The following is a 56645-nucleotide window of genomic DNA, read 5'->3' as shown; positions in this document are numbered from 1 at the left end:
GGCTGGCTGATGCCGGGGATTGCGATATCGTCGGCAACGATGACCATCTCGACATCGAAACCTTCGGCACGGGCCTTTTCGGCGGCGAGACCAAAATTAAGGCGATCGCCCGTATAGTTCTTGACGACCAGCAGGACGCCCTTGGGGCCGGTTACGGCGCGGATCGCCGTCAGCACCGCATCGACGCTCGGCGAGGCAAAGATTTCGCCGGATATGGCTGCGGTAAGCATGCCCTTGCCGACAAAGCCTGCATGCGAGGGCTCATGCCCCGCCCCGCCGCCTGAGATAATTGCGACCTTCGACTTATCCCAATCGGCACGCAGGATCACCTTGATTTCCGGGAACGCGTCGAGACGGGCAAGACGACCGGCGCTGCTTGTCTGGATCAGGCCGTCCAGGGCTTCGGTGACAATGGTTTCCCGGCGATTGAAGAAATGTTTCATGGAGACAGACCCGTCTTTTATGCCAGTGAATTCGTTTCTTTCGGTTGCTTATCCAAGGCGCTGGCCGCTGGCGTCGAAATAGAGTGGATCGCGCAGCGTCAGGCTTATTCGATCACCCGGCCGGATCGCGAGATATGGATCGGCAAGCGTGACTAGCTTGTGGTCGCGCACCTTGATGTGAAGGTGGTTCTGGTCCCCCAGATGTTCGATCCAATCGATCTTCGCATCGGCGTTCTGATCCACGATGATATCAAGGTGCTCTGTTCGCGCGCCGATCGTCTTCGTTCCCGGCGGCGGACTGGCACCCGGAAGAAGATCGGCCGGCAACAGGTTGATATGTGGCTGGCCAAGGCGCGCGGCGACATGAAGGCTGGCCGGATTGCCATAGATTTCGCGCGGCGTTCCGACTTGCAACAGTCGTCCTTCCGAGACAATGCCGATCCGATCCGCCATGGTCATCGCCTCGACCTGGTCGTGGGTTACATAGAGCAGAGTCGAGCCGAGCTCTTTCTGGATGCGCTTCAGTTCCAGGCGCAGTTCTGCGCGTAGTTTCGCATCGAGCGACGAGAGCGGTTCGTCCATCAGATAAATGGCAGGTCGGCGCACCAGCGCCCTGCCGATCGCAACGCGCTGCATTTCGCCGCCCGACAGACGCGTTGAACGGTTCTCCAGCTTGTGGTCGATCCTGACCATGCGCGCAATTTCGCGGACACGGCGGTCGATTTCTTCGCTCGCAAGTCGGTGCGCCGGGGCTCGCAGCGGAAAGGCAAGGTTGTCGTAGACCGTCATATGCGGATACAGCGAGTATTGTTGAAAGACGAAGGCGACATCCCGTTCAGCGGGAGCTTCGCCTGCGACATTGCGGCCGCCGATTTCGATACGCCCAGCGTCGGGGTGCTCCAGTCCCGCAATAAGACGCAACGTGGTCGTCTTGCCAGCACCCGTCGGCCCGAGCAGAACGACGAATTCACCGTCTCGGATCGACAGGTTGAGATCGGCCAAAGCCTGAGTGTCACCGAAACGCTTATTGAGCCCCTTGAGAACGACGTCAGCCATGCTGAGCCTCCGAGTAGAGTGCCGAGGCAACAGCGCGGCCCGACTTGCAGTCGAATAGCGCGAGCTTTCCCGGATTGAGTTCAAGGCCAACAGTCTCGCCGATACGGAAATCGCGGTTTGCCGGAACGCGTGCCTTGATCACGCCGCTCGATGTCTCGATTGCCACGACCTGATTGGTTCCGAGGTATTCGCTGCCATAGACGGCTCCTCGCAAGGGTGACGCGTCGCTGAAGCGGATATGTTCGGGCCTCACGCCGAGCGCAAGCTCCGCCTCGGCCATATCCTGGTGCACCTCGGGAATGCTGACGTCGACGCCGTTAAGCGATATCGACCGCGCTCCCGCCTTGAGACCCGACGTGAAACGCATGAAATTCATCGGCGGCGAGCCGATGAAATCTGCGACATACATGGTGGCCGGCTTGCTGTAGATGTCCTGCGGCGTGCCGAATTGCTCGATGACGCCATGGTTCATGACCGCGATCTTGTCGGCCATCGCCATCGCCTCATGCTGATCATGCGTCACGTAAACCGTCGTCGCGTGGATGCGGTTATGCAGTTCGCGCAGCTCATGGACCATCACCTCGCGGAATTCGGCATCCAGCGTGCCAAGCGGTTCATCCATCAGGAAACACTTAGGACGGCGCACGATCGCGCGGCCGAGAGCCACGCGCTGGCGGTCGCCGCCCGCAAGCCCGGAGACGGACCGGTTCAAGATATGATCGATCTGCAGCAGCCGCGCGGTCTCCTCGACGCGCTGGCGGATCTGCGCCTTCGGCATGCCTTGCGACAGGAGTGGGAAGCCGATGTTCTTGCGCACATTCATATGGGGATAGAGCGCAAAAAGCTGGAAGACGAAGGCGATGTCGCGGGCGCTGGCGCGGTTGAAGGTGACATCCTCCCCATCAAGATAGATCTTGCCGCTGGTCGGCAATTCCAGGCCGGCGATCATACGAAGCGTCGTCGTCTTGCCGCAGCCAGAGGGGCCGAGCAGTGCCAGGAACTCGCCGTCGTGAATGACGAAGCTCGAATCCTGCACCGCCACAAAGCCGCCGAACTGCTTACGGAGGTTTTCTATTCTGATGTCCGCCATGGCTCACTCCGGAAACTTCGAGACGATGATGAACATGGCGGTGCCTGCGAGCAGGGTTACCAACGAATAGGTATAGAGCACGAGAAGGAACGGCTGGAAGAGCATGAGGAAACCGATGGCGATCAAGGCGGTCGCGATGTTCTCCATGGGCCCCCGGCGCAAAAAGAACGGGCGCTTCGGGCGGGATGGGCGTGGGGTCTCGATGAGATGGGTCATTTGCGAACCGCTCCGAAGGTGATGCCGCGCAAGAGCTGCTTGCGCAGCAGAATGGTGAAGACGAGGATCGGGATCAGGAAGATCGTTGTTCCCGCAGCAACGGCAGGCCAGTCCTGGCCGCCTTCACCGATGATGGTCGGGATGAATGGCGGTGCCGTCTGGGCTTCCCCCGAGGTCAGCAATGCGACAAAGGCATATTCGTTCCAGGCAAAGATCAGGCAGAAGATCGCAGTGGCGGCGATGCCCGTGGTTGCCTGCGGCAGGACGACTTTCCAGAAGGCCTGCAGCCGGGTGTAGCCGTCGATCATCGCAGCCTCTTCATATTCGCGCGGGATCTCGTCGATGAAGCCTTTAAGCAGCCAGACGGCGAGCGAGACGTTAACTGCCGTGTAGAGCAGGATCATGCCCAGCGCCGTGTCGGAGAGGCCAAGCTCGCGGTACATCAGATAGATCGGTATGGCGACCGCGATGGGCGGCATCATGCGCGTCGACAGGATGAAGAACAGAAGGTCGTCGGCGAGCGGTATCCTGAAACGGGAAAAACCGTATGCGGCCAAGGTTCCCAACGATACGGCCAGAAATGTCGAGCCGAAAGCAATCACCAGAGAATTGGCAAAGCGTGGCAGGAAATTCGAGGGACCCGCAATGACCATGTTTCGCTTGCGGGTCACCTCATCACAGGTGCCGGTCGGTGCAGGCAGGGAGGCGATGTATTCCGGCGTCTGACGCGTTCTCGTCGTCAGCAGATTGCAGTAGCCTTCCAAGGTCGGCGTGAAGACGATCTTCGGAGGATAGCTGATGGAATCCGGCGGAGATTTGATACTGGTCAGGAAAATCCACACGAGCGGGATCATCGTGATCAGGGCGTAGAGGATCACGATAGCGCCGGCGATCCTCTTGCTGGTCGGGCTCGGCGCGACAACCGAATGGGCTGAGGTAACAGAGCTCATCGCTGCTTCACCTTGTTGAGTGCCTTGACGTAGATGTTTGCGAGACCGAACACGGCAACGAAGAGGACGATGGCAAACGCCGACGCCCGCCCGGTTGCCCAGCTCTCGAAGGCGGCCCGCTTCAAGGTGATGGAGGCAACCTCGGTGGTCGAGCCCGGGCCACCACCTGTCAGCAGTGTCACCATGTCGAACATCTTGAAATTCTCGATGCCGCGAAACAGCACCGCAAGCATGATGAAGGGCAGCGCCATCGGCACGGTGATCGACCAGAATTGCCGCCAGGCGGAGGCGCGGTCCACCTCGGCCGCCTCATAGATATAGTCGGGGATGGAACGCAGGCCTGCCAGGCAGATCAGCATGACGTAGGGCGTCCACATCCAGGTGTCGACGATAATGATCGCCCACGGTGCAAGCGAAACGCTGCCGAGCATCTGGATGTCGGCTGTCGGGATGCCGGTGACCAGGGAAACGGCATAGGCGAAGAGACCGATCTGCGGCTCGTAGAGGAAGCGCCAAAAGTTGCCGACGACGGCTGGAGACAGCATCATCGGGATCAGGATCAGCGTCGTCCAGAAGGCGTGGCCGCGAAACTTGCGGTCGATCAGATAGGCGAGCGTAAAACCGATGACGGTCTGCAGCAGGATCGTCCAGAAGACAAAGTGCGCCGTCGTCTGCATCGCCTGCCAGATATCCGGGTCGTTGAGCACCCGCTCGTAATTGCCCAATCCAACGTTCAGGACCGGCGCATTCGGACGGTTGGCGCGATAATTCGTGAAAGACAGATAGATCGCCCAGATCAGCGGAAAGATGTTGATGGCGAGAAGCAGGATTATGGTGGGCGCGATAAATACCCAGGCGATCGCTCGATCGGATAGTCCGCGGACGCGGCGGGCAAGCAATGTCGGCGTCGCCCTTGCAGTTGCGTCTGCAGCCTTCTCGACCATAGAGGAAGAAGAAATGTTCAAGGTGTCACCTGGTCTTTGCGTATATGAGACACGTGGCGGCCCGGCAGTCTTGGCGAGCCGGGCCGCCATTCTGACAAGAAGGTTGTGCGTCCAGCCGGACACTAGATCTTGCCATCGTCCTTGAAGACTTCGGTCCAGTCCTTCACCAAGCCATCAAGCGCCTCTTGCGCGGTACCGTTGCCGGCCACGACATAGTTATGAACGCGCTTCTGCATGTCCTGGAGGAGGGTCGCGTAGCTCGGCTCGGCCCAGAAATCCTTCACGATCGCCATCGAGTCCAGAAACGCCTGGGCATAGGGCTGACTGGAAGCAAAGTCAGGAGCGTTCACCACCGATTTCAGGCAGGAATAGCCGCCGAGCTGCCACCATTTCGCCTGCACCTCGGGCTGGGCGAACCACTTGATATACTGGAGAGCAGCGTCCTTCTTGTCGGAATAGGAAACGACCGAGATGCCCTGCCCGCCGAGCTGAGCGAAGTGCTTCTTTTCAGCCGGATTGGGGAAGAAACCGATCTTGTCGCCGCCCACCTTCTCGTCCTTGTAGAGGCCAGGCCAAGTGAAGGCGAAATTCATCTGCATTGCGACCTGGCCGGATTTGAAGGCATCAGCCGACTCGACCATGTAGACATTGGAGCTGCCGGGCGGAGTACAGCAATCATAGAGCGACTTGTAGAATTCCAGACCCTTCACCGCATCGGGTGAATTGACGAAGCCTTCCATTTCATAGGGCTTTTCAGGGTTGTCGTACTGGAAACCCCAGTCATACAGCACGTTGGTCACGCCCATCGTGATGCCTTCGGAACCGCGTTCGGTGTAGATCGAAGCGCCGTAGACTGTCTTTCCGTCGATCTTACGCTTCTGGAAAAACTCGGCGATCTGCTTCAACTCGTCATAGGTCTTGGGCGCGGTGAGGTCCCGGCCATATTTTCCCTTGAATTCCTTCTGCAGTTCCGGCCGCTCGAACCAGTCCTTGCGATAGGTCCAGCCGACCACGTCGCCCATGGCAGGCAGCGCCCAGTAGTTCGGCGTATTCTTCGGCCATTCCGAGTAGCCAACCACCGTCGCCGGCACGAAGTCATCCATCTTGATGCCTTCCTTGTCGAAGAAATCGTTGAGCTTGACGTAATGGCCGTTTTCGGCCGAGCCGCCGATCCACTGGCTGTCGCCGATGATCAGGTCGCAGAGCTTTCCGTGAGAGTTCAGTTCGTTGAGAAAGCGGTCGGCATAGCTGGTCCACGGCACGAACTCGAACTTCATTTCGGTGCCGGTTTTGGCGGTGAAATCTTTCGAGAGTTCGACTAGCGCGTTGGCCGGGTCCCAGGCCGCCCAGCAGAGTGTCAGTTGATCAGCTTTTGCGAGATTGGGCAGCGCCGACGACATGATGAATGCCGATGCCAGCCCGAGAAGGGCTTTCGATTTCTTTTGCATACGTTCCTCCCAGAACCAAAGCCGGCTCCCCGCCGACATGCAAGTCCACCAATTTCAGAGAATGCCTACATGAACTCCTCAATCCTCATGTTTAGCAATATGTTTAGTGATAGACGTTTTTATAAACATTGCAAGTAACAATCGTCACAGTCCAGTCATCCACCCCGTGATGATGCAGATTGCCGGCATGTCGAACAGTTCAAGACCCTGGCGTGCCACGCCGGCGGGCTGAAGCGTGATGCCTCGAGGTCAGAACGACGCTATGGGCAGGGGAGGACGCGCCGGGTATGATCGATCAATTGAAGGGAGACCGGCTGGTGTCTGCGCAGATGGATCGCGGCGGGGATGCGCAACAAACGCCAGCCGGGCTTTCGGACGTGCTTGGCTTGGGCCTGTCCGTCGTTTTCTGTGGCCTGAACCCTGCACTATCTGCAGTCCGGGACGGCCATAATTTCTCGTCTCCCAGCAACCGCTTCTGGAGGGTGCTACACCTTTCTGGCTTTACGTCGCGCCTCTTGCGCGCCGACGAAGAGCAGGAACTGCTCCAGTATGGATACGGCATCACGGCCGCCGTCTCGCGAGCCACGAAGAGCGCCAGCGAATTGCGGCTGGACGATTATAAAAAGGCAGCACCTTTGCTCGAAGCGAAGATAACCAAGTTCGCGCCGGCTAACCTCGCCTTTCTCGGCAAGGCTGCCTTCGCAACGATTACCGCACGGGCGGACTGCGATTGGGGAAGGCAGGGCGAGGTATTCGCCGGCGCTAACACCTGGGTTCTGCCGAACCCCAGCGGGCTTAACAGAGCTTTTGCCCTCGATCGACTGACCGCGCATTACCGTGACTTGAGAGCCGAAATCTAGCCACGCGTCGTTTGAGTTCCAGCTGCGAGCCTACAGGCGAACATCCAGATCGAAAGTGGCGCGGGCCTCATCGACAATGTCACCCGAAGCAATTTCTGCATGGCGATCCGAAGGAGAATGGGAGAGCCCTGCCCCGGTGCCGGGCGTTCCCCTCGGCGCGAGAGGCAAGCGCCTAGCTTACCCCATTGAGAACGACCATCTTGTCATCGGCCATCTCCTGCATCGTCCAAGGGATACCGCCGACGCCATAACCGGACTGGCGGCGACCTGCAAACGGCATCCAGTCCGTCCTAAATGCAGTGTGGTCGTTGATGAGAACGGTGGCTGCATCCAGACGCTTCGCCGCCCGGAGTGCAACGGCGATATCGGAGGAAAATACGCTCGACTGAAACGCATAAGGCAGCGAGTTGGCGCTCTGAATTGCATCGTCGAGGTTTCGGTAACCGTAGACGCAGGTCAGCGGGCCGAAGACTTCGAGTTGCGACACCTTTGCGTCGGCCGGCGGATTGAGCAGGACCGAAGGCAGCAGCGTCGTTTCCGACAGACGCCCGCCTCCAAGCTGTTTTGTTCCTGCATCGACTGCTTCCCGGATCCAGTTCGATACCCGCTCCGTTTCGCGTGGCAGGATCAGCGGCCCCACCTCGGTTTGCTTGAGGGTCGGATCGCCGACCCGAAGGGCCGCAACCGCAGCGGCAAGGTTCTCGGTGAACGGCTCCAGGATCTCTTCGTGCACGAATATCCGCTGGACCGATACACAGACCTGGCCTGCATGATAGTAGCCACCTTTGACGATGGGACTGACGACTGCGGCCGCATCTGCACTTCGATCGACGATAACAGGTGCGGCACCGCCATGTTCAAGCGCGCATCTCGTGCCCGGCGGCAGCTTGCTCTTGAGATACCAGCCGACTTTTGCAGATCCGATGAAGCTTAAAAACGCGACGCGGGGATCGGTCGCAAACGCTTCAGCAAGCGCGTTGTCATCGGTAACGAAGGTCTGGCACCAGCGTTCGTCCAGGCCGGCCTCCCAAAGCAACTTCACGATTTCGAGGCACGAGATGGGCGTTGTTGCTGCAGGCTTTACAATGACGGGGCACCCGACGGCGATCGCAGGCGCAATTTGATGGACAATGAGATTGAGAGGATGGTTGAATGCCGAGATCGCCGCGACACCACCGATCGGCTCTTTCGTTGTAAACGCCAGGCGATTCAGGCTCGCGGCCGTCAACCCCATCGGGATTTCCTTGCCGCCGAAGTTGCGGATTTCATCGGCGGCGTTGATCAGCCCGTCGATTGCTCGTGTGACTTCGACGATGGCGTCCGCCAGAGGCTTGCCGCCTTCCCGCGCAATCATCATCGCGAAACGGTCCCTGTTGTCGTGCAGCAGTTCCGACGTCTTTCTCAGGATCGCCATGCGCTGATACGCAGGCAACCACCCCTCGCGATCGGCAAAGGCTTTCGCGGCAATATCCAGCTTGCGATCAAGTGCGGCGGCGTCATCGGTCGGCAGTTCGGCGATGATCGCCCGATCAAACGCCTGATAAACCCTTAAGCTAAGCGACATCTCATGCCTCCAGAATTGCCGGGAGCCGTTCGCGCAGCTCTTTCACCAGCACACGTTCATTCTCCGAATAGTCGACGGGAACATTGACCAGATGCACGCCCCCACCTTTGAACGCATCCTCGAGAACCTGCTTGAGCTGGCCGATATCATCGACCCTCGTTCCTTTGGCGCCGTAGGATTGCGCATATTTGACGAAGTCCGGATTGCCGAATGTCATACCGAAGTCCGGAAATTCGTCGACGGCCTGCTTCCAACGGATCATCCCATAGGCATCGTCTTCAATCACGAGAACAACAAGGTTCAATTTGAGCCGGACGGCGGTCTCCAGCTCTTGCGAATTCATCATGAAGCCGCCGTCGCCGCAGATCGCCATGACCCGCCGTTGCGGGTAAAGCATCGCCGCGACCATCGCGGACGGAAGGCCAGCCCCCATCGTCGCGAGCGCGTTGTCGAGAAGCAGAGTGTTCGCCATTTTGGTGCGATAGTTGCGAGCGAACCATATCTTGTACATGCCGTTGTCGAGAGCGAGAATGCCATCATGGGGCATGACCTCTCTGATGTCGTGGACCAGCCTCTGGGGCGTAAACCGTTCCTCGGTCGCCCGGTCCGCGATACGATTGAGAATTCGCTCTCGCAGGTGAAGAAGCGCCTGCGCGTTCGGTAGCTTGCCTTCCAGGCGATCGGCGAGCGCCTTGAGTGACGGCCCGATGTCGCCGATGACCTCGGTCTGCGGAAAATAGACCTGCTCGACCGTCGCCGGCTGGTATCCGACGTGGACGACTTTCGGACCGCCCTTACCCATGATGAACGGAGGCTTTTCGATCGTGTCGTGGCCGATCGTGACGATCAGGTCTGCCTGCTCGATGGCCTCGTGGACGTAGTCTCGCTCCGAGAGGGCCGCGGTGCCCATATAGAGCTCTGTTCCCCCTGGAACCGTCCCCTTCCCCATCTGGGTCGTGAAATAAGGGATGCGCGTTCGAATAACGAACTGGGCGATATCCGACGTGGATCGAGGACGCGAGGCTGCCGCTCCGAACATGAGCAATGGACGCTTGGCCGATGCAATCAGCGCAGCTGCACGATCGAGCGCAGCGTCGCTTGCGGTCGGCAGTTCAAGCTGATGCGGCGCCACCAGCGCGATGTCTTCACACTCTTCTGCAGCAATGTCTTCGGGCAGTTCGAGATGAACTGGACCAGGCCGTTCCTCCTGCGCGATCCTGAACGCCTCCCTCACGAGGGTCGGGATCATCTGCGGCGAAACGATCTGACGCGTGAGCTTAGTCAGCGGCTTCATCGATGCGACGACGTCAACGATCTGGAAGCGGGCTTGGCGTGATGAAAGAATACCCTTCTGGCCGGTGATCATCACCATGGGCATTGCGCCGAGGAGAGCATAGGCCGCGCCAGTCGACAGGTTCAGTGCTCCTGGCCCAAGCGTCGTCAGGCATACGCCAGGCTTTCCCGTCAGCCGTCCGTAGGTCGCAGCCATGAACGCAGCTGCCTGCTCATGTCGCGTGAGCACGAGCTCGATGGACGATTTGCGGATGGATTCGACGACATCGAGGTTTTCTTCGCCCGGAATGCCGAAGATACGCTCCACGCCTTCGTTCTCAAGCGCCGCAATGAGGAGATCCGAGCCTTTGGTCATGGAAGGTGCCTGTGTGCTTTGACGCCGCACTCAAGGGCGACGCGATGAGGAACTTCAGACGCTGAACATAGGTCGATTTGCGGTCCGAACCAATCGCACCTTAGTGCAGATTTTGCATGCGAGATATGCTTGCAGAACCTCCCTCGGATTTGGAGCTGCCAATAGATCAAAATCATTGACGGCGCACACATTGCCTGCGTGCTGCCTCTCCCATTGCCTCGCGCAGTTTGTGTTCAGGAAAAAGATTGGCGAAAAATGCCGGCGAGGCGCTGGCGAGAGGTTTGGGATTTTCGCGGCAGGGTTCAACTCCCGAGCAGGATCGCGCCTGCCGTAACAATAATGCAGGCGAGAATGCGCCGAGCGGTCAAGATTTCGCCAAGGAACAACCAGCCGATCAAAACGGCGAACACAACGCTTGTTTCCCGTAGCGCCGTGATTGGGCCGGCCGGTCCGAGTGAGAAGGCGGCAATCACCACACCGTAGGCAATCATTGCGACCAACCCACCTCCGAGGGCCTTCCATGTGTCCCGCGCTCGAAAATCGACCCCGAGCCGCCGACGCATACCGATGAACGCAACAGGCAGGAACGTGCCATAGAGGACGAGCACCCAGGCAGTATAGGCGCCGCTCTGGCCGGCCAGTCGTACGCCGACGGAGTCGATCGTTGCGTAGGCGGCGATGATCGCTCCTGTCGCAAGAGCGAACAGGATGGACGAAGTGGAGGATCTGCCTTTGCCAAGGGATAGGCTCATGATCCCGAGGGCAATGAGAATGACACCTGCAATCTGGAAGGGGTCCAGGTGGTCGCCAGCGACGACGAACCCGCCGAGCGTCACGAGAAGCGGCACCGTTCCGCGAACGATCGGATAGACCTGCCCCAGTTCCCCATAATGATAGGCGGCGACGAGGAAGACGCTATAGCCGACCTGAAGGACGGCAGAGAGGAAAATATAGGACCATGCGGCCGACGGCGGCAGCGGATAGATGAACAGGAATGGAAGCGCGACAACCGTGCTCGCAAAGCTCATGACGGTAACAGTCCAGAGCCGATCGCCGCCGCTGCGCAGAAAGGCGTTCCATGTGGCGTGAAGGACTGCGGCGAAAAGCGCCAGGCCGATGACGGCGGCGCTCATTGCCGCGTCCTCGTCGCCAGCAGATCGGCTGCGACCTTCCGGGCATTGTCGATCGCCTCTTTCCCCTGGCCCATCTGAGCGAGCATCGTTGCCCCCTCGATCAGCATGGACAGGATCATGGCGATATGCGGCGCCCGACCCTCTTGCATCGACTGCGCCAGGATGTCCCGAATGCGGTCCTGAAGATCGCGCTTCTGGCGCATGACGGCCTCGAATACAGCATGATCCCGCTCGCCGAACTCCGCGAGCGCATGCTGAAACAGGCATCCGTGAAAATCCGGACTGTCGAACCAGCGTTCATGCCAATCGAAAACGGCCATGATCTTCTCATCTGGCGTCATTGCGGTTTCCGAAAGCCGGTCGAGCTGGCGTTTGAACCGATCCGTTCGCCAGTTCAGGACCTCGACAATCAGGCCGTCCTTGCTGGGAAAATGCCGATACATCGTCATCTTGGCGACCTCGGCCTCGGCAATGATCCGGTCTATGCCGGTGGCGTGGAAGCCGTCGCGCTTGAACAGGGTATAGGCAGTTTCAATGATGTGCTGACGTTTCTCGATGGCAATGGCACGAGGTGGCATAGCGAAATTCCAACTGAGACAGACCTGTCTCACTCATATGGCAACAGACAGCTTTGGTCAATGGGCGTTGTTTCGAACGAAGCCTGAACTCTTTCCCAGCATATTCCAACGTCGCTGTTGCTGCTTACGCCTGGCTGAACGCGTCAGATCAGACCGTACGGTCCGCGGGGCCTTTTTCCGCCACCACCAAGACTTGGACCGCTTTTTTGGAGTGATGCGAGAGCTTGCGGCAGATGGCGGCACCCTCCTTCTCAATGAATTTCATCCCGTACAACGCAAGCTGTTCTGGCCAGAAGGCCCACACCACTACTTTCAAACGGACTTGATCGAAGCGGATGTGCCGAACCCTGCTCGCGATGGCGGGCGAGGCTCGTGCCGACAAGGGATCGAAACTCTGGTCGACGGTACCCAAGCCTTCGTGGAGCGTGAGCGCAGTATCGCTGCACTAAGCGCCAGACAGCTTTCATGCTAGATTGGCGTTCCGGAAATCCACCACGTCGAGCGAAACAGCCATGGCCACAGCAAACAAATCGTCCCAAGCGGGAGCGCCACAGAAACGTCGCCACAAATTCCATCCCAAGCGAGACCCGAAGCCACAGGTACTCGCCCAGGCCAATCGCACAGTTTTACGGATGGTTTCCGTGGTGGTAGTTGCTTTTCTCGTCGTCATCGCCGTTCAGGCGCTGTGGTAGAGCGAATGACGCTGGCCCGGAGCGGCCATGGTCAACGGAAAATTCCTGGTCACGGAGCCTCCCGATATCTCCGTAAGGTAGGCGCTTGCGACAACATGGCGTCGAGTTGGTTCGCACGGGTGGCTCTCTTAAGGAGCTGTGACTTGAAACGGACAGTCGCCCAACCTCCGGCCCGTCTCCCCTCAACCTGCTCAGACAAGAGTGCCCTCATCCGATCCCATTCGCTAATTCGGTGTTGCAGTTTCGCACTCGACTCCCGTGGTACTCAATGGTTCAATTTCCGCTGCTGAGAGGGAGTAGGCAGTGATGTATTACGAGTGGAGCGAGGCGAAGGCACGCAGGCGGTACCTGATCAAGTTCGCGTCCGTATGGTTGGCTGCTATTGCGCTGGGATTTCTCCCGGTTTGGTGGTTGGTGCAGGAGACCACGTTCTAAGCCGCTAACGATATAAACGGTGGCGCTATATCCTGAATGGCACGTTCAGCGGCCAGACCCGCCCGTCCCGCGCTGCTATCGGACGGGCCAGCAACAGGCTTCCATTGCGAGCCACTATGGTCACTCACCATACGTGCAAGCTGCTAGCTACGCTCCCGGTCAGGGCTGCAGGGACTCGGCCCGACGCCTGATCCTGATCTCGATGCGGCGACGTTCCTTGACGTCTCCCGCCTGCCCGCTGGTGAGCGTATCACCCGGAATAACCAGCTGGGCAGCTGACATCGGCAACACGGTCACGTCCTTCAGCTTCGGATTTTCCTTCAGAATATTCGCAACCGCGATCGCCCGCGCGAGTCCAAGCCCGGCATTATCGGCAGGCTGGAGGGCATCGACAGGTAACTGGCCGTCGATGACGCCGATCGAAGCGTCGTCGAGATTGGATGTGCTTCTGGCGACGCGCTGCTCGTCCGTGTGCCCGATCACCTCGACCACGTCGACCTGGTAACGCTCGAGGTTGTCGGCAATCTGGTCCGCGATCGAGGTCTCAAGCTTGTCCTCGAATTCCCGCGTCAACGCGGCGCTGCCTGACGTGAAGTAATATCCGCCGGCTTCGGAGAGGCTAATGATAGGCGGCCATTCATGGGGTTTGATGTCCCCGTGCAGCAGTTGCTCGAGCTGGTCCGGAGCTTTGTCGAGTGGGATGTTGTTCGCTGCCAGTACCTTTGCGACCGCCGCAAGCTTGGCCAGATCAGCGGGGCTGGCGTCGTTCATTTTCAACCCGTCGATGATCTGCCGCGCAGAGACCAGCTCGCGCCATTCGCTCTCGAATTTCGCGCGATCGGTCGCCGACATGTTCGAACCGAGTTTGGACTGCGCCTCGACAAGCTGGGCGGATAGTTCCTTATTCTGCTGTTCCAGTTGCGCGAGGCGCTGCTCGGTGTCCATCCGTTGTTTCCGCTCGGCCGTGATCATGGCGGCGGCAACCAGCAGCAGGCAGAACACCAGCAGAAGCATGGATTCCGCCATCGTCAGCCCGAGGATGAGGCCGCGGTTATATCCCTTGTGCTCCAGCTTCGGGCTTCCGCTTGCCTGGGTCACCATCTGAACAACCGCCGTTTCGGCTCGCCTAGTGTCGGGCTGGTCTCCGTCCTCTCGCCATCCAAGACAACCGGTTCGGCATCCACCATCGTACTCTCGCTCGCCCCTACCGCCTCGACAACGTCTGCCGTTTTCGAAGGGACGGACGGTGGCGGATTTTCCCTGTCACGCTCAAGCGCTTCCGCGATGCGATCCAGCTTATTGTCGATGCTGGTCAGGGGCCTCAATGCATCATCCACCTTAGCGGACTGCGAGCGTGTTTCCGCGATCCCCTCCTCCATCCGCCTGAGATGGGCAGCGGTCATATCCTTGATCGCATCGATTGTGGGGGTCAGCTCGAACCGGATGACATCCTCGGGTGGCCTGATCTCTCCGAGACGCGTACCGACGCCCTCCACGGCGGCACCGAACTTGTCGATGATCGTCGAGAGCTTATCCGTCGTCTCACTCAGTTTACGGGTCGCTTCCGCTGCTTGATCGGTCACCGACCTATTGTGGTCCTCGATGATCGATGAAAGCTTGGTCGCGGCCTCCTGGATCGGGATGATAGCCTCCTTGGAGATCGCCTCGATGACCTTGCGGATTTCCTCGCCGTTCTTTTCCGCCTGGCGACCGATCTCCTCGAAGCCCTCCGTCAGCATCTGGTTGCTGACCCTGCGGTAGTTCGAGAACTCGCGAGCGGACGTGTCGAGCTCGGTTCGGACCCGCCGCGTCATCTCCGCAAGCTCGTGGCGGGCGCTACGTTCGATATCGATCGGGTCCCGGCGCATCTGGTTGAAGAGGATGCGTAGCGTCACGCCCGCGATTGTCGATGTCACCGCGATACCGAAGTTCCGGACGATCGTCTCGATCGAAGTCTCCCCGGCGAACAGGTAGAGGGATACACCAAGGCTCGAAAGCGTAAACAGAAACCCCATGTAATAGAGGTTGTCGCCCGCCTGCTCATTGTGCAGCCGGAAGCCAGCCAGCGCTATCGACGCCAGGAAGTAGATCGCCATTAGCACCAAGGGCACTGCCGTCACGAAAAATGTCGACCAGGCTGCGAGTTTCGCCGACCAAATGAAGATCATTCCCCCGATCGTCACCGCTGCGAACAGCACGATAGGAGCCCAGTCCCGAAACGCAGTTCTTCCCGTGTCGTTTGATGTCATCACTCCAGTCCCTCCAGACGGGTGAAACCAGAAAACTCGCCGTTATTCTTCTCTACCCAGGATTTCCAGAACGCAGCCAGCTCCTCCATCTTGAACTTCTGGCCCGGCCGCTGGAACGCCAGGACTTTGACCTGCACCCCATCCAAAGACGTCCGGAATTTCTCCCGTGCAGGACTGCTTTCGAATTTGGCGATCGAAACGCCGTCGCGATAGCTGGAAAACGCCGGGGTATGTTCGACCATATCCGAGGCAACATACAAGGTTTTGGGGATGCCTGCAGGCAAGGGTTGGAAGGCTTCAAGGTTTATGCGTTGAATGCCCGCCATGATCGGCGAGAATTCGCCCGATGCGCCATTTCCAAGCTTGCCGGCGATTCCATCCAGGGGCTTTTGGAAACCCTTCTCCCAACGTTGCTGCACGAGCTTTGGGTTGCTGGTCCACTCGTTGGCCAGATCGCCGCTGCCCGGATTGCAGCCGTGGAAGGTTCTCTGAAGGTCTCCCTCCTTCTCCGTCAGCGCATAGACGTCGATCGCACCGTTGACCGGAACGCTGGAAACCAAGCGCTGGAACTGGTTCTTGAGGTCAAGTGATGTCGTGCCCGAAATCGGGTCGGTGACATCGAGCAGGATGGCCGTTTCACTGGTCGGACCTGTCGTCGGGCAGAGAGATGCCTTATCGAGCGAAACACTGGACATCGCCTGGTACTTGAGCCAGCCAAAGGCTCCGATCATGGCAAGCGCGACTGCCGAAAGCGCAATTGTCGCCACCACAGCGCCCGTCGAAAAGCCGCCTTTTCTGGAACGACTGCTACGCCGCCTGTTCCGCGCCAACGCCTGCCTCCGGGAATAGATTGTCCAGTCTGTGGTACTGCTCGACGGCCATCTCGAACGCGGAACCGATCTTCCTGATCTGATCGTTGAGTTCCGCCTGGGCGACCTGGATGCGTTCCGAAAGAACGCGATCGTCCCATTCTTGGCTCGTATTCAGGACGGGCGTTATCCGCTCCAGCTTGTAGGCGGTCGCGAAATATTGAGGCTCCGGCTCTGTTCTCGCAGCCCGGTTCGCCTCGCGGTAAGCCGTGAGAACAGCATTTGCGGTGCGCTCGAGATGGCTCTGATACTCCGCGAAAAGCCCCGTGGTCCGCGTACGATGGGCGATGATGGCAGCAGATTCCTGGCGGCGCGAGCTCAAATCCCTGACGATCTCTTCGATCTTGTCGCTGTGGTCATCGCGGATTTCACGAAGGTTATCGATCAGGTCCAGCTTTCCAGAAATGTAATTTTGCCGCGCCTCGTCGAGTCGACGCTGGACGCCGGCGAAACCGGGATACGGGTCGGTCAGCATGCAGCCGTCGATAAATGCCAGGATCGAGAAGAAAATCCCGATGGCGAAAAGCATCCAGGAATTCAACTCGACCAGTCCGAGCGGGTTCTCGCGAATTCGGCGGATGACTTCCGTCCCTGCCCCTTCGAGGATGGTGGCCGATACCTCTCGGTAGTGGGCCAAGGCGAGATTCACCACCAGGGCAACGACGATGTAGGCTGCAAGACCAAGCAATCCCCCAAGCTTCATGAGCCATGACCGATGAACGAGGTTTCGGACGCAGAAGATGGCGAACAACAGCGCAGCGCCGATATTCAGGACAGCGAACACAACAGCTTCTGTGATGCCGCCGATGATGCCCTGTTCGCTGCCCTTGGCCAGGAAGTTGCCGTTCATGACAATTTCGATAAGGACCAGGACCACGAGCAACGCGACCTTGACGCTCGTCGCGCCGGCGCTCGGTACCTTCGCCGCGCGATCCAGCCGATGCAGCCTCTTGAAAGAGGTCATCTCGTCTTCGGCGATCTTCAGATCGCGGCGCAAGCCATGGAGTTCGTCGACGCCGCTGGCGATCTCGGCCTTGAAATCGGAAAGACTGGATGCGTTTGCCTGCCGGATGAGCCCGAACTGTCCCTCGAAATCGAGATTGCGAAGCCGTCCGTCGAACGTCTGGGACTGATCCTCCAGAACTTGATAGGCCGACGCCTTCTCCTGCTCGATGCGGCCAACGATACGCTGCTCGACCTCGTCCAGCGACTGTGCCGACGGTGCCGGACGATTAGCCCTTCCGTTTTCGGTACCCTTCTCCCGGACTTCCAGCGTCTGGACCAGTTTGTCCGCATCGAGTGACGGGAAGATCTCCGTGGATGCGCGGAAGTCGTGACTGGATTCGCGAACACTGGTCCAGAGCTTGTTTAGTGCTTCAAACGGCAATGCGTCCTCATCGGAAACATGGTTGCGGAAATCCTAACTTGCAATGCGTAGCTCAGAGGTTGTGATCGGTCCAGCACCGGCGTCAACGGTCGGGGTTTAATCGCTCACCACGGTTAATCTGTGTCGGCAAGAACATCATTCCCAGGCGGCGGGTAAAACGGTTCCGGATCGCCGACCGGACTACCTGAAGCTGCGGACGCGGACATCAATCCACCAAAAAAAGTCCGACTCTCCGATCGACTTGAGCGTGCAATAGCGAGAATGTCATGGTCGCGGGCATTCCATCGGAAGTTGATATGGCGCGAAAACGCCGGCACAAGACGACATCGAAATCGACTCCGGCGGTTATCGTCGCGGTGTTGATCTTCGGCGTCATTGCATCCCTCTTCGGACGCAGGGAATCGCCGCCCGAACCAGTAGCAGTGAGTCGTTCGAATATCGAACGGGTATCAACGGCTCCAACCGCAGAGCAACAGGTAACATCCACGGCGCCCAAGCAGGCCGAACCAAGCCCCGATCTAGCCTCCCTCCCTGAGCCGTCTCCCAAGGCTCAAGTCGACGCACACCCTGAGCCCAAGCCTGTTACCCGATATGTCATCGGCCGCAAAGTTGCGTTGAGAGACGGACCCGGCAAAACGTTCGGTATCCTCGATCGATATGACAGCGGTCGCGAGATCACCGTGATCGAAACCAACCGCGACTGGTCTCACGTTCGGGACAACCTCACCCAACGCGACGGATGGATAGCGACGAACCTTCTTGGTGATCAGCAGCCGTCGCCACCTCAAGCCAAGGAGAAGCAGACGGAGGAGCCGGAGAAAAAACGGGAAGCGCCACCTGCGCCCCCGATGGTTTCCGACAGCCTGGTGATCCAGAGACTGATTGCGGAATCCATCGCGATATATCCGGGAACCTGCGCCTGCCCGTACAACACGGATCGCCGTGGGCGGTCGTGCGGCCGCCGCAGTGCTTACAGCAAGGGCGGCGGATACGCACCGCTTTGTTACCCGCAGGATATATCGGCGGGCATGATTGCGAATTTCAGGAAGCAGGCGAACCGATAGACGGTGGCATGAGCGCGTAGCTTACCAGGACGTCATTCGTCAGGATCCGGCGCTCACGCACCGTTTCCTAGCCTGCCAGATCGGGATGCCAAGGCGCCGCGCCTTGTCGGCGAGATTGTCGGTGATGCCGTTGCCCGGGAAGACGATCAATCCAGACGGCATGACGGAGAGCATGTCGTCCTTGCGGCGGAACGGAGCAGCCTTAGGATGTTTGCTCCAGTTCGGCTTGAAGGTGATCTGCGTCACTTTGCGCTTCGACCCAGCAGGCGGCGATGGGTTCTGCACCCTTCGGCGCGCCGCCGTGCAACAGGACCATGTCGGCATATTTGGCATGTGCATGATCGAGCTTTCTCCAGATGCGGTCATGGTCGCTAAAGGCGATCTTGATGCCTTTCGGACGGCGTGAGCCATGTCAGTTTCTCCATGACGGACCGGGCGGAACCTCTCTCCAACCCTTCCAATCCGTCACAGCATTGAACCGCGCCCGTCAAATGACGGACGCGGCTCAGCGGGAGGCGCCGGGGGATTAGTCTATCCGATTGCCTTCGGTGGAGAAGAGGTGGATTTTCTCGGATTTTGGCGCGAGGTGGATTTGCTGGTCGGGCTTTAAATCCACCCGCCGGTGCAGCACGATGGTTGCCATCTGCGTGCCGACACGCACCGAAAGATGGGTCTCCGCACCAGTCGGCTCGACGGTCAGCACGGTGCCCGGAATGCCCACCTCCGCAATGTCGAGGTCTTCCGGGCGGATGCCGTAGGTGCGCGCCGCACTTTGACTCAATTGCGGCGGAAGCGGCAGGGAAACACCGCCTTCGATACGGAAGCCGCCGTCGCTGACGCCACCCTCGAAGAGGTTCATCGACGGCGAGCCGATGAAGGCGGCGACGAAGGTGTTATCTGGGCGGTCGTAGAGATCGAGCGGCTTGCCGATCTGCTCGATGCGGCCGGCGCGCATGACGACGATCTTGTCGGCCATGGTCATCGCCTCGATCTGGTCGTGGGTGACGTAAACGATGGTAGCGCCAAGGCGCTGGTGCAGCGCCTTGATCTCGCTGCGCATGGTCACCCGCAGCTTGGCATCGAGGTTGGACAGTGGCTCGTCGAAGAGGAACACTTTCGGATGGCGTACGATGGCGCGGCCCATGGCGACGCGCTGGCGCTGGCCGCCGGAAAGCTGTTTCGGCAGGCGCTCCAGCAGAGGTTCAAGTGCGAGAATGCCGGCGGCTTCGCTCACCAGCTTATCGATTGTCGCCTTTCCGCGCCCCTGCAGCTTCAGGGCAAAGCCCATATTTTCGCGCACCGTCATGTGCGGATAGAGCGCGTAGGACTGGAACACCATGGCGATATCGCGCTCTTTCGGCGCGACGTCGTTGACGACGCGGCCGTCGATGCGGATTTCACCGCCGCTGATATCCTCTAGCCCCGCCAGCATGCGCAGAAGCGTGGACTTGCCGCAGCCGGACGGCCCGACGAGCGTGACAAACTCACCGTCCTCGATATCCGCGGAAACCCCGTGGATAACGGAGGCCGCGCCGTATTGCTTCAGAACCCGGTCGATTGCTACCGATGCCATTGTCTGTCCTCCCTCACAGTTTCAATTGCCAGACGCCGGCCTCTGCGACGGCGCCGGTGAGTGTTGCCGAACGTGCGGCGGCAAAGCCCGGAATGCGTTTGGACCCCGTCCAGCGGCCGTTGTCAGCGAAGACCTCGATGGAGCCGGCATCGAGGAAGATGCGCAGGCTCGACGGTTTCGCGCCGGTGGCGACGTAACGTGGCGGCGTCTTACCGGTGCGAGCGTCGAAGACAATCGCCAGACCATCGGCATCGAGTTTCACGCCTAGATCGACATCCGGATGATCGAAGGTGAGATCGAAGGCGGCGCCCGGCTCTGTGAGATCAAGTACGATCTCGACGGCGCCGTTGCCGAGCGGCACGGTCTTGCCGGCGGCAAGCGCGGTGTCGTCCAGCAACTGATGGCGCAGGCTTTTGACGGCTGCGACCGGCGGGGTCAGCACGGTGTCGCCGTCGAGAAGCACCCGGCGCGGCAGGGTCATGGTCGTCGGGAAATCGTCCTTCCTGGAAAAATCCGTCCAGTTGGCCAGCCAGGCGATGCCGACCGGCTCATCGCTATCAACGAAGGCCTGGAAGGCATAGGCATCCGAACCGAAATCCAACTCCTGCTCGACCTCCGCCGTGAAGGTGCGGCCATCGAAACTGCCGACGATGACGGAAGTGAGGTTGCGGCGGCCGGTGGCCGGGTCGCGGCTGGTAAGCAGACCGAAGATCAGCGCCCAGCGGGTTTCTGCGTTTTTGCCGGAAAGCCGTATCATGCAGGGGCATTCCGCCGCCGTCATGCCGAAACCGTCCTCGCGATGGATGATGCCGAGGAAGGTCCAGCCATCGGCGCCTTGCGCGTCTGCGGTTTCATAGAGCAGTACGACGCCGCCCTGGCTGTCGCGGCTGCCGAGCAGCATCTTCCAGCGGCCGTCCGGGCCTTTGAAGACATAGGGGTCGCGGAAATCGGTGGTGAGGTTCAAGCCTTCCGGGCGCAGCGGCATCACGGTTTCCGACGGGCCGGCGACGATGCCGTCGCGGCTGACGGCGGAAAGCTGGATTTGCTCTTCCGGTTGCCGGTCACGCACATGCTCGGTGTAGAAGACGCGGATTTCCTCGCCTTCTGGGCCGGCGCCGGGGATCGCGGAGCCGGAGAAGGCGCCGCCGCGGCCATCGTCCTTTTCCGATAGATGCGCCGCCGGGAAGAGGAACATGGGCAGATGCGTCCAGCGGACGAAATCCTTCGAGACCGCATGGCCCCAGTGCATAGTGTTCCAACGCGGCTCATGAGGATAATGCTGGTAGAAGAGGTGAACGTTTCCGCCGAACCGTCCAAAACCGTTCGGATCGTTCATCCAGCCGAAGGGCGGGCGGAAGTGGTAGCTGCCGGGCACGTCGGGGGCGGCGGTGCGGGCATCGCTGTGCAGGACGCGGATACCCTCCTTCATCACGGCTTCCGGCCGGAAGGCGTAAGCGACGGAGAGCGCTGTGGTTGTCGCATCATAGGACAGCGTGGCACGACCGCCCTTCGCGAGCGTGACAGCGAAGAACTCAAATTCCCCCGTGCGACGGGTCGTGGGCTCGCCGATGTCGTTGCCATCAACGGCGACGTAGAGCTTCGCCTCGCCGCCGGCATGGCGCGCCTTCAGCCAGAGATGCAGCACCGTGCCTTCGGGGAGCTCCGCTTCGATGATTTCAGGTGCTGACGTTTCGGACTTTGCCTGCAGAGACATGATCAACCTTTCACAGCGGAGCCGACGAATGAACTGACGAACCAGCGCTGGAAAGCCAGATAGAGAATGAGGACGGGGATCATCATCAGCACCGAGGCGGCCATGGCGCGGTCCCAGTAGATGCTGTCCTGTCCGAAGAAGGTGGCGATGGCGACGGCAATCGGCCGAGCATAGTCGGTCTGGGTGACCAGCGTCGGCCAAAGATACTGGTTCCAGCTTTCGATGCCCATGAGGATCGAGACCGTGGCGAGCGCCGGCAGGCTGAGCGGCATGTAGATCGACCGGTAGATGCGGAAGGGCGATGCGCCATCCATTTCCGCCGCTTCATAGAGTTCCTTCGGCAGCTGTGCGAAGAACTGGTAGAAGAGGAAGACATAGAGCGGGCTTGCCACCCAGGGCAGGATTTGCACCGCGAAGGTATCCGTCAGCCCCGCCCGCGACATCATGACGACGAGCGGCATGATGATGCTTTCTTGGGGGATGACATAGAGTGCGACGACCAGCGCCAAGAGCGCCGCCTTGCCGCGCAGCGAGCCCCAGGCCAGAACGAAGCCCGCCATGGAATTGATGACCAGACCGGAGACGACTGTGGCAACGAGGATCACCAGCGAATTGAAGAGATATCGGCCATAGGCCAGCTCGCCGGAGAAATGGGCGATCTCCTTGTAGTTCGATAGCGTCGGGTCGCTGACCCAGAAGGCGCGGAAGCTGCCCATGTCGGCGAGGATGCGGAAGCGGTCGTCCTTCAGGCTGGCGATCAGCAGCATGAACAGCGGCGAGATCATCACCAGCGCGATGACCAGGATGCAGAGGCTCTGCACGATGCGCAGGCTTCTCTTGCCGTTGCCCCTTGCGATTGCCAGCGGGGTGGGCTGGCTCAAAGCGATATCAGACATCGAAGCGCCTCAGGAGTTTGCGTTGCAGGAGCGCGATCAGAAGAACGATGACGAAGAGGATGACGGAAACGGCCGATGCGTAGCCGAGTTTCTGCTCCTCGAAGCCGGCGCGCACCATGTAGTGGACAACGGTTTCGGTGCTTTCCTTCGGGCCACCCTGGGTGAGGATCGCCACCTGCGTATAGAGCTTGAAGGCCTGGATGGTAGTAATGACCAGCACGAAGACATGGGTCGGGCGAAGGCCGGGCATGGTGACGTGCCGAAAGCGGCGCAGCGCGCTTGCCCCGTCGATGCGGGCGGCATCGTATAGTTCTTCGGGAATGCCCTGCAGGCCGGCGAGATAGATGATCATCTGAAAGCCGTAGGCCTGCCAGGCTGAAAGCAACACGATGGAGAACATCGCCCAGTTGGGGTCGCCGAGCCAGTCGATCGGCTGGATCGTGCCGCCGGAAAGGAACCCGACGATCTGGTTGAGCGGGCCGCTCGGATACTGGAACAGCGTGCCCCAGATGACGCAGACCACCACCATGGAGGTGATCGCCGGTAGGAAGAACAGGCCGCGCAGCAGGTTTTGCATCGGCAGCTTCTGGTGCAAGAGTAGCGCGGTCAGGAAGGCGAGGCCGCACTGCACCGGCAGCACCCAGATGGTGAAGCGCGTAACGTTCCACAGCGAGGTCCAGAACAGAGGATCGGTGAAGACGCGCTCGAAATTCAGGAGGCCGACGAAGCGCACCGGCGTCGGGCGCGGCACGAGCGGCTGGTTGGTCATCGCCGTCCAGAAGGACAAGAGGAACGGCGTGATCAGGAATATCGTCAGAAGCAGAACGGCAGGCGCGATCATCGCCATTTCCTGCCAGAGCCGCTGCTTGTCGCGGCGTTTCGCCGGATGCCGCAAAACGGGCGTGGAGGTCTGCTGCAAAGTCATTGTTTCCTCCTCATCGGTCATCCTCCCGAGATAGTCCAGGGCCGGCCGGAGAACCGGCCCCGTCAAACCCCCTTATTGCTGCTTGTCGAAGGGCGGGTAGCCGGCGTTGTCCTCGATATCCTCGTCGATCTTCTTGGCAGCCGCCGTCAGCGCTTCCTGCGCGTCACCACCGTTGAAGATCTTGTCGACGGCCTGCATGAAGGCCGAGGTGATCGTCGGATAGGCCGGGTGCGGCGGACGGGCGACCGCGGTCTTGGAAGCCTGCTCAAAGGCGATGGCGAGCGGACCGCCTTCCGCATAGAGCGGGGATTCGGCAGCGAAGCTCTTCAGGCCCGGATAGGCGGACTGGGTCTTGGCGTATTCCCGGTACTCCTTGTCCTTCAGCAGAAAGCTCAGGAACTTGCCGGCGATCTCAGGGTTTTCCGAAGTCGCGGAAATGCCCCAGATCCAGGTTCCGTTCGGGCTCACGCCCTTGTCGCCGATCTTCGGCAGCGGCATGACGACAATATTGTCCTTCATTGCTGCCGATGCTTCCGCGTAGAACCAGTGGCCGCCCATAGCGAGGGCGGCCGGCTGTCCCTCGGCGTAGAACTGGTTGGTGCCCGACGAAGTCGGTACGACCCAGCCCTTCTTCACCCAGTCCTGCATCATCGTCAACGCCTTGACGCAGGCCTCGCCATCGAGCGTGCCGCTGGCCTTCCAAGTCTTGCGGTCGATCAGGTCGCAGCCGGCGCTTTCGAGCAGGGGGCCGTAGGCATAGGTGATCCACTCAGTCTTGATGCCGTAGCCCCGGAAGGTGTCGATCGGCCACTTCACGCCTTCGAGCTTGGTAAGCTTTTCGAGATAGCCTTCGAATTCCTCGCGGGTCCAGGCATCGTCGACCGATTTCGGAATGCGGGCGCCAATTGCTTCAAGATATTTCCTGTTGCCGTAGAGCACGACCGAGGAGTCGGTGAGGCCGATCGCATAGAGGTCCTTGTCGATCGGATAGGTGCCCTGTGCGATATTCGAATCCGTCATGTCATCGAGCAGATCCTTGTCAATGAGCGGCTTGACGGGCTGCAGATAGCCGGACCAGACATAATTGGCGAGGAACGGAGCATCGAGTTCCATTATATCGGGCAGCTGCTTGGCCATGACGGCGGCGCTGAACTTTTCGTTATAGGCATCGTGCGGCGCGTAGATCATCTCGATGTCGACATCGGGATTGGCGGCCTCGAAGCGTGTGGCAACGTCGCCATAGGCCTTCACCCAGCCGGGATCGCCCTGGTGCATAACGTGGATGACGGTCTTCGCCTCGGCAAAACCGGCGGTTGCGACAAGCGCGGCGGACGCGAAGAGTGCGGAAAGTAAACGATTACCCATTAAAATCCTCATTGGCATTCTCCTCCTGTTGGACGCTATCAATGTTCAGACGGATGCCCGTTCGACCATATGGAACGGCAGTTTCCGCAGATGCGGCGGTTCGGGCTGCTCGGCCAAGAGGATCTCTATGGCAAGGCGGCCCATGGCGCGGTGCGGCAGGGCCATCGTCGTCAATGGCGGGTCCAGCCGCGAGGCAAGCTCGACCTGGTTGTCGAAGCTTGCCACCGCGATATCATCCGGAATGCGAAGGCCGGCACGGGCAAGCGCCGCATAGACTTCCATCGCCACGCGGTCATTGCCGCACAGGATGGCGTCCGGCCGTTGACCGGATTTCAGAAGCGCCTCCACATGAGAGGCAACAAGGCTTGGCGCGCGGTCGCTGTAGACGCTGCGGCGCACCGCCGGCAACACGCCGACGGGGTCGATGCCCCCCTCCTCAAGCGCCGCACGAAACCCGATCTCGCGTAGCGTGCCGGCGAGAATGCCCGGCAGGTTGATGAAGGCGATGCGCCGGCGGCCAGCGACGAGGAGATAACGCACGATCTCCCGCGCGCCGCCTTCTTCGTCCGGCACCAGCGCGGTGACGCGGCCGGCAGCCTCGCGGCAGTTGATCATGACGCCGACGGCACCCACCAACCTGTCCGACAGGGCGACATCCTTGTGGTACATGGCGGCATAAGCAACGGCGCGCGGCCGGAACTGCTGCACCTCGTCGAGCACCGAGCCGATAGACTGGCCGCTGCTGTGGTTGACCGCAAAGACCGCCATACCGGCGCCGCGGGCCGCCCCGTCGAGGCCACGCACGATCTCGGTGGCGAAGGGCGAAGTGATGAGGCCATCGGAGACGACGCCGACCAGCGGCAGCCAGCCCTGACGCACGCCACGCGCCGCAAGGTTGGTCACATAGCCGAGTTCTTCCGCAATGGCCTTGATCTTCTGGCGCGTATCGTCCGACATGCGGGCGGAGCCGCCGTGCAATGCGCCGGAAACCGTCTTTACCGAGACGCCCGCACGTTCCGCGATGTCAGAAAGCGATACGGCCACGATCTTCCCCATCCTCTTTGGGTTATCGATTACCCAATAGCGGCGGCGGACGCGTTTTGTCAAGCGGCTTTTTATGCGCACTGCCCGGCGGTCCGAACACCTATCTGTCGATCAGCGGACAAAACTGACCCCTTTGGGGTGCGGATAAAAACTTGGACTGACTTTTATGCTTTAAGTCCAAGACTCTCTCGGTATTCGATGGGGCTGAGAGAACCAAGGGAGATCTTAATCCGCTTTTCGTTGTACCAGCGGATGTAGGACTCAACGACCTCAATGAATTGCTCAATGGTTGTGGTCTTCCAGTCCCGGGGATAGAACAGCTCCGTTTTCAGCCGTCCAAAGAAGCCTTCGCACGCCGCGGACGTCGGGAATGCGGCACCTGCTCCGAAGCTCTAGCATTGAACTGACGAACGATATTCTTCAAGAGCGGCCGCAATATTCCGCCACTCATGCCCGGTGACGCCAGGCATCTTCAGGATGTCGATCTTGTCCAACACGGCAAGGTCGCTGACCGTTGAGTAACCCCACTGCCGTAGCTCGGTCAGCAGGTCGGGCTTGAGTTTGAGGTCTTCGAGGCGCTTATTCATGGGCAGGACTGCATCACCCGTGGATTCAGATCAACTCCCAGAAATGACGGTCCCGCTACCTTTCAAGACTGGCTTTCATCCTTCCCGGGATCGACGTAGTTCCGGCTCACCCTGCTGCGACCGAAATTCCGCCGTAGCGACGGCGGCTCCATTTGCGCCGCTCACTTATCGAGATGGGAGACGTCGTTACTCTTCGCGGTGTCAGTTAAGCCCTCGCGACATCGCGACCCAGCTCGATATTCCGCGAACGCTGACATGTTCGGTTAGCAGGGCGGCGAGGCAGAAGAGCCTGTAATGAGCAGGGCTTTCCACTTCGCCGTGCCACTGCATTCCCACAGCAGAACGATAGGTGAAACTTTGCGCCGCCGCATAGAATGCTATGCTTGCAATTCGGCCTGTATCGGGGGTTGATGGAAACCCCCACGTCCTCCGTCAAAGTCAAGTCTATTCGACGGCGCTCGCAATTCCGAGAGAATGCCACTGACGCTGGGCGAGCTGGGAATATCTCTCAGGGCTTGCAATATCCCCCGCGCGTCCGACGAATTGTACGCACCGGAAGTCAGTGCGACGAACTTCTCGTCCAGTTCAGACGCCTCTAGCGGGTTCAAGGTTTGTCCTTTTGCATGCAACACTCGCCGACAATGCCGGCTTCCCTGCCTGTCGAAGATTTCGACGAACGCGCCCTCCTGACCCGCACCCTCCATGCCATCGAGCGCAATAGGCTCGGCAAACTCTTCGAACACCTGGATTTTTTCATACCAGTCGAAAATTCTCGGGTTAATGATAAACTCCTCGCGAAGTTGTTCGATGCCCATCTTGCCGTATTCCAATGCAGCAGCGACGGCATATTGAAGGCTGAATTGCGCCTCGGCCTGGCTTTGTGGACGATCGAAGGTGAGGCACGAGAGCGCATACCTGCTCACATGAACGGATATGCTCGCGATATCGGCGGGACGCAGGCCCTCGCTTAGAAGCGCAAGGATAGCGTCGATTGTTGCATGCGTTGCCGTACACGTTGGATACAGCTTGTATGTTGGTCCCGGTTGATCGAGAGAGAGAACGTCGCGAAGCCATAGAGTCTGTCCCGACACTCCCCTCAGGCACAGGAAACCGCGTGGGTCTTCCAGTATCTTCGCTGGACCAACGAAGCCATCGCGAGCTAACAACGCAGCCTCCATCCCACCCCGTGATGCCCACCCAACGCCCAGTGCCTTGGCATGAGAGCCAAAACACCCCTTCATTCCGAACGACGCAGCTACTGCCAGAGTAACCGCATTCGTGGCGGTCGGATCGTCCAGACCTAGAATGTCACTTGCAGCAAGTGCGGCCGCCGGAGCTCCCAATAACGCGGTCGTCCACCAACCATCGTCATACATTCTTTGAGCGCAAAGGCTTCCCAACGTGCCCTGAAGTTCAAAAGCCGAAGTGTATGCAGTCAGTAGCCGCTCGCCGTTAACGTCCAGTTCTCCCACCGCCGCAAACAGGGCAGGAACGATCACCGCTGACGGGTGAGTTTGTGCCGGATAAAGGCTATCGTCGAAATCGAGAAAATGCGCATGATAGCCGTTAACGAGCGCAGCATCCCCCGGGGAGACCGACTGAGGGTCACACAGGATGACCGAATTCCCAGGATGTCGGTTGCTCCGCGACAGGGAGGGACTCGCATGGTGGCTCCCCGCAATAATGCATCCCACCGTGTCAATTATCGATTTCAATGCCGCGACCCGGGATTTTTGCGTCTGAAGCGTAAGACTCCGACGTCGCGCTAGAATAACCAGGGTGGAAGCGAGATCGTTGTTTTCCATTTCATCACCTATTCACGCGGTGGAAACTGCGTAAGTCACTTCCTCTGTCTGAATGCTGAAGCACGCATTCGCCGCCTCCAGCAGCGATGAAACCCGGAAGGATGCGTCCTTCAGTGCGCCTTCTGAGTGCTGAAGCTTTCGATCAACCAACACGGTGGTCATCCCGTATTCCCTTGCACCGAAAAGCTCCTGGTCGCCGCCGTCTCCGATAAAGATACAGCTGGTCGACGTGACGCCCAGCAGGTCCGTTACGAACCGGTACGCTTCAGCGGAGGGCTTCATTTGCCCGATCTGGTACGATAGAACGGCCGCGTCGAAGTGCCTGCGCAGTCCTGTCATCGACAACACGTGCTCGGAATAGCTGGAGGCGTTGCTCAAAAGGCCCAACCTGAAGCCGCGTCTTCTGAGCAAATCGAGGGCATCGTGCGTGTCGGGGTAAAGTCTCACGCTTTGAAGCCACAGCGGAAGGTGCTGCTCTCCGATTTCCATCGCCAAGGATGAGGGTCGCGTAAAGCCAGCAGTCCGAGCGGCGGCCTCAACGCGCTCACCCATACTCCTCAGGTCGCCCGACATCGATGCCCGACCAAGCGATCGGTAAGCCCGCATAAAAGCTTGAGGCTCGACGTCCAGATCCTTTATCACGCGGTCGTAAAACGGATTTGCGGGGTCTTCCCACACCAGTGTGCTGTACAGATCGAAGACGACCGCCTTAAAGGCAAAATTCATGGCATCAACTCCTGTTCTCGACTCACTTCTGCGATGGCGCTCCAAAGTGCTTGCAGGCCATCTTCGATCTGTTCCGCGGTGACGGTCAGAGGAGGCGTAAATTTAAGAATGTTCTTCTTTACGCCGATGGGTGTGAATACGAGCAGACCGCTCTGCCAGGTTCGCTTTGCAGCCAGCATGCAGCTTCGCGCATCCAAGAAAACCAAGCCGAGGCACAGTCCAATTCCACGGACGTCCTGGATAAGCTCAGGAAAACGGGTCATTAGGTCTTCAAGGCCCTTGCGCAGCTCGCGGCCTCGCGCTTGAGCTTCCCCGAGAATATCGCTGTCCTCGAACTCACGTAGGACGGCCATTCCCGCTGCCAGCCCCAAAGGATTACCGGAATGCGTACTGGATAACTCTCCCGGCCGAAATCGTTCTGTATACCTGCGCGAACTTAAAACCATGGCCATGGGAACACCGTTGGAAATCCCCTTTCCGCAGCAAATGATGTCGGGCCTGATTCCGAGATGGTAATGGCCGAACATCTCCCCGGTCCGCCCGTACCCGGCTTGAATCTCGTCGACAATCAGCGCCGCCCCGTTGCGAGCGCACCAGTCCTGGACGCTCCGGGCAACGGCCGCATCGGCAACCTCAAGCGTGCTGCCTTGGTACGGCTCGAGCAAGACCGCTGCCACTCCCAAGTCGGCTTCGACCTGCTGGAGCGCTGCGAGCGGATCAAAGTTTTTGTCCAGCGCCTCCCTGGATGGAAACGGAATGCGGACAAAGGTTACACCCTGGCCTGGTAACCATTCGCGCTGTGACGCGATCCCGCCGACGGATTGTGCACCCATCGTGCGGCCGTGGAATGCACCGTCAAAGCTCACGATAACAAGCTTGTTCCTCTTCCAGGAATGCCCGAGAGCCAACTTGATGGCTGCTTCAACGGCTTCGCTTCCGGTAGTGAGCAGCAACACGCTTTCATAACCAAATCGGTCCTTCACCAATCTGGAAAAGTCGGCTCGCTGCCGTGTCGGAAAAACATACGAATGGTGCAACGGCAGGGAGGCCGCGTCCATAATCGCTTTGCTCACAGATTCCCGTCCGTGACCAAGGTTCGCTGCGATGACCCCCGCCGTCCAATCCAGCCATATATTTCCGTAGGGATCATACACTTGGCTTCCCACGGACCTCTCCCAAACGGTGGGAAACTGCGTTTGAACCGATCGCGGCTCATCTTCAGCGAGACTTTGAAGAAGTGATAAGCTTTCTGGTGCCGGCAACGGAGTGACTATTCGTCGAAACTTCGTCTGGATTGGCGGCACCGGTTCAGGTGATAAATCGAGCATGGGACCGCCCTCAGCGCGCTACGAATTGAGACCGAAGAAGCGTCGACGAATGGGTCACAAGGACGATCAATTCATCGTCCGACCGCAGTCCATGAAACGCGCCTGCCCGCACCGCCAATACATCGGTCGGTTTGAGAGCGAGTGCTTCCTTTGCCCGCTCATAGATTACGGAGGGCTTCGGCGTCGGGTCGACTTTGATCACCGGATCAGGTTGGTAAAACTCACCTGGCTGGAATGCCTCGCCTTCGAAATAGTAGAGAGTACCTTGCCCCGAAAGCACCACGTACTGCGCATCCGAATCCATGAAGCGATAGGGCCCGAAATCGGTATTCGGTGCCAATGTGTAGATACTTGAGCTGAATGACTTGTCATTCCACATGCCGGCCTTGTGCGCCTGATCCGCGCTTGCCCCGGCCAGAGTGTTCCAGTCGAATCTCTTGTACATTGTGTTCACCCCTCCTCGGACGATAGTAGTTGCAGCTGCATGAATTGGAGGAAGTATTTACCCTCCGGCCTTCGCGCGACTTCCGAGAATTCAAGCCGAATTCGACTTGCTACAGGGGACCTCAGCGCCCATGCATGCCACTTATTCGGTTTGTTTTGGATGTCGTATTGTTCCCAAAACGGAACCCAGCGATCACCCTCGAGCGTCTTCGCAACAATTCTCTTGGGAAAGCCTGCGTCAGAGTTTATCTGGCGAGAAAGCATCCGTATCTCTTGAACAGTGACCGGTTTCGGTAGTTCGATTTCGAGATATTCGGTCGCCGGGTTCGAGCGACTGGGGGTACACCAGCCCGTGTCGTCACGGCCATCGAACAGGAACTGCTCGTTCCAATACGGATATCGGTGACAGCCCGATGATGCACTGACGACGCAATCACGGATTAGATGCATTCCTTCCTCCTACGCTTGTGGCTGATTGAGTTTGGGCGGCCTACGTCGTTCCCGTTCGGCGACACCGTCATGCTTCGGCGTCTGCCGCAGTCAATTCGTTCGACGAAATTTCCCGATGCGGCCTACGAATGCTTGCGAAGCAGACCAAAGAAAGCAGCCCGAGCCCGCCTACGATGACAAATCCCGTTAGTGGTCCCAGGCCCTCGAGTGCCAGAGAAAACAGGAGCGGCGCACCCGATACGACAATAACCCTGACCGTATTGATTGCACCGACGCGTTTGCCATAGCCGTCGGGTCCGAAGAGCGCGAGCGGAAGGGTGCCGCGCACGATGGAGGTCAGCCCGTTGCTGAGTCCGAATATCAACATGAACACGCCCAATGGAAGAACATGGTGCGGAGCCAAGATGACGATCAATACGCTGCAGACTAGCAGTGCCACCGTTAGCCTGGCGGTCACCAATGGATGGAAACGAGCGCCAAAGATCGCCTCTCCGAACCTGCCGGCGATCGTCGCAGGCCCCATCAACGCTCCAAGGAACGTTATAGTCGCCGCATCCATACCGAAGCTTTTGATCGCAGTTACCAGAGTCAGATTAATGGCGTTGTAGCCAAAACTGGACAGAGCAAAGCCAATCGTCACAAGCAAAAGAGCCGGCCACACTTCTTTTCCTTTAAGAACCGGGCCAGTTGCAGCCTCGACGACTCGGCGTCGTTCTCGCCGATCCCTGGCTCCCCACGACAGGGCGTAGATCGGCAAGACCACCAGCAGTTGGAGTGTGGCGAATGCCAGGCAGGTGCCCCGCCAACCCAGCCATATCTGCAACTGTTCGGTCAACGGCCAGAACACCGTCGACGATAGGCCGCCGAACAGTGTGATACGGGTGATATATTTTCTACCCTGCAACGCGTCTATCTGCACAAATGCGGTGAACACGGCTTCGTATAGGGTCAAGGACGAGGCCACCTGCAGGAGAAGAAACGCGCAAACGAGGCCGACTACGCCCGTGGTTTGGCTCAACATGGCCAGCGAAATTGTGGCGCAGAGAGCGCCGATTACCATCATCTTCGGCGCACCATGCCGATCCATGAACTGTCCTGCCAGAGGACTCATGAAGCCCCCGGCCAGAAGGGTTGCGGAGAGACACCCGTACACCGAACTCGTTGGCCAACCGAAGTCATTGGCTATCGGATCGGCAAGCACGGTGAGCGAGTAATAAAGCGAGCCGTGGCCGATGATCTGGGCCAGACCGATCACCGCGAAACGCCACAGGGGGAGCCGATGCTGCTCATTGGACGAGTCCATCAGGCGGCATCCCCAATGGCTGCTCGCGGCCAGGCACGAGGGATGTACTCGACTGCAGTCTCAGTGCTTTCGCCCACGAGCTGTTGGCAGAAATCCATGACCTCCCTCAAGTGGGGCACATTCACGTTTAGGCGGTCGGCAAGCGCAATAAGAAGCGCAAGTCCGAAGAAAATATCTTCCTGAAGGCCTGGCATCCTGGTGTCGAAGACATATCCGCCATCCACCTGAACGAACGGGATGAAACTCCGGTAAGCGGAGTTTGTCCTCAGGACGTTGAGCAGCGTATCGGACTGCCCGATGTGTGGCGCGTAGGTTTCCGCCAATTTTTCCTTGAGCGGGCCGGCTCCAGGTAGCTTGATGCCAAGCGCCGCCTCGGCAGCGTGTACAATCATCTGCTGTTCAGAGTCGCATCGCGCTAAGATATATGCCCCGAGCCGAGAAAGATCGGTCCACCACCGAATGCGTTCCGGAAACGGATTTCCGGACCATTGGGAGTACGGCCCCATGAGCCCGTACAGCACCGAAGGGTGCATGATGCTCTTTGGACTGAGCGTGATGTCAAGAAAATGGCCAAGCTCTTCGATTGGCATGTCGAACATGGCATTCAACATTTCGAGCGTTTGGGCACGATCGCCTTTCGTGACGCCATCGGCAAAGCCGACATAGACCGTCGTCTTTCGGCCGATCGCAGAAGCGGCACGGCCCACGTCGATTGACGGGCAATTCCACGGAACACTCCTGAAAGCCCAGGTAACGACGTTCGGTCTGCGCCCGATGATCGCTTCCACCAGCCAGTCGAATCCCCCGCAACCAGGCGAACCGCCAAGGAAGACCTTTCGATCGGTTGGCAACCAGGGAGCCATCGCTCTCAGAACATCCGGCCGACCATTGGCGGTCTGGGTGAGAAGGATTACGTCCGCGTCCGATAGAAGTTCGGCGGGATCGGAGGATACTTTTCGCGGCACGGCGCAGACGGTGCCAACTCCCTCGACATCGAGACTCATCCCCTCCGCGGGCATATTCGCCTTGATTGCCTCTGCCCTGCGGGTATGCCAACTGACACGAACGTTGGGCAATTGTGAAAGCAGGCCGACGTAAAGGTGGCCCATTCGCCCGCCACCCGAGACAACGATATTCAGTGAGCTCATACTTAATCTCCCGTTGGATTGAGAGAGTAGTAGGCTGCAGCGCTCGCTATTCGGAATATAAAGTCAAGATAGTCGGCGGTGTCGAAACCGGGCCGTCAGCGATTTCGTGATTACCTGTTACTGGGGCTCTGTGCGACCAGCCAGCCGATAAATTTCCGGAGCATGCTTGAAGGAGTTTGACCTGCCGTGATCGCAACGAAACCGGCAGCCATCCGCCAGCTAGGAGGACGTACAATCAGCCGGCCAGTCTTCAGTTCGTCCTCGATTAGCCGCGCCTCGACCAGAACGAAGCCCAATCCGGCGACGGCCGCGTCAATACATTGCTGTGTGTTTGCGAAGTCCATCGTGGTCTTCGCGTGGATCGCGAACCCGGTCTTTTGTTCGAAGGCCTCCCAGTGATGCGGGCTAGTCAGGGACCGGAGGCGAGTCGGCATATCGAAGGCCTTACTCGAGACCTCCATATCAAGTTGCGGGGGTCCGGCGATCACGAATTCCACGTCTCCAAGAACGTACACGTTGGACCCCTCCGGTACGGGGTAACTCAATCGGTCCCATGACGTCGCTATGCTCACGCCTCGTGCCTCACTGGCGAAGCGTTTTAACACATCGATTTTCACAGTCACATTGGGGTGGAGTTCGTAGAAACGTGGCAAGCGCGGGATCAGCCATCGAGAGGCAAACGTCGATCCGCATCCAAGCGTAATCACCTGGTTCTGCCTTCCGCCGCGAATGCTTGTGAAGCTCTGCTCGAGTCTGTCCAACGCTTCGACGGTAACCGTAAATAGATCGGAACCAGCAGGCGTAAGTTTAAGTGAGACCCCGGCACGATGAAACAGTGGCTGGCCCGTGGCTTGCTCGAGCTGGGCTATCTGTCGACTTATTGCACCATGTGTGCGACCGAGCTCGCTTGCCGCCGCAGTCATGGTGCCGAGACGCGCCGCTGCCTCAAAGGAACGCAAAGATGACATGGGTGGCAACTGGCGCATCGATTTCTCCGTGAGGAATACTCACAGGCACCCTAGCTATATTCGTATGACAGCAATATGAAAGAAAAATAAACATCGCCGGGAGAATACAATCAACGATTGAGCGGAGTCCCGACGCATATGCGCATTGATCAATTCCACCCCAGCAAGGTTTCCTTGTCTTACACGATGGCCAAATCTTTAATTATGGGCCACAAAATCTATCCCGGAGAGCATATTCAGATCGTGGACCTTGCCAAACGTTTCAAGTGCAGTGTGACACCAGTTCGGGAGGCGTTAGCTCAACTTCACTTTGAATCGTTAGTCGCCTTCAAAGCTAACCGCGGGTACTATGCGCGCGAAGTGGACTTGACCGAACAGATGGAATTGCATGAAGCAAACGACGTCATATTGAATCATGTCGTTCTACACTGCTCGCCTCGCCTCCAATTCGAACAGGAAATCGATCTGGACGCGCAAGGCTATTGTGAATTTCTGGAGAACATTGTCGCAGCGAGTAGAAACCGACAGGTGAGGATGCTCTTTTCAAATGCTTTGGACCGGTCGTTCGGACTAATAGAACGGCACTTGGGAGACCGCACCAAACGTCAGCAGCTCAAATCGGATTTGATCGAAATGCTTGACATCAAGGACCCTCGCCGCCTGTCGCGGTTTTTGCTCCAGGCGAGACGCCGTTTCTCCGAAGATTTACCCAACCTTGTCAGAGACGTGGTCAATGGGAGGCGACCAACTCCGTTTGCTTACGATCTCGGCCTCGGCGATCATTCCGGCGCGAAGCGAGCTTGGACCTGATCACAATGCCTGTTCACGCAAACGGATAATAATTGCTTTGGCCCACCTCGCTTGAGAGTGGGCCATTGTTTGTTTATCGTGGCATCACTTCGAGGATATCGGTTGATACTTCACTCAGCCGCCATCGGAGTCGCCTGCAGATACCGCCGCTCCGCCACGTCAAGCTCGCCATAATCGAAAATTTCAAATATCTTCTCCAAGCCTGCCACCCCTTGTTCGATCGTGAGCAATGACTGCTCCTTGTGGAGTTGCCGATAGAGGTTTTCCATCGCGGCGAGCGACGCCCGGAGCCCATGGTTCGCCCAGATGACCGTAGATATGCCCGCTTGCTGGAATTTCTCAGTGGGAGTCGCGTAATATTTGGTCGGTACGATGACGACAGGCAGACGGTTTTTCCATTCGCTGACGAACGACAGAATTTCGGTTGCCTCTGACTTCCTCGAGTGAATCAGAATCGCGTCAGCTCCTGCATCCGCATACGCGTGTGCCCTACGAAGAGCTTCTTGCAGACCGTGCCCAGCAATCAGAGCTTCGATGCGTGCCACGAGAAGCAGTCCTCCTGCGGTCGCGTCTTTTGCGGCTTTGATGCGTCCGCAGAATTCTTCGACCTCCGCGAGCGGATGGTTATCCCCGACGAACGAATTCATTTTGGGAAACAGTTTATCTTCAATGCAAATGCCAGCCGCACCGCGAGCGAGAAGCCTTTTTGAGAAAAGGCGGACATTGTTGAAATTTCCGAACCCGGTGTCGCCATCAACCAGGATCGGCACCGCAGTACGAGAGCGCATTCGCTCGACCGTGTCCGCGACTTCGGTCCAGGAAGCTTCGTTTGCGTCGCGATAGCCGAGAATTGTCGAAATTGTCAGACCCGACGCCCAAAGAGCTTTAAACCCGGCCCGCTCAGCAAGGCCAGCGGATAGAGCGTCATGCGCTTCCGCAACAAAGAGCATCTCTGGATCGTAAATAAGTGTTCTAAGGACCTCGGACGCGGCGAATACGGGGTCGTCGTGTTTATTCATAGGTTCGCTCCTTCAGGAAAACGAAGAAACCGTGAACCATTCAGTCCGAGATTGGCGACATAAACTCCCGACAATACATACATCTCGGAGAAATATCGGCTTTATAAAATTGACGTTGTTACGCTCAATTGCAGAGACCATATACAACGACCGGAGTGTTCTATGCCTGGTGTGGGCGCTGATTTATTTTTGACCGAAATGCTTGAGCACGGTTTCGATTTTTTTACCGGCGTACCGTGCTCGTTCCTACAGCCGCTTATCAACGAGGTGATCGCTTCGGAAGAAGCAAAGTTCGTGATTGCCACAAGTGAAGGCGAAGCTGGCGGTATTGCTGCCGGAGCCTGGCTCGGCGGCAAACGCCCGGTCGTCCTCCTCCAGAATTCGGGATTGGGGAATCTCGTCAATCCCATCACGTCCCTCAATCACACATTCAAAATCCCGAGCCTTTTGATTGTGACATGGCGTGGACAGCCCGGTTTGGCAGACGAGCCGCAGCACGAACTAATGGGGCAGGTCACCCATTCATTGTTGGAATTACTACGGGTTCCGTTTGAGGAGTTCCCCCGCGATACCGTCGAGCGAAATCTTCTCCTCAAGAAGGCATGCGACCATATGGACGCGACGGGCCTTCCTTTCGCGATCATCGTGAGAAAAGACGATTTGAGGAGCCATGCACCTATCGTGGAACCTTCGATTCCACGACACATCGCTTGCTCCGTTGCACGTATGCACCATGGTGAACCCTATCTGACAAGATACGACGCTCTCTCGATCATCGATCAAACGATCCCTGCCGAAACCGCCGTCGTCGCCACAACCGGAAAGACGGGACGAGAGCTGTTCACCGTTGCGGATCGTGAGCGGAATTTGTACGTCGTAGGGTCCATGGGATGTGCCTCCGCGATCGGTTTCGGCCTCGCGATGACAACAGACAGGAAGGTCTTAGTGATCGATGGCGATGGAGCAGCACTGATGAAACTCGGGAACCTTGCGACAATAGGGGCGAATCGCCCTGGCCGGCTTACACATATTCTTCTTGATAACGGAGTTCACGATTCCACCGGCGGGCAAGCCACGTCGTCTGGAACTGCCGATTTTGCGGGGATAGCAGCTGCGGCGGGTTATCAAAGAGTAGCTAGTTTCGACAACGCCGCTGCGCTAAATGAGATGCTCCGCAGCAGTTGGACGGATGGACCGTCATTTCTGCACCTCAGGATCGCTCCTGGTTCTCCCCCTAAACTGGGGCGACCCTCCGTTGGTCCCGTTGAAGTCTCCAGACGCTTTCGGAATTTCGTCAGTGGGATGGTTGGCTAGAACGCGGAAACAAGTCGCCTGCTCGATCAAGGTCGCCAGAATCGCTTGCCCGATTCGACTTCGGCCTCTTCACGCGTCAGGCCCAGGTCTGCGAGCGCTTCATCCGGCATCGTTCTGTAAATACGTGCCAGCTCTCGCCTTTCCTTTATACGAAGCCGCCATTGCTTGAGCAGTGACAACAGCGTGAAGATGCTTTCCTCGTATTCATGCGAAGCATCTGGCTTGTTGGTCCGATGACTCCTAGTTGTCAAAACTCTGATCGGGAGTTGGATGTCGTTCGCAATAATGCGAAATTCGTGTTTTTCACGAATGCGTCTTCGGAAATCTTGCTTCATCCACGCGCCTCTGCTAGCCAACAAGTCTGTCGCCGTTATGGCTCTGTATCGCCGCACGCGCCATGCAGTAGTTCTCGTGTGTTTGTGCAAAATACTCACAACGGCTTGACGGTCAAACGACCAGCCACGCTGCCTTCAGGTCGTAGGTGTCACCTCGGTTGAGTGCGAACCCAAGAAACTGAAAGGGCCGCGTCGCTGAGCAGGCCCAATTCCCATCCTCCCGTAGACAAAGGCCGAGAGGTTGAAGGTACGGCTGCGGTTCTACCACATGTCCGATCCTCGTCGTCACTCACCCAGGCCCCAATTCCGGGGGATGTCATAGCGGCGAGATTTCAGTCCTATATGGTTCCTCAACCTCACCTCGGTACCGTGCCTAAGGGAGCGGTTGGTGCATGCGATCCCGACCGATCCGCAAGCACTATCGGCATCGCCTTCCTCGTCGCCGTGCGTCCCTCGTGCAGTCGCTATCGCTGCGTCGTTCTCGTCTAGGCTAGTCGCAGCAACACCAGCCCCATCAATATTGCAAAGCTGCCTATGATCTTGCTTCGGTTCAACCGCTCCTTCAGAACCGTAACCGCAATCGCTAAGCCAAAAACGATATTAGTCTCCCGCAGTGCCGAAACGAGAGCGACCGGTGCAACCGTCACCGCCCATACCGATATAACGTACGAAGCGATCACGAAGAGCGATCCAGCGGCTAATTGGAGGGCATTTGCAGTTATATAGCGGTCGGGCAGTTCCTTCCTGAGGAAGAATGCATAGATGGCCAGGAAAATCACACCGTCGAGTGTAGCTCCTACCAGCCCGTAAGAAATGGCGGAGGAGGAGGCGCGACTGCCCCAGGCATCCAGCAATGTATAGCAGGAGATTGTAGCCCCCGCAGCAAGCGCGAGGACCAGCGGGTTGAACGCGGTCGTGGTGGAGCCCGCCGATCTCGCCAGACCGACAATCATCACACCTGCCATTATTAGAAACAGTGCGACGACGCTCGTGACGGACATGTGATCACCAAGGAGAGGAATTGCCAACATGACGGTCAGGACAGGCGCAGTTCCGCGGGCCACAGGATAAACCTGGCTCAGATCGCCGCCTTGGTAAGCCTTCGCCATTAGCAAGTAGTAGCATTGCCGCAAGCCGGAAGCGGCAATCGCCGGAATCAGCCATTCGCCGTGAGGCAGGCCGATGAACGCCAGCGCAAACGACGCGAAAAGACCTGCTATGATGTTGAGAGCGGCAAGAGCCGGATAAGGTCTTATATTTACTTTTGTTAGACTGTTCCACGCAGCATGCATAACTGCCGACAGCAGCACAAGAAAGAAAACCTCTACGCTCAAGTGGCCCCCTGCTCCATCGTCAAACGCTTAGTCCACTCTCAACGTCGGTGCTCTCAACGAGCCTTTCAATGTTGTCAGGAGCCAGGAAGGGAAGAGCGGCGAGTGGTCTGACACTAGCCCCTGATGACGACGGATTGAAGAGCTATTTGCGACGGTGATGGGATATGAGCGCGTTGTATCCAAGCGCGAGCATCCCGAATGGCGGCCAACTGCAAGCATGCGACAGAAAAATCCAAGGTTACCAGCCGTCGCAGGGCCAGGCCCGTCAAATCCGCTCGGTACCCGAGCGATCTATCTTGCCGACGGACTGCTACGCATACACGGCACCAACGACCCCTCTTCTATCGGCACCAACGCGTCGAGCGGATGCTTTCGGATGTATCGCGAAGACGTCGAGGAGCTATACGAGATGGTGCAGCCGGGGACCCAGGTGATCGTCCAGCGGTAGCCGGATATCGCTTGACCGAACTATCGGGGGCTCGCCCCTGTCTTGGCAGATGTCGTGAGCGGCAAGCAACTGCCTATTGGACATAGTCTTCAGGGATAACTGGCGGATTTTACCCAAGAACCCACAGCTGCAATGTCGTTTGCGATGCTCCGACTTGGCCGAAACTTCCGATGCAGTTCCAGGACCTGCTCACCCAATGCGTGGGACCACTGCAATTTTAAGCAATTGTGTCAAGTACATTTAATCGCCTGATGCGATGCGTAGCGGATCACGGAGGATACAATGATCGCTTATCGCTTTTGTGCTGCCGCTACATTCCTTGCCTTCGCCGCATCCAATGCATTTGGCCAAGTCGCTTTGCCGCGAAACCCTATAATACCAGAGGGATACGTCACCGTTCAGACAAGCATCTCGCTGTCACTGCCATTCGATCAGAACGCTCAGGTAGATGAGCAAATTCAAAGTGCCCAGAGGGCGCTGTACAACATTGCGTCAAAGAACTGTTCAGTTGCTTTGGAGACGATTGCGGACGATTGCAAAATAACCGGGATGACCAACAACGTCGATATGCAACGCGGCAATAACCGTGATGCTTTCATTTCAGTGCGTGGTCAGGTCAACATGGCGATCAAGCTCAAACCCTCGACGCAAGGTTCGAAATAGATCGCACACCGCGACGTCGAAGTCCTCGAATATCATCGGTAGATGACAGCTTCCATAATGTCCGAGACGGCTTCCCACAACTTCAATCGCTCCGACGTCGAAACCAGGCGGCCTTGTGAATGACGCGCAATGCTTGGTACCGAGCATGTTCCCAAGCGCCATTTGGAAAGAAAACCTCACTCATTGGCCAGCCACTAACTTAAATGTGGAATCGTTCTGATCATCTTCAGCAATACGCCTATAACGTCGGCTGTCGGGGTATTGCGCGTGCCAAAGATTTTTTCGAAGCGCGATGGCAACCATGCGCCAGGTGCGTATGAAATATGTGAAACGGCACCCGGCATGTGAGAGCCCAGCTATTTCTTTCTTCCGAACGGTAGCTTGGTGCTCGGTCTTCTATCTTGTGATATTTGATCCGTATCGTGAGATGAAGTCGGCAGGTACCGGCGTCGAAATAACCATATTAATCGACCAATGACGCTGCCGATGACGAAAGCAAATAGAATGGGCGGCAAGACGTAACTCACAGCAACAAGCATGCCGTATACCATCATCGCGCCCAAAGCGCCGACTATCGCGGCGAACTCGATCCACCCATTGTGCACCGAGGAGACGTCGGTTTGCGGCCAAACCGCCGCGATAGAGCACTTACTTGCCCAGAAGCAGTTGAGAAGCAGCCTCACTCCAAAAAAAGCAACCGCCAAAATAGCTGGAGCAATGACTAGCTCATTCCCACGGTTTCCCCGCGACCTATCGCGATATGCGATAAAAACAGAAATACAGAATGCGGCAAACGAGAGAGCCAACAGRGGCGTTACGAGAAATGGCGGCATCGAATAGTCAGAATACATTGGCTCGCTAGGTCCCCATCTTTAATCCCACCCTCGCTCCCACAGCTTAACGCAACGTCAAAGTAGCTTGAACATCCGCCCTTCGCGAATAAGGCGAGTGTGCCGTGTGCGCTTGGAGCCTGAACGCGCTCATGCCAAGAAATGGGTCGCCGCAAAATTTTTGGCGATTCTACATTTGCGTTAGTGGCTGGCACTCATTGGCGATCTACTCTGGCCAGCAGCAGACTGTCGGCAAACAGGGTTACGGCCGCACGATCCGATAGCACCCACTTCGAACCTGGAAAGGACGAATATAATCGCGCATGCGCGTCGAACGAATTCCAGTTGTTGGTCCGTGTCCGATATCCCGCCACCCACGTTACGAGCCCATCGAACTGCGTCGGGGTCCCGCCGCCCTGGATGCCTCGTTCCTTGACATTGGCGATGCATGCTTCTTCGGGCAGATCAATCCAAATCAACGCTGTCGCGCGGTTGAGGACCAGGTTCACCAACTGCCCGTAGACGCCTTCCATGATCCAACGGTCCGGGGCAGCTGCGGCCATGACCATCTCGTCTCTAACCGTCCTGTCACGGGCAGTCCCATAGCCGCCCGGCTCCCAGTGGATGTCGTCGAGGTGAATGATAGGATGGCGAAGCTGTTCACCGATGCGGCGGGCAAGCCACGTTTTACCGGAGCCACCGTTTCCCATGATGAGCACTCGCTCGAAGGCGGTTGATACGTTGGTAGAATCCATTGCGCCTTCCCGATAGTTCGACGATACCGATCTCGGTAATTTTAACGGGAATCTTTCGGATCATTCAAATCAAAATTGCCGAAAGAGCGTGCTTCGCACGGGCGTGTGCGCTCGGCTAGACGTTTCCGAGAGCTGCATTTACTGGCCAGTACCGCTGTTGGCGTCCGATGGGTCGAATGCATTGTGGAGGTTCCTGAAGGTCCATTCGAGGCAATCGACTGCCCAGCGTTCCATAGGCACATCAAGACTGCGTCGCCCTTGAGCAACGAGAATCCGTTGGCGAAGCATGATAAAATCGACAACACGCGACAAATCCACTTTGGCATCATAGGCCCTGCAGAACATGGTCAACCGGCGTCGTTGCAGATCGGGCTCGATATCGTCATCACCGAGATCGAGCCACATCCATGCCGCGTAGCCAAGATCGTGAAGCCGAGGTCCAGGTGATGCGCTGTCGAAGTCGATGATTGCCAGCGGCTGTCCCGAACCAAACACGAAATTGCAGGGGGACAGGTCGTTATGGCAAACCACTTCAAGTCCAGCCGCCCGCGCAGAGAGCGATGCAACAAGACCCTCCGTCGCATCGTGATATCGGCGTATCAACCGCGCGGCTCCGATCAGGACATCGTCGCCGTGCCAGGACAGGTCCCTTGGCACGTCACCGTCGATGTATGAGAAAACGTCGCGCCCGAATTCGTCACAACCCTTTGAGCGCGGGGCAGCGTCAAAACCCGAAGCCGCAAGGTGCTCCAGAAGTTTGTGGACGAATGGCGAGTTGAACGTCGGCGGACGTCGAACAGTATCGCCGACACGCACGACATCTTTGGTCACACGGCCACCGTTCAAGGGAATTTCGCTTTCCATCTGTCCCACTCGACCTCCACAGTATCGCCCGTCGTGGAGCGAGCACGTCAACGTTGACAGCTTTGCATACTTCCACCAAAGGGAGATACTTTGGTTTCCCGACAGGTGTCCCTATGTTGCCTTTGCACTCCCTTGGCGAGCGCATCGTCGTTCTCGGCCCTTCCAATGCGGGCAAATCAACGTTGGCAGTCGCCGTTTCCAAAAAGCTTGATCTCCCGGCCGYGCATCTGGATCAACTTCAACATCTTCCCCAGACAGATTGGAAGGCACGCCCTGAGGCGGAGTTCGCCGCTCTCCATGATGCGGCAATCCTTGGCGACCAATGGATTATGGAAGGGAACTACTCGCGCCTGATGCCGCAGCGATTAGCCCGTGCCACTGGCGCTATTCTTATAACCTCAAATCGCTGGCTACGCTTTTCCCGCTACCTGAAGCGCACTCTCATCAACTCGGACCGTGCGGGACATCTCGAAGGTGCCAAAGACAGCATCAAATGGGAGATGGTTCGCTGGATTCTTCTGAAAAACCGCAACAGTGGCGTCAAGTATGCGAGGGCTCTTCATGAGGCCGGTCTGCCGACTGTCGAATGCCATACGGCGGCTGCCCTCAAGAATCTCTACCGGGTTTGGGACTTACCTACCCGGCCATAGAAGATTGCGAAATCGCAATCGGGCCGCACCGGTCAGATAGTCCCCGCGTCATTGGCGACGTCGTCGAGTTTGATTTCTGGTCCTTGGCTTGCCCGCTCGAACAAAATCCGTACGTTCTTCAACCTGAGGTCAGCCTGCGCGTCCTCGCAATCCTCCACACCGGTCGGCCCCCCGAAACTCTGCAAGCATGCGCCAGAAGAACCCAAGGCTTCCGGCTGTCGTGAAGCCTGGCCCCACAAATCCGCGGTGTTATGGGGCCCACCGACCGCAACTTCGCGATGATCGGTTGCCGGCGTTTGTCACTCAGTCGGCCGGCAAGTCCTTCGTGTCTGCCAGTGGAAAAAATCCCGTGATACTCACTGACCGTCAGATTACGTCCTTGCCTGCCTCCGCTAATAACCATGTGCTGAAGGCATTGATCTTACGAAGGCGACGGCGGCGTTCTGGGTAAGCAAGCCAGTATCCCCAAACGGCTTTCGATGTTTCGGCCAGAGGCTGAACCAGCCGGCCCTCGGCCAACTCGCGGCGAAAGTAGCTGGGCGTGAGCAGGGCGACGCCGCGTCCGTCCACGGCGGCTGGGGCACTGAAGACCTGGGTGCCTAACGAGGGCGAAGACTGGCGCTCCAAAATGTCGAGCGGCAAGCCATGGGCGCACAGCCACTCTGTCCACAAGGCATTCTGGGGATCGAGCAGCGGTAGCTTGAGAATGTCGGCGGGCTCGCGGACGCCGCCAACAGTGGCGGCGAGCTGCGGCGAAAGCATGGGTGCATAGTATACGTCATGCACTTTGACCGTCACCAGACCCGGCCATTTACCATCGCCGGCGCGAACCGCGACGTCCATATCCTCCTGTGCGAAGTCTACCACGCGCTCTGTCGTTTCTATTCTCACGGTGATCTGCGGGTACGCCAGCTGGAAGCTGTCAAGCCGCGGCACCAACCAAAGCGCTGCAAAGCCGTTGGTCGTGCTGACGGTTAGAGTTTCCTGCTGAGCGTGCTCGAGGCCATCGAAAGTCTCGTTTAGAAGTTTGAAGGCCTCGCCGATATTGGGCGCTATGCGCTGCCCGGCCTCCGTCAAAACAACTCCGTGCGAATGGCGGACGAAAAGCTTTACGCGCAGACGGTCTTCGAGAAGCTTGATCTGGTAGCTCACTGCCGCCTGCGTCATCCCCAACTCCTCGGCGGCACGCGTAAAGCTCAGTTTGCGCGCAACAGCCTCAAAAGCGCGGATTGCAGCAAGTGGAGGTAAGACACGGGGCATAAAGACCACTTATATCAGGCGGCAACATCTTGTTGGAAGCGAGGATGCAGAAACTCTAGGGTCACGTGAACTTTTTGGCAAACGCCAGGATTGCATTCATGCTCTACCCAAGCCCAAAGCGCCCTTTTTATGCCTCGTTCAATACGCGGATGCGCGAAGGACTATGCGCACTCGTCGCGGCGCGCCGCCGCCGGCTTCTGGCATTCGCCATGTTGGATAGAAAAGGCCGTATAGGGCATAGGATTCTACTCTTCCCGCGATAGTCCGATTCAGCCATCTGGCGGCACTATGGCATCCACGTGGGTTGGGGGGATTAGGTATCGGGCGGCAACTACCTGCGCGGAAATTCAATGAGGGGAGCAAGCAAATGACAGTCGACGTCGTCCGAACGGGTGGATGCCTCTGTGGCAGGGTTAGGAATGAAGTTTGGGGCGAACCTTACGTGTCGGGCCTATGTCATTGCGCCACATGCCGAAAGCTGACGGGCTCCGCCTACTCAGCTACTGCGAACTGGCAGCAGCCCCAATTTCGTGTGACTGGCGAAGTGCAGACCTACGAGCGTCGCCGGTTTTCGCGCCTCTTCTGCCTGTTCGACGCGCCCGGCGTGAGCTTGCAGCTAACACCACGACAAATAATACCCGCATCAGACCGCGCAGGGACAAACCTTTTCGGCAAAATCACTTAGCGGCGTCGCAACGTCTGGACCGGCAGGCCAAACAACCGACGTAAATACACGACATTGATCGCCCCTCATTTCAAGCAGTCCGAAGCCCGTTCGTCAGTTTTCGAGACCAAAAGGTGTAAGCCTCGGCTGCCGTTAATGAGTAACGCTTTATTTTCGACTGGAAGGCGGAACACATCGGGAGCTATTCTGGTCGGCATCTCACCACTTCTGTCTACAAAATCCCACTTGTTCTCGGAATTCAGTGTGTAGATACCATCGTCGGCGGGCTTCACCAGTATATTTCCGACCGGGAATTCGATTGGTCGCGGATACTCATCGCGCGAAGGAAATGAGATCGACACCTTCCGTCCGTGTATCGCGACGATCTCTCCGACGTAGACCTCAATGCCATCGAAGCTCTCATAAGTGTGCGTCGCTTGATGGGCGGGAAGTTGTGCGGGGTCGCGCGGAGGCCAACGCACCGTGTAGTTGTCGTTGATGGTTGGCTGGATGAAGATTTCCTTGTCCGTGGTGACTCGCGCCGCTTGAATGCCGTTGAAGCTATCGTCGAAGACGATGATTTTCCCACTATCGTCCCGCAGGTAAGCGTGACCATCACCGGTAAACAACAGAAGGTTCAGTTCGGGAAGGTCAAATATTCGACCAGGTCCATCGGGTGCCACGCTCGCATCCCAGAACATGGGTTGGACTTCGCCTGACGATTTCAGGAGATACAGACCCGAATTATCCGAGATCACCGTTCCGCCGAACCTGGCGACGTAAACAGCCGAAAATGGGTGCACAAATGGCTTTCCGTCGGCCGCAAACAAACGCTGGAACTCCTTTTCACCTCGCTTTAGCTGGAAAACACCTAGCTTCCAACTCACGCCGATCACATCGCCATTCGACGCGTCAGATGCATATTCGTCACCGTAGTGATTGGGGAACGCGCCGCCAAACGGCACGAAAGTACGTGTTTCGTCGATGGTCCAGACACCCCCACGGTTTGAGGCAAATATGATCGGCCGATCCAGTCCGGGAACCGCCACGACCTTCGATGTCATCCGGAATGACTGGAATTTTTCCTTCGCTATTGGGAGACCGTTGTGTACCGGAACCAGACAGAGTGGAGAGGAGATGCCAGAGATGCCGCCTCCTAGGGGGACCGCTGGCGAACTTCCGGGCCTCATTGGCAAAGAGTTGGCGGACAAGATTATCGGATGTGTCCGTATTTCGAATTTGCTTCCGARCCTATCGGGAGGCCGGGCTGGAGACGAAGGCTCGTCCCCGCGGTTGGCGGAGGCGAACCATTGGTGGCCAACGTTCCTAGACGCCACGCCCGGCCAGACAAGAACGGCAATCAACGTGATCGCAAGAGCAAACCCGGCAAACGTAGGCCAGCGTCTCATGACAAGTCCTTGGTTCGAAAATCATGAATAGGCTACAAACGTTCCCGTGTAGAGAGAAATCTTGCTGGATCACACGCAGGTCGTCGCGAACCTTACCTATACAAGAGAGCCCTGAAGCCGGTCTCGCCCCTCGGGTTCATCACGCTTTCGGTAGACGACCGTCACGATCGTCGCGCAAAATGGCAACGAGCTTTGCAATACTGGTCATGCCGGTCGCGGCGATGATCCCGAGCTCGGCCATGTGAGCACGCATCGCATTCGCTGTCTGGCTTCGCTGACGCACGAGTAACTCACGGGTCTTCAAAACCATCCCGGCAGCTTGCTCCTCCGGTGACTCGAGGGCACGAAGCGCATTGTTGGACGCGTTACGGCCTCGCAGATCGCCTCCGCATCGGCTGCATCGGTCTTGCTGCGTTTGACGTAGGGCTTCACGTAGACCGGTGGCATCAACCGCACCGTATGACCGAATTCGCCGATCGCATTCGCCCAGTAGTGGGCAATCCCGCAAGCTTCCATACCCACAAGGCACGGTTCGATGTGACGAAAGAACTCCAACACCTGTGATCGCCGCAAGACACGTCGGACAGCGACGCGTCCGTCTTCAGTGATGGCGTGGATCTGAAAGACCGACTTGGCCAAATCCAGTCCGATTATGGTAATCTTCTCCATGGAACGGTTCCTTCTGTCTTGTGGCGATTGGCGTCACCACGATAGGCATCCTCGATGCCGGTGCGAAGGGCCGTTCCACACCATCAGTTTTGATGATGACTTTGCCTTATCCAGGACCGATGACGCGGGGCTGAGGATCGCCCGCCTCTCACAGGAGCGCCTTGCGCTAGAAGCAAACCTCGAGCGTGTTTCAATCTCTCAAATCGAGCGCAGGCAAATCAACCTGCGTATTGACTCTCTGGGTAAGATTGCCAGTGTTCTTGAATGCAAAGTGTTCGAACTCCTTGTGGAACCCGGCGAGGGCGAACAGCCGCAGGCAATCCTTCGACCAGGGCACCGAAACTACACTGCGGCAATCTCGAACAGGCGAAATGTTATCAAGCGGTATCGGCCGCCTTGAGGAGAATCGAACCCACTCGCCTTTAATTATTCACTAAATCATTGAAAACACGACGTCTGAGGCGTCGTCCAGTTGATGGGACTATTTGCCGCCGGCCGCAATCTCCGGTCCCAAAAGGCGAAAGATCTGAGCCTTGACCTTTTTATCTCACCTAAATCCCCAAGAGCACGAGCACGCAGTTGTGCCCCCATGGAAAGCGAACTGACGAGTTGGGCCAATTCTGGAAGCCGGGCAGACCGGAAGATAGTCTAAAATACCTGAATAACCATTCTCCGGTATCGGTAGAGATTTCCGCTGCCCGGCTGGTCCTGCAGCATGGACTGACGATCATTGTCCATGCTGTGAGGCGTTTAGCGTACGAAGAAGGTAACGCTGCCGTCGGCGGCCTGTTCGGCGTCAACGATATTGTCGACTTTTACATCATCCTGATTCAGCTTGCGAACAAGGTCCTTGTTTTCGCTGATCGAGACTCGGATCGCGCGCAACTGGTTCTCCGTGCGGCCCGGTGCGGAGAGGCCGCGGGTCTCATGTTCCGGATCGTTGTCCCAGTTTCCGACGTAACGAACATTGAAGTCGGAATTGAAGGAACGAAGGGTCTGGGCAATTTCGGGGGCTGTGTTCATCGCGATGCTTTCGGCACGGCTGACGCCGGCCAGAGCCAGAGATGCAAAGGCTGCAACAAAGGCAATCTTGAATCTGCTGTTCATCTTAATTCTCCTTTAGGGTTGATCTACCTCAATCATGGTCGGCAATCGATGGTGGGGGTGACCATCAACTACCGGCCGTCTTGGGCAGCGGTCAGACGATCGCCCGAAAATGGCAGTTCGAAAATCAGACGCCTGTTCAGGCTTGTTCAGACCTATGTCTAGGTGGATTTCCAACATTTGCCATGACTGTGACAAACTTGGGTTGCACGTGCCGAGCGACGATCAGCGAAAGCAACGAAGCCGATCTCATCATTCCCCATGCCGCACGGTTCCTCGTCGGCAGCGCCCATGGCCGCCTGCTGCAAGGGCACCTGTGCCACTGGTTACACGGAGCGATGCGACTGGAGGCCGGGTTCGTCACCCGATAATGGAGAATTTTCGCGAGCGTTGAGAATCAGTTTGCGAACGCCTTGCCTTGGAAGAATTTCGGCAATTCGAAATTATTCCATATCTTTCTCGCGATCAGTTGTGACCAAGATATGATCTATCCGCGGCTAGGAGAGGCCAACTTCACTGCACATATATTTCTTGCGGTTCACGACAGGCCGCTTTGCAAGGAATAAGACTATGGTTATGTTTCGTAAGATCATCTCGACGGGCCTTGTTACGCTAACACTGGCTGCCGCTTCTATTGCAGCAACCACACCTGCCCTCGCTCACGAAGGCGGTGGCCACGGCGGTGCCGGTTTCTCGGCTGCTGGCGGCCACTTCGGCGGCGGAAATTTCGCCGGGCGCGGCTTTGAAGGACATCAATTTGGCGGCCCAGGCCATTTTGACGGACAACGCGACGGTCGCTTCGCCTTCCATGATAGAAATCGTCTGTTCTTCGGCGATGATGACGACTACTATCCGGATTACTGCCAGCCGGAATGGCGCCTCAACCGGTACGGCCATCGCGTGCTGGTGGAAGTCTGCTCCTGATGAGGGTTGCATCGGCCCCTGCCGGCGAGCGGCACACGATCTTCGAAGCGCGGCTCGCGCATCTGCATGCCACATCGTCCCGCCGGCCTGCGATCACACTGACCTGCCAGGACGAGGAGGCCTCATCCTGTGCTCAATGGATTGCTGACCAGACCCAGCCGGAGCAGAGGATGCCAACAGGTCAAAGGTAATTTTGATTCCGGAGCATAATAAGCTGAACGATTTTCGTGTCGAAGATCGTGATATAAAAATTCAATACCAGTGGTGCCGGCAGTCCACGCTTGTCGAAATCACCATCGACCTCCACCGTCAGATTCGAATTGTTGTAACTGGTAACTTCGCGCGGGACAAAAAGTGTCAGATTCTCCGCGATGATGTCGCGCATCGCCCAGTCGACAATCTCTCGTTTTCCGGAATATTCGGACAGCTGGTCGTTGACCAGGGCGTCCTCTGCAAAACAGCAGACAAGCCCTTCCAAGCCCGCTGCGTTGACTGCCTTGACGAACGTCCGACCGGATAGGGAAGCGGCGGCGTCCGGCTTGGAAGAACCTCTAGGAGTCGGTTCAACCCACCGGCTGTGCCTCCGTCCGTTGACATGTTATGCTATTGAGAAGAAGTGCGAATCCGACGAAAGCGTCAGATGGTCTCCCAACACGAGCAGCGCCCTAGCCGTAAAAGATGCGGCCCAAATGTTGAGCCGGCAGGATTTTGAACTGGAACAAGCGAAACGGACAGACCGCATCTGCCCGGCGATGGAAATGATATCAGCTTGGCGTTTGTCTCCCGACGGGAACGCGCTCGACAGCGCGATCGGTTTCGGGCTGCGTTAGTTCCTCCAGGCGCCTTGCCTTCGGTTCGATGCCGAAAACAGCCACGACGATGATCTGAAGCGCCAGTAGGCCGATCATCATGACGAGCACACCTGATATTCCATGCGACTGGAAAAGCGAGACGACGATGAAGGGCGTTACGATGGTGGCCCCTCGCCCCAGGGTCTGGCATATCCCGGAAGCGCGCAGGCGCACCTCTGTCGGAAACAGCTCGGGGATATAGATGCCGAAGAGCAGTGCGACCAGAATATAGATCGGCACGGTCAGCGCAAAACCGATGACCGGCAGCCAGACGGGGTCGGATACTTGCGGGTAGATGATGCCGAAGACGATCGCGAGCAGGGATGCACCGATAATTGTCGGTTTGCGGCCCCATGCGTCCGAGGTAAGGGCACCGATGGCCGAGCCGACGGGAGCGCCCAGGCCCATGAGAAGAGCAAAGCCGAAGGATTTCGTCGTGCTAAGGCCCTGGCTGACGAAGAAGGTTGGAAGCCAGGTCACGAAGCCGTAAAGCAGTGTGTTCACCACTACCAGCGTAACGCATCCGACGATCATGCGCGACAGCATCGGCTGCCGGAAGAGCGCCGACATCTCGACGCGCGGCAGCACCGCCGCCGGGCTTGGAGGCGGCAGCGGCCGGCCCCCTGAAATCTCGGCCTCGATCTTGGAAATGAGCTCTTCTGCTTCAGCCGTCCTGCCGACCGATTCCAGCCATCGCGGGGATTCCGGCAGCTTTTTACGCATGTACCAGATAGCGAGTGCGGCAACGCCGCCGATGACGAACATCGTTCGCCAGCCGAAGAGCGGAATGATCAGATAGCCCAGAAGCGAGGCGGCGGGCAGTCCTGTTACGACGAAGACCGCCATCAGGCCGAGCCAGCGTCCGCGCGTGCGCGACGGCACGAATTCCGTCATTGTCGAATAGCCGACGACATTTTCGGCACCCAATCCGACGCCGATCAGGAAGCGAAGGAAGATCAGCACCTCCATGTTCGGAGCAAATGCTGCGGCGATCGAGGCCAAGCCGAAGAGGAGCAGGTTGATCTGATAGGTGAAGCGTCGTCCATAGCGGTCTCCGAGGAAGCCGGTCGCAAATGCGCCAAGCATCATCCCGACAAAGGTTGCGGAAACGAAAAAGGCATTCTGGCCGAGCGTCGAAAATCCGCTTGCAAGCGTCGCTCCAAGCACGGTCGCGGCAACGTAGATGTCGAAGCCATCGAGGAACATACCGATCCCGATGAGCCACATGATGCGATAGTGGAACCTACCGGTGGGCAGCCGATCGAGGCGCCCACCTGCATTGACGATGGTCGACATTATCTCCTCCTGAGATCAATCCTGGGTCGCGAGGCGGAGAATTCCTCCGCTACCGCCTCGCGCTATCCGTCAGTTCAGACGGGTTTGCGTTGCGGTGGCGCTGTACCAGTCGAAGGGCTTGTCTACGGTTGCCACCATGACGCTCTTGACGTTGAAGTGGTCGTTGAAGCTTTCCAGCCCGAACTCACGGCCGATGCCGCTTTCACCGACACCGCCCCAGGGAGATGCCGGATCCAGGCGGTGATGGTCGTTGACCCAGACAATTCCAGCCTTCACGCTGGCGGCGACGCGGTGTGCGCGGGCAACATCGCGGGTGCGGATTGCAGCTCCGAGACCGAAGGGCGAATCATTGGCGAGGCGCAGCGCCTCCGCTTCATCCTTGAAGGGCGTAACGCTGGTGAATGGCCCGAATACCTCTTCCTGAAAGACGCGCATATCCGCCTTGACGTCGGCAAACACGGTCGGCTGGACGAAATAGCCGCCTTCAAATCCCGGTACGTTTGCGACGTCGCCGCCCGCGACCGCACGGGCTCCGGCTTCGCGGCCGAGCTGGGAATAAGTCAGGACGCGCTCGCGTTGTCTGGCCGAAATAACGGGGCCAAGCTGGGTCTCAGGATCGAACGGGTTTCCGATCCGGAGGGAGCGCGCCTTGGCGGCAAGTTTTTCGACAAAGGCATCGTAGATCGATTCCTGGACGAGATGCCGGCTGCCGCACACGCATGTCTGGCCCGCCCCGATGAAGGCGCTAAAGGCGGCATAGTTCACTGCCTGATCGACGTCGAAGTCGTCAAACACCATGACGGCCGTCTTGCCGCCGAGCTCCAGCGTCTGATGCGCGAACACTTTCGCTGCGGCGCTGCCTGCAATCCGGCCCGCTTCCGTGCCGCCGGTCAGCACGAGCTTGTTGATGTCGGGGTGCTCTGCCAGGAATCGGCCTGCTTCGGGGCCGTAGCCAAGGACGACGTTGAACACACCTTTCGGGAGGCCGGCCTCAACGAAGATCTCCGCAAGTTTCAAGGTGGTCAGCGGGGTATATTCCGACGGCTTAACGACAGTTGTGCAACCGGATGCCAAAACCGCGGCAAGGGACTTGCACATGATCATCAGCGGATGATTGAACGGCGTGCAGTTGGCGACGACGCCGATCGGCGTGCGCAGCGTGTAGTTGAGATAGGACCCTTCGACCGGAATGACATCATCGCGGCGGGCAATTGCAAGGCCAGCAAAGTAGCGGAAGAAATCCGGAAGCCGCGAGAGTTGCGCCCGCGTCTCATTGAGCGGCCTGCCGTTATTCAGCGTCTCCAGGCGGTACAGAGTCTCAAGGTTAGCCTCAAAAGCATCCGCCAGTCTGTTGACGAGGCGGGCGCGCGCGCGAATATCCATTCCACCCCATTCGCGGCCTTCGAAAGCCGCACGGGCACTCTTCATCGCACGATCGATATCGGCAGGTGTCGAGTTCGGGATGCGCGCGATCACCATCCCGGTCGCCGGGTTGCGGACATCGATGAACGTGCCGTTGCCAGCTTCGATTTCCTTGCCATCTACGAAATTACCGTGGGTCTCCACGGCAGGATCACGGGTCGTCTGGTTCATGGGTTTTCTCCAATCAAGACCTGACAGCGCTCCGCCCGAGGGCGGATAGGACGCGCTTCTGGCCATCAATCACATGGGCACTGATAAGTTTGCGCGCGGCGCGGACATCGCGCCGCTGCACGGCCTCGATGATATCGCCGTGTTCACCAACGAGCTTTTGCGGGTCTCGTCCCTTGATGGTGCTGACGGAAAGGCGGACCAGGCGGTCGGCCTGATCAAGAACATCCCTGATGGCGGCCTCCATTCGGCTATTGCCGGAGGCTGCGGCGAGCGCATCATGAAAGGCTCTGTTGTAATCGATAAAATCCTCTTCGGGCCCGATGGATCGAAAACGATCGAGGGCCGACAGTGTCTGATCGTCGGCGCTCTCGATCGCAGCGGCGACACATGCGGGCTCCAGCGCAAGGCGGAACTGGAAGAGATCCCGGACATCCTTCATCGAAATCGGATTGACCTGATAGCCTTGCCGCGGCTGCACGGTCACCAGGCGATCCTGCTGCAATCGCAGTAACGCTTCACGGATTGGCTGTCGGCTGACCTCATAACGGGCAGCGAGATCCTGTTCGCGGATCTCCTCGCCCGGCATCAAGCGGCAGGTCAAGATTTCGGTGCGAAGCGCGTCGTAGATATTTTCTCTGAGCAGCAAGTTCGTATCTCGCCTCTGGCATGATCGTATTTCGTGATATTTCACAAGACGAGTCTTACACCTGAGAAATAAGGATTTGCAATACACGAAGATGGGATTTATGAAATATCAAGACAGACGTATTTGTGGATTTGTGATGGACAAGAAAATGAACCTTTACGTGGCCGGTCGCGGACAGCCGCTGATCCTGCTTCATTCGTTGCTGTCCGACCGTGAAAGTTTCGATAGGATAATGCCCGCGCTCGCTGCGCATTATCGAGTGATCGTCCCCGATCTTCCAGGTTTTGGCGGATCGCCCGCGAGCTTGAAAGGTTTTGACGAAACCGCCGATCGTATCGCAAGCCTGATCGAAGCATTTGCGGCGAATGGGGAAGCTGCCCTGCTCGGAAATGGTTTCGGCGCATTCGTGGCGCTCCAGACTGCGATCAGGCATCCTGCGCTAATATCCCGCCTTGTTCTAATGGGCTGTGGGGCAAGATTTTCGGACGAAGGCAGGGAGGCGTTTCGAAAAATGGCGGCGGCCGCGTCAGCGGCCGGGCTTGCCGCGATTGCCGAAACCGCGATGAACAGATTGTTTGCCGCCGAATTTCAAGAGAGCCATCCTGATCTAATGCAGGATCGTCGCCAGGCGTTTCTCCGCACGAATGTGGGTGTTTTTTGCGAGGCCTGCGACACACTCGCTTCGCTTGATCTGTCGGCCAGCGTTTCGGCGGTGCGCTGCCCCACACTGGTCATTGTCGGAGATGAAGATCGGGCAACACCACCAGAGATGGCATATGATCTGGTCGGACGGCTTCGCGATGCCAGATTATCCATACTCAAGGACTGTGCGCATGTACCGCCACTGCAAGCGCCCGACGAGGTTATCGCCCTACTTGATCAATTTCTCGCAGCCCCTGTTTCTGCCCACCCAAAGACAATCTCACTCGAACGTTAGGAGGGGTGTCTTCGTGTCGCTGGCTGGGTTTTACAACGTTCGACTGTGAATTAGCGCCGAAGGTTGATCCATTACCGCATCTGCGTAAGGCTTTGATTTACAAATACGAAATGGAAATCGAACGGGGTCACGATCGGCGCCGATGATGACCCTACCCGGGTTGCGAATTTGCCTGCAAAGTTATGCACCTGTTGCCTTTTGGCTGGGGGCCAACCTTCGGCGCTCATTCACACTCGGTGACCCGATTCGAAATTTCCTGGACGGAAAATATAGCCAAGCATCGCAGGTCCGGACACATAGGCGGTACGCTCGCGCGCCGTTTCTCGAAGTTGGGCCACAAAGTCTTCATTGCTAACTCGTGCGGGCCGACATCGCTTACCGATCTTGTCGCAGAGACCGGAGCGACCGCCGCCTCCGTGCACGAGGCGGCGCGCAATGGAGAGATCGTGATCGTTGCAATACCGCAATGGAAGATCGCAGATCTGCCGAAAGATATCTTCGAAGAGGTCAGCCAGAATGTCGCTGTCGTGGATAAACCCGGCACTTACGGTCTTGCCTTCTAAAGCTTGCACCATCGCCGCATTTGCTCTACCTCCAAACCATCGAACCAGACCATTTGACGAGCGCAAGATGCCCCTTGTCGACGTCCGCACGCCCGATCCGAAACGCTTCATTCCCGGCGCCACCGGTGATTGGGAAGTGATTATCGGCATGGAGGTGCACGCCCAGGTTCTTTCCTATTCGAAACTCTTCTCCGGCGCCTCGACCGAATTCGGCAAGCCCGCCAATGCCAATGTATCGCTGGTCGACGCGGCGATGCCGGGCATGCTGCCAGTGATCAACGAGGRATGCGTCCGCAAGGCGGTGCGCACCGGACTAGGCCTGAAGGCCGCGATCAACAAGCGCTCGGTCTTCGAACGTAAGAATTATTTCTTTCCGGACCTACCGCAGGGCTATCAGATCTCCCAGTACAAGGATCCGATCGTCGGCGAGGGCAAGATCGTCATCTCGCTCGGCCCGGATCGCCAGGGCCAGTTCGAGGATATCGAGATCGGCATCGAACGCCTGCATCTGGAACAGGATGCCGGCAAGTCGATGCACGACCAGCATCCGACCATGTCCTATATCGACCTCAACCGTTCGGGCGTGGCGCTCATGGAAATCGTCTCCAAGCCGGATATGCGCACCTCCGATGAGGCCAAGGCCTACATGACGAAGTTGCGCTCCATCGTACGCTACCTCGGCACCTGCGACGGCAACATGGACGAAGGCTCCATGCGCGCCGACGTCAACGTCTCCGTGCGCCGTCCGGGCGAGCCCTTCGGCACGCGTTGCGAAATCAAGAACGTCAACTCCATCCGCTTCATC

The 56645-nt window shown here is 58.0% G+C and carries 55 protein-coding genes and 5 pseudogenes (1 of these 60 running past the window's edge); 14 read left to right on the top strand and 46 right to left on the bottom strand.

Annotated features, from left to right (window positions below):
- The 7 genes from AC1DM5_RS21350 to AC1DM5_RS21320 form a co-directional block, all read right to left on the bottom strand.
- On the bottom strand, positions 1–443 hold the 5' portion of the coding sequence (locus AC1DM5_RS21350) for a dihydroxyacetone kinase subunit DhaK (RefSeq protein WP_477820267.1). The gene continues 1198 nt to the left of window position 1, outside the view; 443 of the gene's 1641 nt are visible here — the first part of the coding sequence; its start codon is at positions 441–443; the stop codon falls past the left edge of the window.
- A 48-nt stretch (positions 444–491) separates the two neighbouring features.
- The gene (locus tag AC1DM5_RS21345; RefSeq protein ID WP_477820266.1) at positions 492–1499 is read right to left on the bottom strand and encodes an ABC transporter ATP-binding protein; all 1008 of its coding nucleotides are present in this window, start codon (positions 1497–1499) and stop codon (positions 492–494) included.
- Positions 1492–2589, bottom strand: a complete 1098-nt coding sequence (locus tag AC1DM5_RS21340; RefSeq protein ID WP_477820265.1) for an ABC transporter ATP-binding protein — start codon at positions 2587–2589, stop codon at positions 1492–1494. The genes AC1DM5_RS21345 and AC1DM5_RS21340 overlap by 8 nt, the downstream gene beginning before the upstream one ends.
- A 3-nt stretch (positions 2590–2592) precedes the next feature.
- Positions 2593–2805 (bottom strand): hypothetical protein, encoded by a 213-nt coding sequence (locus AC1DM5_RS21335; RefSeq protein ID WP_007814759.1) that lies wholly within the window; start codon positions 2803–2805, stop codon positions 2593–2595.
- Entirely contained in the window at positions 2802–3755 is a 954-nt protein-coding gene (locus tag AC1DM5_RS21330) for a carbohydrate ABC transporter permease (protein ID WP_477820264.1), read from the bottom strand. Before AC1DM5_RS21330 ends, AC1DM5_RS21335 begins: the two co-directional genes overlap by 4 nt.
- Entirely contained in the window at positions 3752–4720 is a 969-nt protein-coding gene (locus tag AC1DM5_RS21325) for a carbohydrate ABC transporter permease (RefSeq protein ID WP_477820263.1), read from the bottom strand. Before AC1DM5_RS21325 ends, AC1DM5_RS21330 begins: the two co-directional genes overlap by 4 nt.
- A 101-nt stretch (positions 4721–4821) precedes the next feature.
- Positions 4822–6147, bottom strand: coding sequence for an ABC transporter substrate-binding protein (locus AC1DM5_RS21320; protein WP_477820262.1), 1326 nt, complete (start codon positions 6145–6147; stop codon positions 4822–4824).
- A 287-nt stretch (positions 6148–6434) separates the two neighbouring features.
- Between AC1DM5_RS21320 and mug the strand changes: the two genes are divergently transcribed.
- On the top strand, positions 6435–7007 hold the full coding sequence (gene mug / locus AC1DM5_RS21315) for a G/U mismatch-specific DNA glycosylase (protein WP_477820261.1): 573 nt from the start codon (positions 6435–6437) through the stop codon (positions 7005–7007).
- 172 nt (positions 7008–7179) lie between these two features.
- Here mug and AC1DM5_RS21310 read toward each other — a convergent pair whose 3' ends face one another.
- The 9 genes from AC1DM5_RS21310 to AC1DM5_RS21270 form a co-directional block, all read right to left on the bottom strand.
- Complete coding sequence (locus tag AC1DM5_RS21310) at positions 7180–8571, bottom strand: aldehyde dehydrogenase family protein (protein ID WP_477820260.1); 1392 nt, start codon at positions 8569–8571, stop codon at positions 7180–7182.
- 1 nt (position 8572) lies between these two features.
- Positions 8573–10219 (bottom strand): acetolactate synthase large subunit, encoded by a 1647-nt coding sequence (locus tag AC1DM5_RS21305; RefSeq protein ID WP_477820259.1) that lies wholly within the window; start codon positions 10217–10219, stop codon positions 8573–8575.
- A gap of 302 nt (positions 10220–10521) precedes the next feature.
- Entirely contained in the window at positions 10522–11352 is an 831-nt protein-coding gene (locus tag AC1DM5_RS21300; protein ID WP_477820258.1) for an EamA family transporter, read from the bottom strand.
- Positions 11349–11930 (bottom strand): TetR/AcrR family transcriptional regulator, encoded by a 582-nt coding sequence (locus AC1DM5_RS21295; RefSeq protein WP_477975547.1) that lies wholly within the window; start codon positions 11928–11930, stop codon positions 11349–11351. The genes AC1DM5_RS21300 and AC1DM5_RS21295 overlap by 4 nt, the downstream gene beginning before the upstream one ends.
- A gap of 148 nt (positions 11931–12078) precedes the next feature.
- Positions 12079–12342, bottom strand: a complete 264-nt coding sequence (locus tag AC1DM5_RS21290) for a hypothetical protein (protein ID WP_477820256.1) — start codon at positions 12340–12342, stop codon at positions 12079–12081.
- Positions 12343–13216: 874 nt separating this feature from the next.
- Positions 13217–14158, bottom strand: a complete 942-nt coding sequence (locus tag AC1DM5_RS21285) for an OmpA family protein (RefSeq protein ID WP_477975545.1) — start codon at positions 14156–14158, stop codon at positions 13217–13219.
- Complete coding sequence (locus AC1DM5_RS21280) at positions 14152–15306, bottom strand: hypothetical protein (RefSeq protein WP_477820254.1); 1155 nt, start codon at positions 15304–15306, stop codon at positions 14152–14154. Before AC1DM5_RS21280 ends, AC1DM5_RS21285 begins: the two co-directional genes overlap by 7 nt.
- Positions 15306–16136: a hypothetical protein gene (locus AC1DM5_RS21275; RefSeq protein ID WP_477975543.1), complete on the bottom strand. Its 831-nt coding sequence runs from the start codon at positions 16134–16136 to the stop codon at positions 15306–15308. The genes AC1DM5_RS21280 and AC1DM5_RS21275 overlap by 1 nt, the downstream gene beginning before the upstream one ends.
- Complete coding sequence (locus tag AC1DM5_RS21270; protein ID WP_477820252.1) at positions 16114–17562, bottom strand: hypothetical protein; 1449 nt, start codon at positions 17560–17562, stop codon at positions 16114–16116. Before AC1DM5_RS21270 ends, AC1DM5_RS21275 begins: the two co-directional genes overlap by 23 nt.
- Positions 17563–17828: 266 nt before the next feature.
- Here AC1DM5_RS21270 and AC1DM5_RS21265 point away from each other — a divergent pair, with 266 nt between their 5' ends.
- Positions 17829–18626, top strand: a complete 798-nt coding sequence (locus AC1DM5_RS21265; RefSeq protein WP_477820251.1) for an SH3 domain-containing protein — start codon at positions 17829–17831, stop codon at positions 18624–18626.
- Positions 18627–18665: 39 nt separating this feature from the next.
- Here AC1DM5_RS21265 and AC1DM5_RS21260 read toward each other — a convergent pair.
- The 17 genes and pseudogenes from AC1DM5_RS21260 to AC1DM5_RS21180 form a co-directional block, all read right to left on the bottom strand.
- A pseudogene (locus AC1DM5_RS21260) lies at positions 18666–19023 on the bottom strand (DUF2493 domain-containing protein); the annotation flags it as partial.
- 129 nt (positions 19024–19152) lie between these two features.
- A complete protein-coding gene (locus AC1DM5_RS21255; protein ID WP_477820250.1) occupies positions 19153–20199 on the bottom strand; it encodes an ABC transporter ATP-binding protein in 1047 nt (348 codons plus the stop codon).
- A gap of 13 nt (positions 20200–20212) precedes the next feature.
- On the bottom strand, positions 20213–21913 hold the full coding sequence (locus AC1DM5_RS21250; protein ID WP_477820249.1) for a glycoside hydrolase family protein: 1701 nt from the start codon (positions 21911–21913) through the stop codon (positions 20213–20215).
- A 2-nt stretch (positions 21914–21915) separates the two neighbouring features.
- On the bottom strand, positions 21916–22809 hold the full coding sequence (locus tag AC1DM5_RS21245; protein WP_477820248.1) for a carbohydrate ABC transporter permease: 894 nt from the start codon (positions 22807–22809) through the stop codon (positions 21916–21918).
- Positions 22802–23734 carry a carbohydrate ABC transporter permease gene (locus tag AC1DM5_RS21240; RefSeq protein ID WP_477820247.1) on the bottom strand — a complete coding sequence of 311 codons (933 nt, stop codon included), beginning with the start codon at positions 23732–23734 and terminating at the stop codon, positions 22802–22804. The genes AC1DM5_RS21245 and AC1DM5_RS21240 overlap by 8 nt, the downstream gene beginning before the upstream one ends.
- Before the next feature lie 72 nt (positions 23735–23806).
- Complete coding sequence (locus AC1DM5_RS21235; protein WP_477820342.1) at positions 23807–25099, bottom strand: ABC transporter substrate-binding protein; 1293 nt, start codon at positions 25097–25099, stop codon at positions 23807–23809.
- 45 nt (positions 25100–25144) lie between these two features.
- Complete coding sequence (locus AC1DM5_RS21230; RefSeq protein WP_477820341.1) at positions 25145–26155, bottom strand: LacI family DNA-binding transcriptional regulator; 1011 nt, start codon at positions 26153–26155, stop codon at positions 25145–25147.
- A gap of 152 nt (positions 26156–26307) precedes the next feature.
- A pseudogene (locus AC1DM5_RS21225) lies at positions 26308–26505 on the bottom strand (IS3 family transposase); the annotation flags it as partial.
- Between the two features lie 30 nt (positions 26506–26535).
- On the bottom strand, positions 26536–26730 hold the full coding sequence (locus AC1DM5_RS21220) for a hypothetical protein (protein ID WP_477820246.1): 195 nt from the start codon (positions 26728–26730) through the stop codon (positions 26536–26538).
- A gap of 377 nt (positions 26731–27107) precedes the next feature.
- Positions 27108–28535 (bottom strand): MmgE/PrpD family protein, encoded by a 1428-nt coding sequence (locus AC1DM5_RS21215; protein WP_477820245.1) that lies wholly within the window; start codon positions 28533–28535, stop codon positions 27108–27110.
- Positions 28536–28547: 12 nt separating this feature from the next.
- Entirely contained in the window at positions 28548–29261 is a 714-nt protein-coding gene (locus AC1DM5_RS21210) for an HAD family hydrolase (protein ID WP_477820244.1), read from the bottom strand.
- Positions 29258–30589: an aspartate aminotransferase family protein gene (locus AC1DM5_RS21205; RefSeq protein WP_477820243.1), complete on the bottom strand. Its 1332-nt coding sequence runs from the start codon at positions 30587–30589 to the stop codon at positions 29258–29260. The genes AC1DM5_RS21210 and AC1DM5_RS21205 overlap by 4 nt, the downstream gene beginning before the upstream one ends.
- 10 nt (positions 30590–30599) lie before the next feature.
- Positions 30600–31034, bottom strand: coding sequence for a hypothetical protein (locus tag AC1DM5_RS21200; protein WP_477820242.1), 435 nt, complete (start codon positions 31032–31034; stop codon positions 30600–30602).
- 5 nt (positions 31035–31039) lie between these two features.
- Complete coding sequence (locus AC1DM5_RS21195) at positions 31040–31483, bottom strand: discoidin domain-containing protein (RefSeq protein WP_477820241.1); 444 nt, start codon at positions 31481–31483, stop codon at positions 31040–31042.
- Positions 31484–31550: 67 nt separating this feature from the next.
- A complete protein-coding gene (locus AC1DM5_RS21190; protein ID WP_477820240.1) occupies positions 31551–32786 on the bottom strand; it encodes an MFS transporter in 1236 nt (411 codons plus the stop codon).
- Complete coding sequence (locus tag AC1DM5_RS21185; RefSeq protein WP_477820239.1) at positions 32786–33934, bottom strand: NAD/NADP octopine/nopaline dehydrogenase family protein; 1149 nt, start codon at positions 33932–33934, stop codon at positions 32786–32788. Before AC1DM5_RS21185 ends, AC1DM5_RS21190 begins: the two co-directional genes overlap by 1 nt.
- A 110-nt stretch (positions 33935–34044) precedes the next feature.
- Complete coding sequence (locus AC1DM5_RS21180; RefSeq protein WP_477975541.1) at positions 34045–34920, bottom strand: LysR substrate-binding domain-containing protein; 876 nt, start codon at positions 34918–34920, stop codon at positions 34045–34047.
- A gap of 120 nt (positions 34921–35040) precedes the next feature.
- Between AC1DM5_RS21180 and AC1DM5_RS21175 the strand changes: the two genes are divergently transcribed.
- Positions 35041–35712, top strand: coding sequence for a GntR family transcriptional regulator (locus AC1DM5_RS21175; protein ID WP_477975539.1), 672 nt, complete (start codon positions 35041–35043; stop codon positions 35710–35712).
- Positions 35713–35822: 110 nt separating this feature from the next.
- Here AC1DM5_RS21175 and aepX read toward each other — a convergent pair whose 3' ends face one another.
- Complete coding sequence (gene aepX, locus AC1DM5_RS21170) at positions 35823–36731, bottom strand: phosphoenolpyruvate mutase (protein ID WP_477824173.1); 909 nt, start codon at positions 36729–36731, stop codon at positions 35823–35825.
- A 162-nt stretch (positions 36732–36893) separates the two neighbouring features.
- Here aepX and aepY point away from each other — a divergent pair, with 162 nt between their 5' ends.
- Positions 36894–38045 carry a phosphonopyruvate decarboxylase gene (aepY, locus tag AC1DM5_RS21165; RefSeq protein WP_477824174.1) on the top strand — a complete coding sequence of 384 codons (1152 nt, stop codon included), beginning with the start codon at positions 36894–36896 and terminating at the stop codon, positions 38043–38045.
- Between the two features lie 26 nt (positions 38046–38071).
- On the opposite strand, the gene AC1DM5_RS21160 is transcribed toward aepY, so the two are convergent.
- Together AC1DM5_RS21160 and AC1DM5_RS21155 are read right to left on the bottom strand one after the other, a co-directional pair.
- Positions 38072–38380, bottom strand: coding sequence for a DUF1127 domain-containing protein (locus AC1DM5_RS21160; RefSeq protein ID WP_477824175.1), 309 nt, complete (start codon positions 38378–38380; stop codon positions 38072–38074).
- A gap of 485 nt (positions 38381–38865) precedes the next feature.
- Complete coding sequence (locus AC1DM5_RS21155; RefSeq protein WP_477824176.1) at positions 38866–39714, bottom strand: EamA family transporter; 849 nt, start codon at positions 39712–39714, stop codon at positions 38866–38868.
- 160 nt (positions 39715–39874) lie between these two features.
- Here AC1DM5_RS21155 and AC1DM5_RS21150 point away from each other — a divergent pair.
- Both AC1DM5_RS21150 and AC1DM5_RS21145 read left to right on the top strand, forming a co-directional pair.
- A pseudogene (locus AC1DM5_RS21150) lies at positions 39875–40162 on the top strand (L,D-transpeptidase); the annotation flags it as partial.
- A gap of 282 nt (positions 40163–40444) precedes the next feature.
- The gene (locus AC1DM5_RS21145; RefSeq protein ID WP_477975537.1) at positions 40445–40825 is read left to right on the top strand and encodes a hypothetical protein; all 381 of its coding nucleotides are present in this window, start codon (positions 40445–40447) and stop codon (positions 40823–40825) included.
- 1045 nt (positions 40826–41870) lie between these two features.
- On the opposite strand, the gene AC1DM5_RS21140 is transcribed toward AC1DM5_RS21145, so the two are convergent.
- Both AC1DM5_RS21140 and AC1DM5_RS21135 read right to left on the bottom strand, forming a co-directional pair.
- On the bottom strand, positions 41871–42410 hold the full coding sequence (locus tag AC1DM5_RS21140) for a P-loop NTPase family protein (protein WP_477824177.1): 540 nt from the start codon (positions 42408–42410) through the stop codon (positions 41871–41873).
- A gap of 138 nt (positions 42411–42548) precedes the next feature.
- A complete protein-coding gene (locus tag AC1DM5_RS21135; RefSeq protein WP_477824192.1) occupies positions 42549–43274 on the bottom strand; it encodes a phosphotransferase in 726 nt (241 codons plus the stop codon).
- A gap of 113 nt (positions 43275–43387) precedes the next feature.
- Here AC1DM5_RS21135 and AC1DM5_RS21130 point away from each other — a divergent pair, with 113 nt between their 5' ends.
- Entirely contained in the window at positions 43388–43924 is a 537-nt protein-coding gene (locus tag AC1DM5_RS21130) for a P-loop NTPase family protein (protein WP_477975535.1), read from the top strand.
- Positions 43925–44096: 172 nt separating this feature from the next.
- A pseudogene (locus AC1DM5_RS21125) lies at positions 44097–44168 on the top strand (L,D-transpeptidase); the annotation flags it as partial.
- A 122-nt stretch (positions 44169–44290) separates the two neighbouring features.
- Here AC1DM5_RS21125 and AC1DM5_RS21120 read toward each other — a convergent pair.
- Complete coding sequence (locus AC1DM5_RS21120; RefSeq protein ID WP_477824179.1) at positions 44291–45184, bottom strand: LysR substrate-binding domain-containing protein; 894 nt, start codon at positions 45182–45184, stop codon at positions 44291–44293.
- Between the two features lie 367 nt (positions 45185–45551).
- On the opposite strand from AC1DM5_RS21120, the gene AC1DM5_RS21115 reads away from it, so the two are divergent.
- Positions 45552–45869 (top strand): GFA family protein, encoded by a 318-nt coding sequence (locus AC1DM5_RS21115; RefSeq protein WP_477824180.1) that lies wholly within the window; start codon positions 45552–45554, stop codon positions 45867–45869.
- A gap of 65 nt (positions 45870–45934) precedes the next feature.
- Here AC1DM5_RS21115 and AC1DM5_RS21110 read toward each other — a convergent pair whose 3' ends face one another.
- Positions 45935–46912 (bottom strand): hypothetical protein, encoded by a 978-nt coding sequence (locus tag AC1DM5_RS21110; protein WP_477824181.1) that lies wholly within the window; start codon positions 46910–46912, stop codon positions 45935–45937.
- Between the two features lie 532 nt (positions 46913–47444).
- Positions 47445–47926: pseudogene (locus AC1DM5_RS21105) on the bottom strand (IS110 family RNA-guided transposase); the annotation flags it as partial.
- On the opposite strand from AC1DM5_RS21105, the gene AC1DM5_RS21100 reads away from it, so the two are divergent.
- Positions 47910–48326 carry a helix-turn-helix domain-containing protein gene (locus tag AC1DM5_RS21100; RefSeq protein ID WP_477975533.1) on the top strand — a complete coding sequence of 139 codons (417 nt, stop codon included), beginning with the start codon at positions 47910–47912 and terminating at the stop codon, positions 48324–48326. The pseudogene AC1DM5_RS21105 and the gene AC1DM5_RS21100 sit on opposite strands and share 17 nt — an antisense overlap.
- Before the next feature lie 350 nt (positions 48327–48676).
- On the opposite strand, the gene AC1DM5_RS21095 is transcribed toward AC1DM5_RS21100, so the two are convergent.
- Positions 48677–49033, bottom strand: a complete 357-nt coding sequence (locus AC1DM5_RS21095) for a hypothetical protein (protein WP_477824183.1) — start codon at positions 49031–49033, stop codon at positions 48677–48679.
- 567 nt (positions 49034–49600) lie between these two features.
- Between AC1DM5_RS21095 and AC1DM5_RS21090 the strand changes: the two genes are divergently transcribed.
- Entirely contained in the window at positions 49601–49954 is a 354-nt protein-coding gene (locus AC1DM5_RS21090) for a hypothetical protein (RefSeq protein ID WP_477824184.1), read from the top strand.
- A gap of 181 nt (positions 49955–50135) precedes the next feature.
- Here the strand turns inward: AC1DM5_RS21090 and AC1DM5_RS21085 are convergent, their stop codons facing one another.
- From AC1DM5_RS21085 to AC1DM5_RS21070, 4 genes are all read right to left on the bottom strand, one after another.
- Positions 50136–50432: a hypothetical protein gene (locus tag AC1DM5_RS21085; protein WP_477824185.1), complete on the bottom strand. Its 297-nt coding sequence runs from the start codon at positions 50430–50432 to the stop codon at positions 50136–50138.
- A 286-nt stretch (positions 50433–50718) separates the two neighbouring features.
- Positions 50719–52101, bottom strand: a complete 1383-nt coding sequence (locus AC1DM5_RS21080; RefSeq protein ID WP_477824186.1) for an MFS transporter — start codon at positions 52099–52101, stop codon at positions 50719–50721.
- A 69-nt stretch (positions 52102–52170) separates the two neighbouring features.
- On the bottom strand, positions 52171–53694 hold the full coding sequence (locus AC1DM5_RS21075) for an aldehyde dehydrogenase (protein ID WP_477824187.1): 1524 nt from the start codon (positions 53692–53694) through the stop codon (positions 52171–52173).
- 13 nt (positions 53695–53707) lie between these two features.
- A complete protein-coding gene (locus AC1DM5_RS21070; protein ID WP_477824188.1) occupies positions 53708–54340 on the bottom strand; it encodes a GntR family transcriptional regulator in 633 nt (210 codons plus the stop codon).
- A 76-nt stretch (positions 54341–54416) separates the two neighbouring features.
- On the opposite strand from AC1DM5_RS21070, the gene AC1DM5_RS21065 reads away from it, so the two are divergent.
- The 3 genes from AC1DM5_RS21065 to AC1DM5_RS21055 form a co-directional block, all read left to right on the top strand.
- A complete protein-coding gene (locus AC1DM5_RS21065; RefSeq protein ID WP_477824189.1) occupies positions 54417–55277 on the top strand; it encodes an alpha/beta fold hydrolase in 861 nt (286 codons plus the stop codon).
- Between the two features lie 182 nt (positions 55278–55459).
- Positions 55460–55840 (top strand): NAD(P)-binding domain-containing protein, encoded by a 381-nt coding sequence (locus AC1DM5_RS21060; protein WP_477824190.1) that lies wholly within the window; start codon positions 55460–55462, stop codon positions 55838–55840.
- Positions 55841–55907: 67 nt separating this feature from the next.
- A partial coding sequence (locus AC1DM5_RS21055; RefSeq protein ID WP_477975531.1) for an Asp-tRNA(Asn)/Glu-tRNA(Gln) amidotransferase subunit GatB occupies positions 55908–56645 on the top strand: 738 nt, incomplete at its 3' end.

This window comes from Rhizobium sp. 01T437 (assembly GCF_056398505.1).
Note: the sequence above shows the minus strand (reverse complement) of the source record. Positions and strands in the feature narration are given on the sequence as shown.

Bases quoted from the DNA above. Each gene is read 5' to 3' on its own strand.
- AC1DM5_RS21190 (WP_477820240.1), bottom strand. From the start codon at position 32,786: ATGGACTCGTCCAATGAGCAGCATCGGCTCCCCCTGTGGCGTTTCGCG.
- AC1DM5_RS21230 (WP_477820341.1), bottom strand. From the start codon at position 26,155: ATGGGGAAGATCGTGGCCGTATCGCTTTCTGACATCGCGGAACGTGCG.
- AC1DM5_RS21245 (WP_477820248.1), bottom strand. From the start codon at position 22,809: ATGTCTGATATCGCTTTGAGCCAGCCCACCCCGCTGGCAATCGCAAGG.
- AC1DM5_RS21320 (WP_477820262.1), bottom strand. From the start codon at position 6,147: ATGCAAAAGAAATCGAAAGCCCTTCTCGGGCTGGCATCGGCATTCATC.
- AC1DM5_RS21200 (WP_477820242.1), bottom strand. From the start codon at position 31,034: ATGTACAAGAGATTCGACTGGAACACTCTGGCCGGGGCAAGCGCGGAT.
- AC1DM5_RS21185 (WP_477820239.1), bottom strand. From the start codon at position 33,934: ATGAGCTCACTGAATATCGTTGTCTCGGGTGGCGGGCGAATGGGCCAC.
- AC1DM5_RS21335 (WP_007814759.1), bottom strand. From the start codon at position 2,805: ATGACCCATCTCATCGAGACCCCACGCCCATCCCGCCCGAAGCGCCCG.
- AC1DM5_RS21240 (WP_477820247.1), bottom strand. From the start codon at position 23,734: ATGACTTTGCAGCAGACCTCCACGCCCGTTTTGCGGCATCCGGCGAAA.
- AC1DM5_RS21145 (WP_477975537.1), top strand. From the start codon at position 40,445: ATGATCGCTTATCGCTTTTGTGCTGCCGCTACATTCCTTGCCTTCGCC.
- AC1DM5_RS21115 (WP_477824180.1), top strand. From the start codon at position 45,552: ATGACAGTCGACGTCGTCCGAACGGGTGGATGCCTCTGTGGCAGGGTT.
- AC1DM5_RS21250 (WP_477820249.1), bottom strand. From the start codon at position 21,913: ATGTCTCTGCAGGCAAAGTCCGAAACGTCAGCACCTGAAATCATCGAA.
- AC1DM5_RS21280 (WP_477820254.1), bottom strand. From the start codon at position 15,306: ATGACATCAAACGACACGGGAAGAACTGCGTTTCGGGACTGGGCTCCT.
- AC1DM5_RS21295 (WP_477975547.1), bottom strand. From the start codon at position 11,930: ATGCCACCTCGTGCCATTGCCATCGAGAAACGTCAGCACATCATTGAA.
- AC1DM5_RS21345 (WP_477820266.1), bottom strand. From the start codon at position 1,499: ATGGCTGACGTCGTTCTCAAGGGGCTCAATAAGCGTTTCGGTGACACT.
- AC1DM5_RS21090 (WP_477824184.1), top strand. From the start codon at position 49,601: ATGGTTATGTTTCGTAAGATCATCTCGACGGGCCTTGTTACGCTAACA.
- AC1DM5_RS21285 (WP_477975545.1), bottom strand. From the start codon at position 14,158: ATGGTGACCCAGGCAAGCGGAAGCCCGAAGCTGGAGCACAAGGGATAT.
- AC1DM5_RS21300 (WP_477820258.1), bottom strand. From the start codon at position 11,352: ATGAGCGCCGCCGTCATCGGCCTGGCGCTTTTCGCCGCAGTCCTTCAC.
- AC1DM5_RS21195 (WP_477820241.1), bottom strand. From the start codon at position 31,483: ATGCATCTAATCCGTGATTGCGTCGTCAGTGCATCATCGGGCTGTCAC.
- AC1DM5_RS21080 (WP_477824186.1), bottom strand. From the start codon at position 52,101: ATGTCGACCATCGTCAATGCAGGTGGGCGCCTCGATCGGCTGCCCACC.
- AC1DM5_RS21310 (WP_477820260.1), bottom strand. From the start codon at position 8,571: ATGTCGCTTAGCTTAAGGGTTTATCAGGCGTTTGATCGGGCGATCATC.
- AC1DM5_RS21175 (WP_477975539.1), top strand. From the start codon at position 35,041: ATGCGCATTGATCAATTCCACCCCAGCAAGGTTTCCTTGTCTTACACG.
- aepX (WP_477824173.1), bottom strand. From the start codon at position 36,731: ATGAATAAACACGACGACCCCGTATTCGCCGCGTCCGAGGTCCTTAGA.
- AC1DM5_RS21180 (WP_477975541.1), bottom strand. From the start codon at position 34,920: ATGCGCCAGTTGCCACCCATGTCATCTTTGCGTTCCTTTGAGGCAGCG.
- AC1DM5_RS21235 (WP_477820342.1), bottom strand. From the start codon at position 25,099: ATGGGTAATCGTTTACTTTCCGCACTCTTCGCGTCCGCCGCGCTTGTC.
- AC1DM5_RS21110 (WP_477824181.1), bottom strand. From the start codon at position 46,912: ATGACATCGAAGGTCGTGGCGGTTCCCGGACTGGATCGGCCGATCATA.
- AC1DM5_RS21265 (WP_477820251.1), top strand. From the start codon at position 17,829: ATGGTCGCGGGCATTCCATCGGAAGTTGATATGGCGCGAAAACGCCGG.
- AC1DM5_RS21205 (WP_477820243.1), bottom strand. From the start codon at position 30,589: ATGCTCGATTTATCACCTGAACCGGTGCCGCCAATCCAGACGAAGTTT.
- AC1DM5_RS21140 (WP_477824177.1), bottom strand. From the start codon at position 42,410: ATGGATTCTACCAACGTATCAACCGCCTTCGAGCGAGTGCTCATCATG.
- aepY (WP_477824174.1), top strand. From the start codon at position 36,894: ATGCCTGGTGTGGGCGCTGATTTATTTTTGACCGAAATGCTTGAGCAC.
- AC1DM5_RS21075 (WP_477824187.1), bottom strand. From the start codon at position 53,694: ATGAACCAGACGACCCGTGATCCTGCCGTGGAGACCCACGGTAATTTC.
- AC1DM5_RS21120 (WP_477824179.1), bottom strand. From the start codon at position 45,184: ATGCCCCGTGTCTTACCTCCACTTGCTGCAATCCGCGCTTTTGAGGCT.
- AC1DM5_RS21215 (WP_477820245.1), bottom strand. From the start codon at position 28,535: ATGGAAAACAACGATCTCGCTTCCACCCTGGTTATTCTAGCGCGACGT.
- AC1DM5_RS21305 (WP_477820259.1), bottom strand. From the start codon at position 10,219: ATGACCAAAGGCTCGGATCTCCTCATTGCGGCGCTTGAGAACGAAGGC.
- AC1DM5_RS21160 (WP_477824175.1), bottom strand. From the start codon at position 38,380: ATGAAGCAAGATTTCCGAAGACGCATTCGTGAAAAACACGAATTTCGC.
- AC1DM5_RS21255 (WP_477820250.1), bottom strand. From the start codon at position 20,199: ATGGCATCGGTAGCAATCGACCGGGTTCTGAAGCAATACGGCGCGGCC.
- AC1DM5_RS21330 (WP_477820264.1), bottom strand. From the start codon at position 3,755: ATGAGCTCTGTTACCTCAGCCCATTCGGTTGTCGCGCCGAGCCCGACC.
- AC1DM5_RS21095 (WP_477824183.1), bottom strand. From the start codon at position 49,033: ATGAACAGCAGATTCAAGATTGCCTTTGTTGCAGCCTTTGCATCTCTG.
- AC1DM5_RS21060 (WP_477824190.1), top strand. From the start codon at position 55,460: ATGCACCTGTTGCCTTTTGGCTGGGGGCCAACCTTCGGCGCTCATTCA.
- AC1DM5_RS21210 (WP_477820244.1), bottom strand. From the start codon at position 29,261: ATGAATTTTGCCTTTAAGGCGGTCGTCTTCGATCTGTACAGCACACTG.
- AC1DM5_RS21220 (WP_477820246.1), bottom strand. From the start codon at position 26,730: ATGAATAAGCGCCTCGAAGACCTCAAACTCAAGCCCGACCTGCTGACC.
- AC1DM5_RS21100 (WP_477975533.1), top strand. From the start codon at position 47,910: ATGGTAATCTTCTCCATGGAACGGTTCCTTCTGTCTTGTGGCGATTGG.
- mug (WP_477820261.1), top strand. From the start codon at position 6,435: ATGATCGATCAATTGAAGGGAGACCGGCTGGTGTCTGCGCAGATGGAT.
- AC1DM5_RS21135 (WP_477824192.1), bottom strand. From the start codon at position 43,274: ATGGAAAGCGAAATTCCCTTGAACGGTGGCCGTGTGACCAAAGATGTC.
- AC1DM5_RS21340 (WP_477820265.1), bottom strand. From the start codon at position 2,589: ATGGCGGACATCAGAATAGAAAACCTCCGTAAGCAGTTCGGCGGCTTT.